Origin of the sequence: Rothia sp. HMSC066G07 (assembly GCF_001814485.1) — a bacterium.
Lineage (GTDB): Bacteria > Actinomycetota > Actinomycetes > Actinomycetales > Micrococcaceae > Rothia.
Map to the genome: position 1 here is coordinate 153,155 of NZ_KV816926.1, position 49,860 is coordinate 203,014.

General features: G+C 60.1%; 39 protein-coding genes and 3 tRNA genes. 26 read left to right on the forward strand and 16 right to left on the reverse strand.

The window, feature by feature from the left end:
* Positions 1-114 precede the first annotated feature (114 nt).
* From HMPREF2971_RS05585 to HMPREF2971_RS05595, 3 genes are all read left to right on the forward strand, one after another.
* Positions 115-202: transfer RNA gene (locus tag HMPREF2971_RS05585), tRNA-Ser, on the forward strand.
* Positions 203-560: 358 nt separating this feature from the next.
* Positions 561-648: transfer RNA gene (locus HMPREF2971_RS05590), tRNA-Ser, on the forward strand.
* Positions 649-767: 119 nt separating this feature from the next.
* Positions 768-1,091, forward strand: a complete 324-nt coding sequence (locus HMPREF2971_RS05595) for a type II toxin-antitoxin system VapB family antitoxin (protein WP_005507186.1) — start codon at positions 768-770, stop codon at positions 1,089-1,091.
* 143 nt (positions 1,092-1,234) lie between these two features.
* Here the strand turns inward: HMPREF2971_RS05595 and HMPREF2971_RS05600 are convergent, their stop codons facing one another.
* Together HMPREF2971_RS05600 and HMPREF2971_RS05605 are read right to left on the reverse strand one after the other, a co-directional pair.
* Complete coding sequence (locus HMPREF2971_RS05600) at positions 1,235-1,930, reverse strand: TetR/AcrR family transcriptional regulator (RefSeq protein ID WP_005509262.1); 696 nt, start codon at positions 1,928-1,930, stop codon at positions 1,235-1,237.
* A gap of 109 nt (positions 1,931-2,039) precedes the next feature.
* Positions 2,040-3,122 carry a hypothetical protein gene (locus HMPREF2971_RS05605; RefSeq protein ID WP_049360592.1) on the reverse strand — a complete coding sequence of 361 codons (1,083 nt, stop codon included), beginning with the start codon at positions 3,120-3,122 and terminating at the stop codon, positions 2,040-2,042.
* Positions 3,123-3,413: 291 nt separating this feature from the next.
* Here HMPREF2971_RS05605 and HMPREF2971_RS05610 point away from each other — a divergent pair, with 291 nt between their 5' ends.
* The 6 genes from HMPREF2971_RS05610 (at position 3,414) to HMPREF2971_RS05640 (ending at position 10,488) form a co-directional block, all read left to right on the forward strand.
* Entirely contained in the window at positions 3,414-4,142 is a 729-nt protein-coding gene (locus tag HMPREF2971_RS05610) for a queuosine precursor transporter (RefSeq protein WP_049353412.1), read from the forward strand.
* A gap of 107 nt (positions 4,143-4,249) precedes the next feature.
* Entirely contained in the window at positions 4,250-5,704 is a 1,455-nt protein-coding gene (locus HMPREF2971_RS05615; RefSeq protein ID WP_049360594.1) for an amino acid permease, read from the forward strand.
* Positions 5,705-5,936: 232 nt separating this feature from the next.
* Positions 5,937-7,442, forward strand: a complete 1,506-nt coding sequence (locus tag HMPREF2971_RS05620; RefSeq protein WP_049353410.1) for an amino acid permease — start codon at positions 5,937-5,939, stop codon at positions 7,440-7,442.
* Positions 7,443-7,788: 346 nt separating this feature from the next.
* Positions 7,789-8,301, forward strand: coding sequence for an acyl-CoA thioesterase (locus HMPREF2971_RS05630; RefSeq protein WP_049350503.1), 513 nt, complete (start codon positions 7,789-7,791; stop codon positions 8,299-8,301).
* A gap of 102 nt (positions 8,302-8,403) precedes the next feature.
* On the forward strand, positions 8,404-9,516 hold the full coding sequence (locus HMPREF2971_RS05635) for a phosphoglycerol transferase (protein WP_070691835.1): 1,113 nt from the start codon (positions 8,404-8,406) through the stop codon (positions 9,514-9,516).
* 270 nt (positions 9,517-9,786) lie between these two features.
* Entirely contained in the window at positions 9,787-10,488 is a 702-nt protein-coding gene (locus HMPREF2971_RS05640) for a hypothetical protein (protein WP_049360601.1), read from the forward strand.
* 122 nt (positions 10,489-10,610) lie between these two features.
* Here HMPREF2971_RS05640 and HMPREF2971_RS05645 read toward each other — a convergent pair whose 3' ends face one another.
* The 5 genes from HMPREF2971_RS05645 to HMPREF2971_RS05665 all read right to left on the reverse strand — a co-directional run bounded on the left by HMPREF2971_RS05645 (position 10,611) and on the right by HMPREF2971_RS05665 (position 16,264).
* Positions 10,611-11,120: an SRPBCC family protein gene (locus tag HMPREF2971_RS05645; RefSeq protein ID WP_049360604.1), complete on the reverse strand. Its 510-nt coding sequence runs from the start codon at positions 11,118-11,120 to the stop codon at positions 10,611-10,613.
* A 32-nt stretch (positions 11,121-11,152) separates the two neighbouring features.
* Positions 11,153-12,463, reverse strand: coding sequence for a tRNA guanosine(34) transglycosylase Tgt (tgt, locus tag HMPREF2971_RS05650; protein WP_049360606.1), 1,311 nt, complete (start codon positions 12,461-12,463; stop codon positions 11,153-11,155).
* Between the two features lie 184 nt (positions 12,464-12,647).
* A complete protein-coding gene (locus HMPREF2971_RS05655) occupies positions 12,648-13,586 on the reverse strand; it encodes a Dyp-type peroxidase (protein ID WP_070505906.1) in 939 nt (312 codons plus the stop codon).
* A gap of 152 nt (positions 13,587-13,738) precedes the next feature.
* Positions 13,739-15,001 carry a glycoside hydrolase family 76 protein gene (locus HMPREF2971_RS05660; protein WP_070505908.1) on the reverse strand — a complete coding sequence of 421 codons (1,263 nt, stop codon included), beginning with the start codon at positions 14,999-15,001 and terminating at the stop codon, positions 13,739-13,741.
* A 162-nt stretch (positions 15,002-15,163) separates the two neighbouring features.
* Positions 15,164-16,264, reverse strand: coding sequence for a pseudouridine synthase (locus HMPREF2971_RS05665; RefSeq protein ID WP_070691837.1), 1,101 nt, complete (start codon positions 16,262-16,264; stop codon positions 15,164-15,166).
* 559 nt (positions 16,265-16,823) lie between these two features.
* Between HMPREF2971_RS05665 and HMPREF2971_RS05670 the strand changes: the two genes are divergently transcribed.
* The gene (locus HMPREF2971_RS05670; RefSeq protein WP_070691839.1) at positions 16,824-17,408 is read left to right on the forward strand and encodes a TetR/AcrR family transcriptional regulator; all 585 of its coding nucleotides are present in this window, start codon (positions 16,824-16,826) and stop codon (positions 17,406-17,408) included.
* Between the two features lie 274 nt (positions 17,409-17,682).
* Here the strand turns inward: HMPREF2971_RS05670 and HMPREF2971_RS05675 are convergent, their stop codons facing one another.
* Positions 17,683-23,178 (reverse strand): DEAD/DEAH box helicase, encoded by a 5,496-nt coding sequence (locus HMPREF2971_RS05675; RefSeq protein ID WP_070691842.1) that lies wholly within the window; start codon positions 23,176-23,178, stop codon positions 17,683-17,685.
* Positions 23,179-23,325: 147 nt separating this feature from the next.
* Between HMPREF2971_RS05675 and HMPREF2971_RS05680 the strand changes: the two genes are divergently transcribed.
* A complete protein-coding gene (locus HMPREF2971_RS05680; protein ID WP_070691844.1) occupies positions 23,326-23,913 on the forward strand; it encodes a malonic semialdehyde reductase in 588 nt (195 codons plus the stop codon).
* 140 nt (positions 23,914-24,053) lie between these two features.
* Here the strand turns inward: HMPREF2971_RS05680 and HMPREF2971_RS05685 are convergent, their stop codons facing one another.
* The 5 genes from HMPREF2971_RS05685 to HMPREF2971_RS05705 all read right to left on the reverse strand — a co-directional run bounded on the left by HMPREF2971_RS05685 (position 24,054) and on the right by HMPREF2971_RS05705 (position 29,001).
* Positions 24,054-25,007, reverse strand: coding sequence for a DUF4232 domain-containing protein (locus tag HMPREF2971_RS05685; protein ID WP_070691846.1), 954 nt, complete (start codon positions 25,005-25,007; stop codon positions 24,054-24,056).
* A 2-nt stretch (positions 25,008-25,009) separates the two neighbouring features.
* Complete coding sequence (locus HMPREF2971_RS05690) at positions 25,010-25,330, reverse strand: 2Fe-2S iron-sulfur cluster-binding protein (RefSeq protein WP_005507166.1); 321 nt, start codon at positions 25,328-25,330, stop codon at positions 25,010-25,012.
* Between the two features lie 293 nt (positions 25,331-25,623).
* Entirely contained in the window at positions 25,624-26,889 is a 1,266-nt protein-coding gene (locus tag HMPREF2971_RS05695) for a cell wall biosynthesis glycosyltransferase (RefSeq protein ID WP_070691848.1), read from the reverse strand.
* Positions 26,889-28,526 carry a DNA repair protein gene (locus tag HMPREF2971_RS09450; RefSeq protein ID WP_070691850.1) on the reverse strand — a complete coding sequence of 546 codons (1,638 nt, stop codon included), beginning with the start codon at positions 28,524-28,526 and terminating at the stop codon, positions 26,889-26,891. Before HMPREF2971_RS09450 ends, HMPREF2971_RS05695 begins: the two co-directional genes overlap by 1 nt.
* Before the next feature lie 399 nt (positions 28,527-28,925).
* Positions 28,926-29,001, reverse strand: a tRNA-Arg gene (locus HMPREF2971_RS05705).
* A 499-nt stretch (positions 29,002-29,500) separates the two neighbouring features.
* Here HMPREF2971_RS05705 and HMPREF2971_RS05710 point away from each other — a divergent pair.
* From HMPREF2971_RS05710 to HMPREF2971_RS05720, 3 genes are all read left to right on the forward strand, one after another.
* Complete coding sequence (locus HMPREF2971_RS05710; RefSeq protein ID WP_070691852.1) at positions 29,501-31,351, forward strand: phosphoenolpyruvate carboxykinase (GTP); 1,851 nt, start codon at positions 29,501-29,503, stop codon at positions 31,349-31,351.
* A 359-nt stretch (positions 31,352-31,710) separates the two neighbouring features.
* On the forward strand, positions 31,711-32,181 hold the full coding sequence (locus tag HMPREF2971_RS05715) for an RrF2 family transcriptional regulator (RefSeq protein WP_070691854.1): 471 nt from the start codon (positions 31,711-31,713) through the stop codon (positions 32,179-32,181).
* 629 nt (positions 32,182-32,810) lie between these two features.
* Positions 32,811-33,992 carry an FAD-binding oxidoreductase gene (locus HMPREF2971_RS05720; RefSeq protein WP_049340333.1) on the forward strand — a complete coding sequence of 394 codons (1,182 nt, stop codon included), beginning with the start codon at positions 32,811-32,813 and terminating at the stop codon, positions 33,990-33,992.
* 134 nt (positions 33,993-34,126) lie between these two features.
* Here the strand turns inward: HMPREF2971_RS05720 and HMPREF2971_RS05725 are convergent, their stop codons facing one another.
* Positions 34,127-35,533, reverse strand: a complete 1,407-nt coding sequence (locus tag HMPREF2971_RS05725; RefSeq protein ID WP_049346696.1) for a phosphomannomutase/phosphoglucomutase — start codon at positions 35,531-35,533, stop codon at positions 34,127-34,129.
* A gap of 137 nt (positions 35,534-35,670) precedes the next feature.
* Between HMPREF2971_RS05725 and manA the strand changes: the two genes are divergently transcribed.
* The 3 genes from manA (at position 35,671) to HMPREF2971_RS05740 (ending at position 38,793) form a co-directional block, all read left to right on the forward strand.
* Complete coding sequence (gene manA / locus HMPREF2971_RS05730; protein WP_070691856.1) at positions 35,671-36,858, forward strand: mannose-6-phosphate isomerase, class I; 1,188 nt, start codon at positions 35,671-35,673, stop codon at positions 36,856-36,858.
* A gap of 299 nt (positions 36,859-37,157) precedes the next feature.
* Positions 37,158-37,427: an ACT domain-containing protein gene (locus tag HMPREF2971_RS05735; protein ID WP_049340339.1), complete on the forward strand. Its 270-nt coding sequence runs from the start codon at positions 37,158-37,160 to the stop codon at positions 37,425-37,427.
* A gap of 10 nt (positions 37,428-37,437) precedes the next feature.
* Positions 37,438-38,793, forward strand: coding sequence for a PFL family protein (locus HMPREF2971_RS05740; protein WP_049340341.1), 1,356 nt, complete (start codon positions 37,438-37,440; stop codon positions 38,791-38,793).
* Between the two features lie 126 nt (positions 38,794-38,919).
* Here HMPREF2971_RS05740 and HMPREF2971_RS05745 read toward each other — a convergent pair whose 3' ends face one another.
* Together HMPREF2971_RS05745 and tmk are read right to left on the reverse strand one after the other, a co-directional pair.
* The gene (locus tag HMPREF2971_RS05745) at positions 38,920-40,062 is read right to left on the reverse strand and encodes a DNA polymerase III subunit delta' (protein WP_070691860.1); all 1,143 of its coding nucleotides are present in this window, start codon (positions 40,060-40,062) and stop codon (positions 38,920-38,922) included.
* Entirely contained in the window at positions 40,059-40,775 is a 717-nt protein-coding gene (gene tmk, locus HMPREF2971_RS05750; protein ID WP_080973384.1) for a dTMP kinase, read from the reverse strand. The genes HMPREF2971_RS05745 and tmk overlap by 4 nt, the downstream gene beginning before the upstream one ends.
* Before the next feature lie 160 nt (positions 40,776-40,935).
* Between tmk and HMPREF2971_RS05755 the strand changes: the two genes are divergently transcribed.
* From HMPREF2971_RS05755 to rlmB, 9 genes are all read left to right on the forward strand, one after another.
* Positions 40,936-42,138 (forward strand): trans-sulfuration enzyme family protein, encoded by a 1,203-nt coding sequence (locus tag HMPREF2971_RS05755; RefSeq protein WP_049361797.1) that lies wholly within the window; start codon positions 40,936-40,938, stop codon positions 42,136-42,138.
* Between the two features lie 48 nt (positions 42,139-42,186).
* Positions 42,187-42,504: a DUF2516 family protein gene (locus HMPREF2971_RS05760; protein ID WP_049340347.1), complete on the forward strand. Its 318-nt coding sequence runs from the start codon at positions 42,187-42,189 to the stop codon at positions 42,502-42,504.
* Positions 42,505-42,724: 220 nt separating this feature from the next.
* Complete coding sequence (locus HMPREF2971_RS05765; RefSeq protein ID WP_012904159.1) at positions 42,725-43,462, forward strand: phosphoglyceromutase; 738 nt, start codon at positions 42,725-42,727, stop codon at positions 43,460-43,462.
* 167 nt (positions 43,463-43,629) lie between these two features.
* Positions 43,630-44,772, forward strand: coding sequence for a sensor histidine kinase (locus HMPREF2971_RS05770; protein WP_012904157.1), 1,143 nt, complete (start codon positions 43,630-43,632; stop codon positions 44,770-44,772).
* A 41-nt stretch (positions 44,773-44,813) separates the two neighbouring features.
* A complete protein-coding gene (locus HMPREF2971_RS05775) occupies positions 44,814-45,497 on the forward strand; it encodes a response regulator transcription factor (protein ID WP_005507150.1) in 684 nt (227 codons plus the stop codon).
* Between the two features lie 15 nt (positions 45,498-45,512).
* The gene (ispD, locus tag HMPREF2971_RS05780) at positions 45,513-46,256 is read left to right on the forward strand and encodes a 2-C-methyl-D-erythritol 4-phosphate cytidylyltransferase (RefSeq protein ID WP_070691861.1); all 744 of its coding nucleotides are present in this window, start codon (positions 45,513-45,515) and stop codon (positions 46,254-46,256) included.
* Between the two features lie 73 nt (positions 46,257-46,329).
* On the forward strand, positions 46,330-46,812 hold the full coding sequence (ispF, locus tag HMPREF2971_RS05785; RefSeq protein ID WP_065423904.1) for a 2-C-methyl-D-erythritol 2,4-cyclodiphosphate synthase: 483 nt from the start codon (positions 46,330-46,332) through the stop codon (positions 46,810-46,812).
* A gap of 82 nt (positions 46,813-46,894) precedes the next feature.
* Complete coding sequence (gene cysS, locus HMPREF2971_RS05790; RefSeq protein ID WP_070691862.1) at positions 46,895-48,313, forward strand: cysteine--tRNA ligase; 1,419 nt, start codon at positions 46,895-46,897, stop codon at positions 48,311-48,313.
* A 95-nt stretch (positions 48,314-48,408) separates the two neighbouring features.
* A complete protein-coding gene (gene rlmB, locus HMPREF2971_RS05795; protein WP_005507146.1) occupies positions 48,409-49,395 on the forward strand; it encodes a 23S rRNA (guanosine(2251)-2'-O)-methyltransferase RlmB in 987 nt (328 codons plus the stop codon).
* The last annotated feature ends 465 nt before the right edge of the window (positions 49,396-49,860 follow it).

A 49,860-nucleotide genomic window follows, 5' to 3' on the forward strand; every position in this document is an offset into this window, starting at 1 on the left:
CACAAGCATCCATAAATGTGCTTTCTGTTACTTTTCCCATCCAGGGCTTGCACGTTTCGCAAAAGCGTAGTAAAGTTTTATTCGTTGCCTACGCAATGCGTAGAAAACATAGCTGGAGGATTCGCCTAGCGGCCTATGGCGCACGCCTGGAACGCGTGTTGGGTTAACACCCTCGGAGGTTCAAATCCTCCATCCTCCGCCACCGATCCCCGGTCTTAGAATCTAAGACCGGGGATTTTTTATACCCCTTGGTACTATTTCTTCAGAACCCCACGGTTACACGTGCCGCCGAGGCGCCCCATACCTGAGAAAGCACCACCATGATTTTCAAAAAAGTAGGCGGTAGTCGCCCCTACCCCCAGCACGGCATGACCCACGCCGACTGGGGAGGAATCCCGCCGCAGCGGGTACGCCTCGACACCCTTATCACCACCCAAAAACAGGGGCACAAGCATCCATAAATGTGCTTTCTGTTATTTTTATTGCTCAGGGCTTGCATGCTTAGCAAAAGCGTAGTAAGGTTTTATTTGTTGCCTACGCAATGCGTAGAAAACATAGCTGGAGGATTCGCCTAGCGGCCTATGGCGCACGCCTGGAACGCGTGTTGGGTTAACACCCTCGGAGGTTCAAATCCTCCATCCTCCGCCACCGATCCCCGGTCTTAGAATCTAAGACCGGGGATTTTTTATACCCCTTGGTACTATTTCTTCAGAACCCCACGGTTCCGGGCGCCATCGGAGCGCCCCATACCTGCAGAAAGCACCACCATGATCTTCAAAAAAGTAGGCGACAGCCGCCCCTACCCCCAGCACGGCATGACCCATGCCGACTGGGGAGGAATCCCGCCGCAGCAGGTACGCCTCGACACCCTCATCACCACCCAAAAAACCCTCAACCTCGAGACCCTACTCGCCGAAGACTCCACCTTCTACGGCGACCTCTTCCCTCACGTCGTCAAATGGGGAGGCGAACTCTACCTCGAAGACGGCGTGCACCGCGCACTGCGTAACGCCCTGCACCGCCGCGCCGTCATGTATGCGCGCGTACTGGACCTGGACTCAATCTCCCCGGCGCTGCTGCCCGGCGCGTAAAAACCTACTCGCGTAAAAACCTAACCGCGTAAACGCCTACCCGAATACAGAAAATGCCGCGGACCGATGCAAAGAAGCATCAGGTCCGCGGCATTTTTGTGACGTATAACTGAGCTACGTTCCGCTACGCAGAGATACCACGCTTAGGACGCAACCTTCAGGCCCGCCTCCTGCACCGGGGATTGCTCCGGCAGGGACTCCTCGGAATCCAGGCGAACCGGGTTGCCCTCGGCGTCAAAACGCGCGCCCAGGCCCATCTGAATAAAACGGATAGTATTCAGAATCTGGCGCTCACGGGTTTCCTCATCCGGTGCGTCCTCGGCGCGACCGGCGCTTGAGGAGAGGGAGCCGTGCACGAGCATCGCCAGTTCGCGAATGTCGTTCTTCGGAATGTAGTTCTCGGCAATGGCGGCAGAAAGAATATGCGCGAGCACCATCTGCAGCTCGTGAACGTGCTTGCCGAGCTTCGCGTAGGACTCGGGGGAGAGCATGGAGCGCATCGCAGGGCCCGGAGGCAGGTGGCGGCGCGCCAGGTCGTTGATTTGCAAGCGAATGTAGACCGCGAGCTGGTCAATCGGGTTTTCGATGCCCTCCAGGCCGACGCGCAGCTCGTTGAGGAAGCGTTCGGTCTCGTCCAGGGCGTAGGCGACCAGCAGTTCGCCCATGTCGGCGAAGTAGTTGTAGACCGCGGTGCGGCCGATGCCGGCGTTCTTGGCGACGTCGGTCATGGTCAGGCCGGAGAGGCCGCGGTTGTAGAGGATCTCGCCGAAGGAGTTGAGGATGGCGCGCTTGGTGTTTTCGCGCTGGGCGGCGTTGGTTGCTGCAGAAATACGAGGCATAGTGACACTCTACCCCAAATCGTCAGCAAATGACGAATTTATTGAATGTGTCACCAAGAAATTTGCCCAATCCATGCGAATTTTCACAAATATGACAGAACGACCGGCACTACAAGAAGCCCAAACGCGTAGCAGCCGCCAAATCAGCACCCACCAACGACGCAATCGGATACCCCGTATGGCCACGCCCCGGAGTCACCTGCAACAAAGTCCGCGCACCCAAACCCTCGTAGAACGCACTACCCTCCTGCACCGCAATCCGCGCCGACCAACTCCCCTCAGAACTCGTCGCCATACGCCGACGACCCGACGGCGAACGCCCATCCAACACACCCACATGCCAGCTCATCAACAGATGCGCATGCGAAGAAGGATTCAGCGCAGCCCGCTCACGCACCCGAGCCGGCACGCCGTCAGCACCGCCTCCACCGATGAAAGTCGCGCCGCCTCCGCGAATCCAGTCAATATCGTGCGACAGCAGCTCGTAGCTGAGAAACTCCGCACCACCTGAATAGCCCGCAAGCCAGACGCGGCTCATATCCACCTTGTACGCCAGGGCAATCTCCTCAATGAGGGCGCGAACCATCCTGCCGTTCGAGCGGGCACGAACCCACCAGTTATAGGTCAGCGGAGGCGCATAAGAATCACCATCGGCCAGGCGCGGATCCCGCAAACTACCCGGCGACAACACCGGCACCGACAGCATATTGAACTCAGCCGCCACCTGCGCCAACTCGGCACGCAACGGGGAGTCGCGGCGCAACAGACGGCTACCCACACGGGAGAGGTGGTCGCCATCAAAATAGAACAGCACACCGGGCGCATACTCAGACTCGGACAGAAGGTGCAGGTTATCGACCCGATAGTAGATATTGCGGCCGCGATGCGTAAACGACCGGTAGCCGAGCAACTCAGACGAAGCCAGAAACACCGGCTCCAGCAGGGAAAGACCGGTGCGCACAGCCTGCGCCGCATAGGCAAAAAGCGGATGCAGACGCGGAATATGCGCGCTCAGCCGCCGCTGGTTACGGTGCAGCCGCCTCCGCGCTCGCCGTATAGAGCCCCGAATCGAGCGGCGCACCGAGGCACGCAGCACACGCCCCGTCTCCAGCGGGGACGCCACCTGCCCGGTACGGTGAGCGCCGCTGCGGTAAACCCCGCTGCGGTGAACTCTGCGGCTCAGTCTCTTCATATCTCCATTGTAAATGTGCGGGTTCTGCCGCTGCCGGGATAAGGCGGCTCCGCAGGCATCCCACGCCGGGTAACCGGGTGCATGCGGAGTCCACACTCTTGAAAGGCGTCCACACTCTTGAAAGAGGCGCAGAAACCTGCCGCCAGCACAGCATATAGGTACTATTAGATAGGCTCGGGTGGCAGACGAGCCGGTGAGTAGCGCCCTGCATAGCGCGCTCACCCACCACGCGTGAGGGCTCGTACCTTACGTGAAGAAACACATCGCATGAAGAAAGACTTGGGGAAAGTAATGGCTAAACCCGTTAGCGAATCTAAGGCTCAGACGAGCACCGTTACGGTGCCCTGGGCTGGTCGCCGCGGCTACTTTGATCTGCTGCTGGGCGCATCCTGCGTCATCCTAATCATCTCGAATATTGGTGCAACCAAGGGTGTGGAGTTCGGTCCGCTGCCCTTCGAACTGCCCCTGATTGGCTCGACCATTGTCACCGATGGTGGTTTCTTCCTTTTCCCGCTCGCCTACGTGATTGGCGACCTTCTTTCAGAGGTGTACGGCTTCAAGCGTGCCCGCCGCGCGATTGTAGCCTCCTTCGGCTCGGCTGCTTTTGCTGCCCTGTGCTTCTTGCTGATCGTGCACCTGCCCGCTGCGAGCTTCTACACCGGCCAGGAGGCATTCGCTAGCGTACTGGGCCCGGTCTGGCAGATTTTTGCGGGCTCCCTGCTCGGTTACCTCTTCGGCCAGACCCTGAATGCCTGGGTCATGGTGGCAATGAAGAAGGCAAGCAAGGGCCGTTTCCTGTGGCTGCGCATGATTGTCTCCACCCTGGTTGGTGAGCTGCTCGACACCCTCATCTTCTGCTCCATCGCGGCACCGGTGCTCGGCATCGACACCGTGGAGGCATTCATTAACTACGTACTGATCGGCTATATCTACAAGTGCCTGGTCGAGGTGCTCCTCATGCCGATTAGCTACCCGATTATTGGTTGGTTCAAGCGTCACGAACTCGAGTACGTGGCGTAAACTAACCTCCTTACAGCTGATGTGCGCAGCCGCCCGGCCTAACGCCTGGGCGGCATTGCCATTTCAGCTTTATTCAATACACAGCATGTCTAAGAAAGAGATACGTTATGTCTAAACTGCAGGGGAATATCCCCGAGCAGTCGGAGAAGAACGACTCGTTGAATCGTTCCCTCTCCCACGGCCAGTTGACCATGATTGCGATGGGCTTGGCGCTGGGTACGGGCCTGTTCCTGGGTTCCTCCTCCGCCATTAAAATTGCGGGCCCCGGCGCAATCATCTCTTACGCTATTGGTGCGATGATTGCGGCAACCATTGCTGCGTGCGCGGGCGAAATGTCCGTGCGTCACCCCGTCCAGGGCGGTTTCGGCACCATCGCGAGCCGATACCTGAACCCCTTTAGCGGCTACCTGACTCGCTGGGCGTATTGGGCATGCACCGTGCCGCTGGCTGGTGCTGAGCTGGTGGCGGTTGGCCACTACATGGCGTACTGGTTCCCGGATGTTCCCCTGGCTGTGTTCGTCGCTCTCTTCGGCGCGATTATTCTGGTGCTGAACCTGGTGAGCGTGAAGTCCTTCGGCGCCCTGGAGTTCCTGCTGTCTTCGATTAAGGTTTCTGCCGTCATCGTGTTCATGGTGATTGGTGTGCTGCTGGTGTTCGTGGGTCTGCCCGGTCACGCTGCGGCGGGTACCGCAAACCTCGTGAACGACGGCGGCTTCCTGCCCAACGGCCCGGCATCCATCTGGATTTCGATGGCTGTTGTCATGTTCTCCTTCGGCGGTGTGGAAATGATTTCTCTCTCCGCAGCGGAGGCGAAGGACCCGGCACGCTCGGTGGCAACCAGCGTGAAGGCAATGATTTGGCGCCTGTCCACCTTCTACGTGGTGTCCATGGCAATTATTCTGTGCCTGGTGCCCTGGCAGACCGCCGCACAGAACTCGGAGCTGACCGAGTCGCCGTTCGTGCTCGTCTTCTCTGAACTGGGTATCCCCTTCGCGGCGGACATCATGAACTTCGTGGTGCTCGTTGCTGCGCTCTCTGGCGCTAACGCCTCCCTGTACGCGGCAACCCGCCTGCTGCACGCCCTGGGCTCTGACCGCATGGCTCCCGCAGTGGCTGCCCGCACCTCCTCGCGCGGCGTACCGGTCGTGGCTCTGCTCATCTCCTTCACCGGCGTTGTCGTGGCAACCGTGATGGCTGTTGCCAAGATTGGTGACATCTTTGCCCTGCTCATGGCGCTGGTGACCCTGTGCATCCTGATTGTGTGGATCATGATTCTGCTGACCTACCAGGCGTACAAGAAGGACCAGAAGGATGCCTCCTCCTTCACCGTGCTGGGTGGCCGCGTCACCGCAGGTCTGGCTCTGGCGGGTGTCCTGGCGACCCTGGCGGCAATGTTCATGCTGCCCGGCTCGGGTGTCCAGGAATCCATCATGGTCGGTATCGTCTTCTTCGTGCTGATTTCTATTGGCTACGCCATCTCGTCGAAGGTTCAGGGCGGTTATGAGCGCCCCGACCTGGACGCTATGCACGCCGACGAGAACACCAGCGCGGCACAGCGCTAAATAGCGTGAAAGCCTCGCGAGACTAAAACATAGAAGGCACCGGATGGGGGAGTACCCCCGTTCGGTGCCTTTTCGCTTCTGTGCTCTAGACGGCGCCGTTCTGAGCGATGTGAGTGTGCCCGTAGAATAGTTAACTATTCGTACCCGTCAACGAGGCTAGAAGCCGCAGAAGCCGGGTGCGAGCACACATTGCACATCACGCCCCTAAGGCGTACTGACGGAAGGCACCTTCGTGTCCCACAACGACGATACCCGCAGCCACGCTGCAGCGGGGACCGCCGGATCGCGCACCCTGAAGCGTTCTCTGTCCCACGGACAGATGACCATGATCGTGATGGGTTCCGCGCTCGGTACGGGCCTCTTCTTGGGTTCGGGCACCGCCATTGCGATGGCTGGTCCTGCGGTCATTCTCACCTACGCTATTGGTTCTGCGCTCGCTTCGGTGATTGGCGCGGCAACCGGTGAAATGGCGGTTCGCTACCCTGTCCGCGGCGGTTTCGGTACTATTGCTACCCGCTACCTGGGCCCCTTCGCGGGCTTTTTGACTCGCATCGCATACTGGACGGCGACTGTTTTGATTGCTGGCGTTGAGCTGGTGTCGGTGGCGACTTACCTGAATTATTGGTGGCCGCAGCTTCCGCTGTGGGCGGGTATTGCCGCGTTTGGTGTGGCGCTGATTGTGCTGAACCTGACCAGTGTGAAGTCTTTCGGCATGCTGGAGTTCTTCCTGTCTTCGATTAAGGTCATTTCGATTATTGCCTTCCTGCTGGTGGGCCTGTGCCTGATTTTCTTCGGTCTGCCCGGCCACGCCGCGGTGGGTACCGCAAACCTCTTCAACGACGGCGGCTTCATGCCGAACGGCCTCCAGTCGGTGTGGCTGTCGCTGGCTGTGGTGATGTTCTCCTTCGGTGGTATTGAGATGATCTCGATCTCTGCTGCGGAGGCGAAGGACCCCTCCCGTTCGGTGCGTTCCTCGGCTAAGGCGATGATGGTTCGTTTGGCGACCTTCTACGTGCTGGCGGTGCTGATTGTTGTGGCTGTTATTCCGTGGCGTTCGGCATCGGGTCTGGGCGACGCTGTGGAGGCATCCCCGTTCGTTCTGGTCTTTGAACAGCTGGGGGTTCACGGTGTGGCACACTTCGTGAACTTTGTGGTGCTGATCGCGGCGCTGTCGAGCGCGAACGCGAACCTGTACGCGGGTGCGCGTCTGCTGCACTCGTTGGCGGCTGACGGTATGGCGCCTCGCCAGCTGGCTCAGGTAAACCGTGCCGGCGTTCCGGCTCGTGCGGTGTGGCTGTCGACCAGCGGCATGGTCATTGCTATTCTGCTGGCGCTGTACAGCCCGAAGGAAGCGTTCCTCTCCATGATTTTTGTGATTATGGTGTGCGCGCTGACCGTGTGGGTTCTGATTCTGTTCGCCTACATCGTGTACAAGCGTGTTGAGCCTGCAACCAATGGTTTCCGCCTGTGGGGTGGCCAGTTCACCGCGGCGGTTGGCGTTCTGCTGCTCTTCGCGGTGTGGGTTGCGCTCTTCATGGTGCGTGGTTCTATGGTTCCGGCAATTGTGGGCGTGGGCTACTTTGTGGTGCTGAGCCTGCTGTACTTTGCTCGTATCCGCCACACTCACGTGATTGATGAGCAGACCTTCGTGGAGGCTCAGCAGGCAACTGCCGAGTATGACGCCATGAAGTACGACGCTGATCATGCCCTGGAGACTGCGGCAAAGCTGGGCCGTTAAGGTTCTGCAGCTGCCGGGAGGGCCGGTGTTGGGGCCTGCAGAGACTCCAACACAGTAATAAACGAAAAATACGGAAAATTTCTGGAATTCCTCGTAATAAAACCGTAAAAATGCAGTTGGCCCTCAGAGTGGGGTCTATCATAGACAGTGAACCGTATGATCTTGTATGCGTTCAAATGTCTGTGTGTTGGATGAGGCTCGAAAGCATCGTAGCTTTCGAGCCTCATCGCTTTAACTATCAAATATATTTCTAGCCCCCGAATCATTATCAGCTGATTCATTTGCTGTACCTTGCGGATTCGTACGAATAGCCGCCCCACAGCGGTGGGGGAGTAGAGTTAAAACCATGCAAAGCCACGAAAAGAACCGCGAAAACACCCCCGCCTCTGAGGTCGGTACCACCGACGAACTGCTGGTGCACGTACCCGCACGCTGGGGCGATATGGACGCCTACGGTCACGTCAACAACGTTGCCATCTTCTCGGTCATGGAAGAAGCCCGCGTGGCGCTCTTCGGCCCGCCGCCCTCCTCTGGGCAGAAGCCCACCGTGGCACCGCAGCCTCCGATTCCGCTTTTCGACCTGGTTGCCGAGGGCGTGCAGGCGCTTATTGCCGAGCACGGCATCCGCTACCTGGCTCAGCTACCCTACACCGGTGAGCCCGTGCCGGTGCGCCTGAGCGTGGAGAAGGTCAGCGCCGCATCCGTGCGGATTGGCTACTCGATTCTCTCCCCGGTGGACGGCCGCGAATGCGTGCGTGCCTTTACCGTGCTGGCGTTCTGGGATTCCGTGGCGGGGCGACTGACTCGACTCAGCCCCGAGCAGCGTGAACTGCTGAGCTCCTACTTGCCGCAGAAGTAGAGGGCGCTCCGCTGTAATAAACCGGTCTTGAACGGGGTCAAGCGTATGCTTTAAATACCTTCTGCAAAGGGTGCAAAAGGTTCATTCCCGGGAGAGATAACAATGTCGTTCCACCACACTCAGGCAGACTCCGCCAGCCGGGGTCGCCGCACGATGCGCGCCACCGGATGCGCCGCCGCCCTGCTCCTCGCCCTGACCGGCTGCTTTGGCGGTTCTCAGAGCGAAAACTCTTCGTCGAGCCCCAGCCCCTCCAACACGGCTAACCACTCGCAGTACCCGCTCCCTTCCTCCACCGCGTCGCCGACGAAGAAGACCGAGCCGACCGTCACCGAGACTCGGGTGTCCGCCCCCGCAGAGAGTGCCGAGGCGAAGGCGTCTGAATCCTCCGCACCCGCTGAGGCGAAGGCAACCTCTGCCGCGAACCCTACCGCCGCTGAGACTCCCCGCGCGCCCGAAAAGGTGGAGGCTGCGCGCGCCTCCGCCGGCGAGCGCTGCGGGCATATTGGGCGCAAAGGCTACCTGAAGACCGGCGCGGAAATCATGGTGCTGCGCGGTACCGTGGACTGCGCCCACGCCCTGGACGTGCTGACCGAGTACGTCACCACCCCGCGTGCCGACGACAACACGACCCAGCACCAGGTTGCGAAGGTTCAGGACGCCACCTGCTACTGGAACCCGCAGTACGAGATGGTTAAGAACCGTCGCGAGGATCGCGGCGCCCCCGAGTGCACCATCGGTGAGGATGTCGCCTTTGTGGCTCGCCTGGACAATCCGGATGCTCCCCAGATTCCCTTCCTCATGGAGCCCTCCTACTACGATTCCGGTGCCGGCTACTACCGTTTCAAGAGCGATGACGAGCGCACCCTCTGCGAGCTGAACCCCGCGGACGGAACCCTGGTGTGCGAGCGCCGCACCGGCGAGCAGACCGGCAACGGTAACGGTGCTGTCGGCCGCACTTTTGCCGGTCCGGTGGAGGTGACTCGCATGAACTTCCTGACCGGCGCCAGCGAGGTGAATACCGTGAATGAGTCCTCGGCTCTGCACGGGGAGACCACCACCGCAAACACGAAGATAATGCACGCCTTGGATGTGGTGATCTTGCCCGTTGCTGAGGGCAAGCAGCTGACCTGCTTGGGCGAGATTGAGACTGGCTCGATTAGCTGCCATGACGGAAACGGCCACACTATTCTGGTGCGTGGCAGGCACGAAGGCTAAGCGCCCGCGTCAGAATTATTGAGTTGCTAACGAGCTATCAATGAGTTGTGACTAGCTAAGGAGGGGCTCCCCGCACTGCCGGGGAGCCCCTCTTATTGCATTCCTCGTGTTGCATTCTTCCCGCTGTGTCCCCTTCCCGCGGTGCCCCCATCCCGTTATACCCAGAGGGGTCACCCTGCGGGTCTCTAAGATGCCGTATATAGCTAGCTCACAGGTAGCGTCTTTAGAATACTGGTTAGGAACCCGAACCAATGACGCAGAAAGGTCACCATGCATCCGGCACAGAAGCACTCTACCCAGACTTCTTCTACTACCCTCCGTACCGCTCAGCGCTACAGCCCCGTAGCGCTCGGTGCCACGCTTCTGCTGGCGCTGTCGGCATGCTCCGGAGGCGCCACCACCGCCTCCCCGAGCGCCACCGCAATCCCTAGTCCCAGCGCTACGAGCGCGAAGGCGACCCCCACTCGCACCGTAACGGTCACTGAAAGCACCCCGACTGCCGGTACCGTGCACACCCCCACCGCGGCGGCTACCGTGAGCCCCGGAACCATCACCACCGCAAGCCCCACGGCGACCGCGCAGGCGAGTGCGGCGTCGAGCCCTTCCGCATCGGCTAAGGCGAATACTTCGGCGAGTGCAGTGGCGAGTGCGTCGAGCACCGCGAGCCTGTCCAGCTCGGACGTTCAGTCCGCGGGTGGTAGCTGCGGCAGCATGGATGCTACCGGCTACCTGAAGCATAATGCGACCGTGCAGGTAGCCTCTGGCGCGGTGGATTGCCTGTTTGCGCGTGAGCTGATCCGCCAGTTTGTGGTGCAGAACCCCGCCGAGGTGACCGATAAGGCGAATGGTGAGCGTACCGTCATGTCGGCGCGCTGCTACTGGAAGCCGGGCGACGGCGCGGATCGTGCGACCCCCGAGTGTGTGTCCCTGGATGGTGGCAGCACCGTCATTACCGTGAAGCTGACCAACTAGTTTACGATTCCCACCCGGCAAGGCACGGGTATTAAACACAAGCGCCGCGTTGACGTATCATTCGTCAACGCGGCGCTTTAGTATTCCCACCCGCAGGCGGGCAGAATCAGAGCTGGTGCGAGTTAGAACTCTCCGCGGGCACGGGTGGCAAGCACGTTATCCAGGCGGGCGAAAGTCGAACGCCAGGTGGTGCGTACCTCCTCGTGAACCGAGGCGGGCATGGGGCCAATCTCAATAACGATGCGGGTACCGGCTCCCACGCCGTCGGCGGTAATCACGGTTTCGGGGAAGAAACGGTGACGCTGGTACACCAGCACGCTACCGGGGTTGCCCAGGTGGTCGGGCAGCTGCTCTGCGTATTCGAGCTCCTTGAACGGTTCAATGCTCAAAAAGCGGCTCTGCAGAATGCAGGACACCGAGGGGTCAACCTCGTTGATCATGGACAGACGCTGCAGACCGCCGACAACGGGCTCCACGACAACGTCGGTGGGGCGCACATGCCAGCCGGCGGGGCCGTACCAGCGGACCAGCAGTTCGGGATTCAGGTAGGCGCCGAAGACGTCCTCGACCGGGGCTGCAATCTCGTGATCGAAGACGAGAAGCTCCTCATCGGGAACATGAGTGATGCTCATAGGGTTCTCCTTAAACGGGTTGAAGAGCGGGTTTAGGGCTTCTTGCCGGAGTAGTAGTTGCCGAGGAACTCGTCACGGTACTCGAAGTAGGTGCCGTCCTTGATGGCTTCGCGGGCGTCGTCCACCATGCGCACGATGAAACGCTCATTGTGGATAGAGGCGAGGGTCGCCGCCAAACGCTCGTCCGCCTTGAAGAGGTGACGCAGGTAGGCGCGGGTGTAGTGGGTGCAGGTGTAGCAATCGCAGCCCTCGTAGATGGGCGAGAAGTCCGCCTTGAAGCGCGCGTTGGTGATGTTGTAGCGGCCGGTGGGGGAGTAGACGGCGGCGTTGCGTGCCACGCGGGTGGGGGATACGCAGTCGAAGGTGTCTACACCGTTCTCGATTCCGACGAAGATGTCATCGGGTTCGGAGATGCCGAGCAGGTGGCGGGGCTTGGATTCGGGCAGCTCTTCGGCGCACCAGCGCACGATGGTACCGAGGTTTTCCTTCTCGAGCGCACCACCGATGCCGAAGCCGTCGAAGGGCATGGAGCCGAGGTCCTGGCATGCCTTGCGGCGAAGGTCCTCGTACTGTGCACCCTGAATGACGCCGAACAGTGCCTGGTAGGGTTTGCCCACGCGCTCTTCAGTCAGACGCTGGTGCTCAGCGATGCAGCGCAGCGCCCACAGGCGGGTGCGTTCGAGCGCCTCCTCCTGGTAGCCGCGGGAGTTGTAGAGGGTGGTCAGCTCGTCGAAGGCGAACATGACGTCGGCACCGATCTGGTGCTGAACCTGCATGGACACCTCGGGGGTGAAGCGGTGAATCGAGCCGTCAATATGCGACTTGAAGTTCACGCCGTCGTCGTCAATGTGGGCGAGGCGTTCCTTGCCCTTTGCCACGTCGTCGTCACCGAGGGGGCGGCCGTCGGCGCCCTTAGCGTCCGCGACGGTACCCATGTCGATTACCTTTTTGAAGCCGGAGCCCAGGCTCATGACCTGGAAGCCGCCAGAGTCGGTGAAGGTGGGTCCGTCCCAGTTCATGAATGCGCCCAGGCCGCCTGCCGCGTCGAGGATTTCGGGGCCGGGCTGCAGGTACAGGTGGTAGGCGTTGGAGAGCAGAGCCTGAGCGCCGAGCTCCTTCATGGATTCGGGTAGGACCGCCTTGACGGTTGCCTTGGTGCCCACGGGGGTGAAGGCGGGGGTCTGGATCTGTCCGTGCGGGGTGGTGATGACACCGGTGCGTCCGCGGAACTGTCCGCCGTTGGCTTCTACACGTTCAGCGCTGGGGGAGGCGGTGTCCGCCAGGCGGCTGGTGATGGTGAAGCCAAAGTCCTCGGTGGGGAAAGAGTTATCTAGAACGCTCATTCTTCTCTCGATTGTTTGCTTTCCGTCTGAATGTCTATACCCTAGCCTACCGGAAAACCCCGCCTCTCTCGCCGGAGGCGGGGTTTTCGCGGGTACCGTCAGGCTAGGGTACAGCCAGGCTGAGGTACAGGCAGACTAGGGTACAGGCAGGGTGGCTGGGTTTAGCTCGCCCTAGCCGGTGAAGTTAGCCGGCGAAGTCGCCGAGCATGTCCACAGTCGGCACGAAGAAGAGGGTGCCGGTCACCGCGGTGCTGAAATCCAGCAGGCGGTCGTAGTTGGCGCCGTCCACTCCCATGAACATGTTCATGAGCATCTTCCTGACGGTCGAGAAGGTGCTGGCGTAGCAGATGAAGTAGGTGCCCAGCTCGTTGTTGCCCACGGTGCCGAAGGGCATGTTGTCGCGAATGACCTTGAAGTCGTCACCGATATTGGCGATGGCGGAGTGCGAGTTGGCGGGCTTTTCGTCCTCGCTCATCTCGATGTCGTCGTGCTTGGAGCGGCCGATGACCTTCTCCTGCTCGGAGACGGGCAGGGCATTCCATGCGGTCATGTCGTGAATGTACTTCTGCACGAATTGGTAGCTGCCGCCCTTGTACATGGGGTCGTTGTCACCGATGAGACCGAAGTATTCGCGTGCCGCGGGGGTCTGCGGGTTTTCGGTGCCGTCCACAAAACCGATGATGGAGCGGCCGTCCCAGTAGCGGAAGCCGTGCACCTCATCCGCGGTCTCAGCAATATCGCGTAGCGCCGCAGTAATAGCGGAGGCCATATCGTAGGCGACGGACGGCTGGGTCGCACGGATGTGGAAGTGCAGATCACCGGGAGTGGACACCGCGGTGTGCTTGGGGCCCCTAATCTCCTCAAATTCTTCGAGCTCCTGCGGCAGGGGCTTGGGCAGATCCAGGGTCAGCCACGCGCTGTGGCTAATGCCCAGAACAACGTTAGCGTTCTCGGGCGAGTAGCGGTTCGCGGCGGTGTGGTTGAGGTTAATGACGAGCCCGCAGAGGTTCTGGAACCCCTCAATGAGCGCATCCTGAGAGGTGCCTTCCTTGAACTTCCAGACCATGAAAATGGTGTTAGCGTTCGGGCTGGCAGTGACCTGTTGTGATTCTGGTGCAAGCATAAAATTCACCGTACGCCCGTGTACACGCCCCCGCAATGAATCTAGCCCTAACCTTCTGCACAGGCCCTAACCTTCTGCACTGAAGGGAGAAGATGAGGGCTGGGGGCAAAGAACAGCAGGGTTTTAGAAGCCGTACTTTAGAAACTGTGCTTTTAGAAACTGTGGGAGGCGAGGTGACGCGCATGCGCCAGACGCGCCGCCGTCTCAAAAATGGTCCACGCCTGCACCTGAGTGGACAGCTCCACCGGTGCACCGGGCTTCACAACCTTGCTCATCGGCTCGGTGAACCGCGGGGAGAACTGCACGAGCGCCTTACCGCGAATCTCATTCGGGTCAATGCCGTACTCGTTCATCGGCAGGTTGGGGTCGAACTCGCGGCGACCCTCCCACAGGGCGCGTGCGGTCGAGTACACCAGGTTCGAGGCGAGCGCTCGCGCCTCATCGCTGAGCAGCGGCGAGGATGCCGCCATGCCCAGGTAGCGCACGAGAATGCCGGTGAACAGGCCGCCGTCGCCGTCGCCGTGCGAGATGAGGATGCGGCGGCGCGCACCGGAGAGGAACTCCACCTCTTCGGTCATGTGCTTGACGATGCCGACGATGAGGCGCTCTGCGCGTTCTGCGGGGTCCACCTCGCAGGGCACGCCGGAGGCGGCGAGGCTCAGCAGGGCACCCAGGGCGGTTCCCTGGTTGTAGGTGTATTCGCCGCGTTCGTAGTCGTACTCGTCGCCGCGCACGTTCACACCGTCAATATAGAGCGAACGTTCTGCATCCCAGAGGGTTTCATTCATCCAGTCCATCAGCGCGGCGGCAGTCTTCGGGTCGCCCGCGCGCACATACGCCAGGGCGGTCGGCGCGGTCGCCGCAGCATTCACGAAATCACGCTTGGACTTGCGCCAACTCATGCCACCCACCGGGGAGAAGCCCTTTGCCAGCTGCTCGAAGAGAGCCGCGCCGGCATCCTGAGCGGCAACATCGTTCGCACCGGTCAGCTCAATGCAGAAGGAGTTCATGCGGCCCACCGCGAGGGTCAGCCATGCCATATCGTCAAAGTAGTCGTTCGCGAAGCGGCCGTAATTACGCACGTTAATGCCGCGCAACAGCGCGCGGGCACGGTGCAGCTCCTCCTGGGCGGCAGTAATATCGCCCTCGCGCAGGTGACGCTGACCGGCATCAATCACACAGTCCAGCAGGTGCGCCTGCCACCAGTAGTGCCAAGCGTTCAGACGCTGGCTCAGCGGGCGCGGGTCGGGCACTTGCACCGAACCGATGAGGGCGCCGGGAACGCCAAGAATACGGTGCACGAAGGTGTCGGTAACGCTGGCAGCTGCGGCAGCGGCATGCGAGGAGGTGCGCTCGGCGTACTCGCTAATCGACTCCAGAGACTGCGCGTTGTGGGAAGACGGCTGGGAATTCATGGACCCTCTGTAGTTGCGGTGAAGTATTACGTCTGAATTATCCCACTTTTTGCCCTCTGAGCGCCCGGATGCTGTGGGCGGGCTCTCGGGTGTGATTCCTTTTCGAGAGACCGCCGAGAAGATGCACCGCAGGGAACGGGGTGAACGCCATTCAAAAACCAGTTAGGAGGCGGCAGTGAGTGAGCGGCCACTGTACAAATCCACTCGCTCGCCGGTGATGGGATGCTTAAAGTGCAGGCTGTACGCCAGCAACTGCAGCGGGTACTCCGGGCGGTCTGGCGCGTCGGGTAGCACCTGCGGGTAGAGCACATCGCCCAGAATGGGGGAGCTGAGCATATTCAGGTGCGCCCGCAGCTGGTGCGTTTTGCCGGTGTGAGGCGCCAAATCATAGAGCGCCCATTCTCTATTCGGTTCCGCGCGCCACCCCTCAACCGCCTGCGCACTCGGAGTGAAAGTCCGCAGAATCTTCACGGTCGTCAGCGTATTCGGCTCCACACCCTGCGCCGCGCACTCTTGCTCAGAAAGCTGCTGAACCTGCAGCTGATCGCGAATCTTCTGAATATGCGAACGCACCTGCAGTCCCTCCGCACTCAACGCCTGCTCGGCGGCGGCGGCGGGAACCGGCGCCACGGCACGGTAAGTCTTCGACACCTGACGGTGCTGAAACATCATCTGGAAGGGGCGGCGCGCCTCCACGGTCTTGGCAAAAAGCAGCACGCCCGCGGTTGGGCGATCGAGGCGGTGAATCGGAATCAGCAGCGGGTTCTGCTCACGCACCCGCAGCTTGGTCAGCGCGGTCTGCGCAATATAGGAACCGCGCGGGGTGGTCGGCAGAAAATGCGGCTTATCAATCGCCAGCACGTGTTCATCCTCGTAGAGCACCGGCATGTCGGAGGGTAGCTGCGGCTCATCCGCAAGCTCACGGAAATACCAGATGCGCTCACCCGGCATATACGGGCTATCGCCGGTCAGGATCGTGCCGTCGTCCAGGCGCACCTCACCGGTATTAAAGCGGGCGTAAATAATCTGCGGGTCGTTCGGGTAGAAGCGCGCAATCAGATAGTCCGCAATGGTTGCCGGAGCCGTGCCATTCGGGGTGAGTTCAGCCGGGAGCTCCTTGGGCAGTGGCAGGATCAGCTGAATCGGGTCAATGCCGTTCTTCTGAGCTAGCGGAGGGGTCAGCAGACGGCGATGCATGCGGCGTGCCGGTTTCGACTGATAGGCGGTGCCGGGCTGCGTGTGGGCGGTGTTCTGTGCGGGCATGGCTCTACTCTACCGCCTGCGCGGGATTGGCTCGGCGGCGGTACGGATGAGTCAGACTGAGCTGCATGCAGGCGGAAATATTACCGTGGGTTTGGGTGTGGGGTTGCGGAAATCAGATTTGTCTGACACTCATGAATGTTTGTGTGAACGTGTGGTTGAGAAAACGAAAACTTCACAAATTTTTGAAATTATTGGACATTTAATTTAAAAAAACTACATTAATTTTACAAAAAACAGCGTTTAAGTGCGGTATTTTCGAAAATGCTGTCAAATCATAAATCAATAACCCTCAATTTAGCCCCTTTGATTTTTCTAAGTATAAAAGATGTAAAGCAATTAAAGACATGCTAACCTGGGCACCCTACGTCATAAACGCCTTAATAAAGGCTGAAAGTAGCCTTAAAGCGGTACGATTAAGACACAGAAGTTCGATATTTCGAACGAAGGGGTCGAAATGGGACAGAAACAGCGCAAGGATGCAGAGGTTAAAGGAACACCCCCAAATACAGCGGTGCAATCGGACAATTCCAAAGCACCGGAAAATGCGATAGGAGAGGTTATGGAACATTCACAAAAGAATGCGGAGCCTCGCACCGGTGCCCTGCGCATGGAACCGCACGAACGCGAAGAGCAAATTCTGAAAATTGCTGCAGAACATTTCACTCGTCGCGGCGTGCTCGGTGCCTCCATGAGCGCTATCGCCCGCGATGCAGGCATTACCCGCGCCCTGCTCTACCACTACTTTCCCGGCAAGGACTCCCTGGCGGCAGCCGTCACCCGACGCGAAGCCAACGCAGTCCTTGAGGCTCTTGGCGAGCACCACGAAAACCCCGAAGAGGCGTTGCGCAATGCGCTACGCACGTACTTCCTCGTTGTAGCCGGCGTTCCCACCCCCGGTGGGGAGGACTTCCCGAACAACCCTACCGACTACCTCGAATGGATGCTTGAACGCACCGGCATGCCGATTAATGACCGCACCCGCGTCATCCTCGGAGGCTGGTTGCAGCTCGTCGACTACTTCGCCATGCACGTCGTGCAGCTCAACCCCCGCGATCAGCGCACCGTTCGCTCCCGCGGGCTCGGGCTCGAAGAAGCTATCGACCTGTGCCTGGGTGCCGTGGACACCCTCACCGGCGGCTACTAGCCGCCTCAAGAAGTGACAGGTCTACACAGGACTTCCCGCTCCGATGTTTGGTTATGTGCTCCACGGCAAAGGCGACGTGGACATCCGGGCGGTTATTCCTCCACCACGCCGCTTGCGACGTGGCGGAATCCGGGAACACCACCCGGTTCGTGAGTAGGGAAACATAATGCCCCGCACCCCCTTCCGTGAGAGTGCGGGGCATTATGATGCTCAGGTTGAGGTTAAAGGAATTGATTTAATCTGAGGTTGAACTTGAGGTTCTTTCTGGAGAGGGCTAAATGGAACGGCGCAGCGACAGTCCGCGAACCGTCGCGTAGAACCCCTGCGCCTGCAGTGCCGCACGCAGAGCCTCCACCGGATGCTCCACAATTTCGCTACCGGAGGCGCTCAAAGTATGGGTGCCCAAAAGCTCCACATCGTTGACCTTCTCCACCGAAATCTTCTCCGTACCACCGGCAGAGACCAGGCGCGCCAGGGCGGGGGCCGCCGCCTCCAGAAGTACCGGGTCGGTAGTGAAAGCCAGCAGGGTCTTCGCGCCACGCTCCACATACAGCACCGGTGCGCCGTCCACCAGCACCACGCAGGCGCCCGCCTTGCGTGCCGGGCGGTGCTTCACGGTGCCCTCGCCCTCGTGCGCAAAGGAGGGAATCGCGGGCCAGCTCAGCGCCGCACCGTACGGGTTCGCCGGGTCGGTCGCCGCCAACAGGGTCACCGTGAACGTGCCGTACACCCGCTCCGTATCGGTGCGTTGCGGGGTGTAGGCGCTCGCACCAAAACCCTGTGTCGCACCAAAACCCTGCGGACCTGCGGGAATACTGAGGCTATCGGCGGTAGAACGCAGCAGGTCCACCGTCGCGGGGGCGGCGAACTGCGCCGCACCCAAACCCTCAATAAAGTAGCCGCGACGCACCAGCGCACGATCCTCAGCCGCCGAATAAATCCGGTACAGCTGCGAGAATCCGCCGGTAGAATCCTCCACCTGCAGGCACCCGCGAGTCAGCACACCGTAGCGGTCCAGCAGCAGGTCGGCGCGTGCGAGTGCCGCAACCGTCGCCTCCACAGGCTCCTGCAGTAGCGTGTCCACGCGTGAGAAGCGGCCGCTATCCTGCGGGGCAACGGCGGGGGCGGTCGTATGGAACCCGCCGCGCAGGGAACGCAGACCACGCCCGGTGGCAGGCGCAGAGTAGCCGCTGGAACTATAGCTATCAGCGCCGTAACCGCCGGCCAAGCCGTTACCCATGGAGGCGCGCGCCGCCGCAATACGACCCGCACCGCGGCGACCCACTCGCGACAGGCGCGCAGGGGTTGCCGGAGTCGGATGCGCACTGCGCACGCCCGCAAGCATCGCCCGAACTGGCGCGAAACTATCGTTCGTCACCGCACCAGCCCACACCAGGCGCCACAGCGCCGCCGAAATCTCCGCCGTATCCGGGAAAGTCACCACCTGACCGGCTGGTGCCGCCGCGCTCATCAGCTGCGCCACCCGCTCACGTAGCGCCGGCACGAACAGGCCGCCGTGAGCCAGCGCCTCATAGATGGCGTGCTCCAGCGTGCCCGGAGCCTGCAGTGCCTCCCAAAGCTCCGGGTTCTCCGCGCGCAACAGCTGCTCCGGGTAGTCCTCACCCAGGGTCAGCGAGGAACTCTCGCTCAAGTGCAGGCGAATCCAGCCGTCAGACTTCTGCGCGCTACCGCCGCCGAGCTGCCCGGCGCCGGTGAAGAACACCCTGCCGCTTGCCATCAGCTCGTCCAGCATGTGCGGCTGGTAGCCGGGCACGCGTGCCGGAAGAATCAGCGTCTCCAGCGCGGAAGCCGGTACGCGCACACCCGCCAGCTGGTCGATGGTGGTGAGCAGATCCTCCGTGGCGGAGGCGGAATCTTGTCCCGTATGTTCTGCGCCGTGCTCAGTCATCGGGGTGGGTGCCATCGGGTTGGGTGTTGCCGAGCCGAGGGGCGCCACCCTCTCGCCTACCACCGTGGCAGCGCGGCGGGAAGGGATGAAGGCACCGTAGGCGCTCGCCTCCGGCAGGGTTTGCGCAACCCGCACGGATAAAGAACGAACGTTCTGCCACGAGGGTAGGAATACACCATAGACCTGCGCCGATACCGGCTCAATCTCCTCACGCAACGCCGCCAGAGAACGGGCACGAATCGTGCGCAAAACCTGCGCATCCACCCACTCAACACCGGCAGACCCCAAAGCACGCAGCACCTCGGGCAGGAACTCGCCGGAGCTCAGACGGCGCTGCTGCTGAAGACGCTGCAACACCGGAGTCAGCACGCCCACACCCACCGGGGTCAGGCGCGAAAAATGCTCTGCCGCCTGCTGTGCCGTAAAGGGAATATGGGTGCGCGCATAGCGAGAAACCAGATCCTCTAAAGGCTCCGCGACCGGCTCCAAAAGGGCAGTAGGAAGCGCTGCGGCGGGCATAATGCCCAGTCCATCGCGCAGACGCGCGGCGTCCTCAACCACCGCATAGTACAGCTGCGGCTCGGCGGAACCGTCGGCAGCTCCCATGAACGAGAATGCGCGACGCGAGCGCACCAGCTCCTCCGCTAGAGCGCGCGCCTCAGCCGTGCTGGCGTGCGCGCCGTACTCCTCGCCGTAGTGTTCAGAGTCCTCGGACTCGCCTAAATCTTGAGAACCGTGTGCCGCCGCCTGCAAGCTGTCAGCCCGCAAACGCAGGCTCAATTCCCGCGCGCTCAACGGGCCCAGCTGACGCAACAAATCCGCCACGCCCTCCACACCGCAGGCGCGGTAACGCTCACCCGTGCGCTGCAGACGCTGCTGAGTCTGCACCAGAACCGCCGGGTCCAGTAGCTCGCGCAGACCGCTCGACCCCAGCAACTCAGCCAGCAGAGCCGGGTCCAGCGAGAGCGCGGCGGCGCGGCGTTCGGCGGCGGGCGCATCGCCGTCGTAGAGGTGCTCGGCAACGTACTCAAAGAGTAGGGTGCGCGCAAAAGGCGAAGGGTCGTTCGTCTCAACTTCCAGCATGGACACCGCCCGAGACTGCAACGAACGGTGTACCTGAACCAGCGCCGGAACATCGTACACATCCTGCAGGCACTCGCGTGCCGTCTCCAAAAGCACCGGAAAATCAGGGTACTTACGCGCCACATCCAGCAGCTGCGCCGCACGCTGACGCTGCTGCCACAGCGGGGTGCGCTTACCCGGATCACGGCGCGGCAACAGCAGGGCACGCGCCGCATTCTCACGGAACCGAGACGCAAAAAGCGCTGAATCGCCCACGCGTTCGGTGACAATCGCCTCCAGCTCGTCCGGGTCGAAAAGGAACAGGTCAGCGCCGGGTGGCACATCCTCCATGGCGGGCAGGCGCAGAATCAAGCCGTCATCACTCGCCATGACGGAGGCGTCCACCCCGTACCGCTCTTCGATGCGGGCGCGCACCGCCAGCGCCCAGGGTGCGTGCACCCCGTAGCCGAGCGGCGAGTGCAGGACCACGCGCCAATCGCCCAGTTCGTCGCGGTGCCGCTCCACGATCATGCGGGTGTCGGAAGGAACCGCCCCGGTGGATTCGCGCTGCTCACGCAGGTAGGCGAGCAGGTTATCGACCGCCCAGGTGTCCAGTCCGAGCTGTTCGAGCTGCTGGCGGGCGGCGGCGCTATCGGTGGCGTCCAGGCTGGAGAGGGCGCGCGTGAACGCACCCGTCTGCACGCCCAGGGCGTAGGGGCGGCCCATGCGGTCGCCGTGCCAGAAGGGTAGGCGCGCGGGCTGACCGGGTGCGGGGGAGACCCGTACCGCGTCGTGCGTAATTTCTTCAATGCGCCAACTGCTCGCGCCGAGGGTGATGACCTCGCCGGCGCGGGATTCGTACACCATTTCTTCGTCGAGCTCACCCACACGCTTGGGGCCGCGCTCTTCATCGCCGCTGACCAGGTAGACGGGGAAGAGCCCGCGGTCGGGAATCGTGCCGCCGCTGGTGACGGCGAGGCGCTGCGCACCGGGGCGGCCCTCAATACTTCCGGAGGGCGCCTCCTCGGTGGGGGTGCGGTCCCAGATGATGCGCGGGCGCAGTTCGGCGAACTCGTCGGAGGGGTAGCGTCCGGCGAGCATTTCGAGCACGGAGTCGAAGAGGGCGCGCGGCAGCTCGGCGTAGGGTGCGCTGCGGCGTAGCGCCTCGTACCAGGAGTCCACGCTGATGGGGCCTAATGCGCAGGCGGCGATGGTCTGCTGTGCGAGTACGTCCAGGGGGTTGGTGGGGATGGCGAGCGGTTCGAGGGTTCCGCTGCGCATTCCGGCGAGTGTGACGGTTGCACCGAGCAGGTCGCCGCGGTGCTTGGGGTAGAAGAATCCGCGCGAAATTTCGCCCACGCGGTGTCCGGCGCGACCCACGCGCTGCAGCGCGGAGGCAACCGATGGAGGCGCCGCCACCTGGATTACGAGGTCCACGTGACCCATGTCGATACCCAGCTCCAGGGAGCTGGTGGCGACCACGCAGCGCAGGGTTCCGCCCTTGAGCGCCTCCTCGATGAGGGTGCGCTGTTCCTTGGATACGGAGCCGTGGTGCGCACGGGCGAGCGGCGGCACCTCGGCGATGTCGCAGATGCCTGCCACGTAGTCTTCGGGGTCGATTCCCCGCTGCGTGAGGACGCGGCGCAGGTGAATATCGTTGAGTGCCGCGGTGAGCTTTTCCGCTAGTCCACGTGAGTTAACGAAAACAATCGTAGAACGGTTGTTCTCGATATGGTCTACGATGCGCTCCTGTACGCGCGGCCAGATGGAGGTCTCGGGGCGCTCGCTATCGGCGGTTTCACGGAGTGATTCTTCGGGGATGGTGAGCGTATTTTTGGGCGCGGTGTTATCGCTCTGTCGCGCCGGGTTTGCCTGCCCGGGGAATACGCCAATGGCATCTTCCAGTGTGTAGGGCGCGCTCGCCGGGATGTCTACGGCACTAGAGATAGGCCGTGCCGCACCTACCGGTGAACCAGCAGAAGCTGAGCCCTCGCCACCCGGCGCCTCCGAGGGCGCATATTCTGATGGGGCGTAGAGCCCCTGCCCGTAGTCGTTGGCGCCTCCGAGCGCCGCCATATTGGGTACGGGCACGCTCAGACGCAGGTCCCATTCTTTGGCGACCGGACGGCTCATGATGGTCACCGGCTGAATGCCGCCGAGGAAGCGGGCGACCGCCTCCGGGTTTTCGACGGTTGCGGAGAGCCCAATGCGCTGCGCGGGCTTTTCGAGGAGCGCGTCGAGGCGTTCGAGGGAGACCGCCAGGTGTGCGCCGCGTTTGGTGGCGGCGAGGTTGTGAATCTCGTCCACGATCACGGTGGTGACGCCCGCGAGGGTGTTGCGGGCGGCGCTGGTGAGCATGAGGTAGAGGGATTCGGGGGTGGTGATGAGAATATCGGGCGGGTTGCTGATGAGTTGGCGGCGTTCGCGTGCGGGGGTGTCGCCGCTGCGCACGCCCACACTGATGCTCGGCTCGCCCGTGTCGTTTCCGCTCAGGCGTGTGATTCCGGTCAGTGGTGCGCGTAGGTTGCGTTCGACGTCGGCGCCGAGTGCTTTGAGCGGCGAAATATAAAGGATGCGCGTACCGCCCGCGGTTCCGGTTTCGTGTTCGCGGTGGAGGGCATCGAGTGCCCAGAGGAAGGCTGCGAGGGTTTTACCGGAGCCGGTGGGGGCGATGATGAGGGTGTTGTTGCCGTTGCGGATGCTCTCCCATGCGCCTTCCTGGGCGGCGGTGGGTGCGCTGAAGGTGGCGCGGAACCAGTCGCGTACGGGTGCGGAGAAGTGGGAGAGTGCGTCGGTCATGTATCTATTATGGCGGGGTTTATGGTGTGCGCCTCTTGAATTGTTGGGGGCTGGGGGAGGAAGATGTGCTTGACAGGTTCCCAACAAGCCCGTAATGTTTTACTTGTAAAGTAATCGACTGAGAGAACAACACAAAGGAGCGCCACCATGACCCGCCTGACCGAAGAACAGCTCATCAACCTCTTCCACGAGCCTCGCACCGTCTCCTCCTTCACCGAGGAGCCCGTCACCGACGAACAGCTGCGCCGCATCCAGGAACTGACCTTCTACGGCCCCACCGCCTTCAACAGCCAGCCCCTGCGCATCACCTGGGTCAAGAGCCCCGAGGCACGCGAGCGCCTCGTCGCACACCTGGCAGACGGCAACAAGGCTAAGACTCAGGCGGCACCGGTCACCGCGATTCTCTCCGCAGACGCAAACTGGGTAGAGCACGCTGACACCTTCAACCCCAACGCTGCCGGCTTCATCAAGGGCTTCTACACCACCGAAGAGCTCGCCACCCCCGCCGCTGAGCTGAGCGCTCACCTGCAGGCAGGCTACTTCATCACCGCAATCCGCGCCCTCGGTCTGGATGCCGGCCCCATGACCGGCGCAGACTTCGCCGGCATCAAGAAGGAATTCTTCGCGGACAACGCAGAAATCCCCTTCCTGGTCGTCAACCTCGGCCACGGCGAGGCTCCCGAGTACCCGCGCGGTGCACGCTTCAGCCACGACGAGGTCGCTCGCTCCCTCTAAGAGCAAGCGGATGCAGTATAGCTAAAGCTAAACCCTAGGTTTATAGACAGTTCAAGGGCGGTTCCCCATCGCGGGGAACCGCCCTTGAACTATATGCGCACACGACGTGCCAGAGATGTTGTCACCTCTGCAACGCCGCGTTAGCGGGCACCAAACTGACCCACCGACAGCTGCGGAACAGACGAGGAGCATGCGGTTGTATCCAGCGGAACAATCACGCCACCGGAACCGGAGGGAAGACCCACCAGGAAGCCCTGAACCGGGCGGCTGCCGCAATCGTCACCGAAGCGTGCCGGGTATACCGAACGCAGCACCGCGGTGGTGCTATCGCCGGGGTTGAGGGTCACACCCGCAGGGTTCATGTACTCAGCAGAGGCGGATGCCTCACGGCCGACCCAGGTTCCCGAAGAGCCCGCATGAACCACACGCGGGTAGCCGCGCAGGGTGCAAGAAGAATTCGAGGAGTTCTGGAAGTACAGCGTGTAGTTTCGGGCGCCGGGGGAGCCTTCTCCCACAGCAACCGAAATGTTCAGGTCATCCAGATCGCACTGGGTCGGTCCCTCAGCAGCGTTATTGTTGGAGGAGTTAGAGGACTTCTCCGAAGAGCTCGAAGAATTCGAGGAGTTGGAAGAATTCGACGAGTTCGAGGAACCGGAGGAGTTCGAAGAGTTGCCCGAAGAGCGAGAACCCGACTGCGAAGACGAGTCTGAGCTCTTCTGGGAATCCTGCTGAGAATCAGAGTCGTCCGACTTGTTCTGCTCGGAACCCTCGTGGGAGGACCCAGAAGAGCGAGAGTCAGAGCTCTGCTTCGACTCGTGAGTCTCGGTGTGGGAGGAAGACTCGGAGTGCTCAGAGGAAGACTCGTGGTGTTCCGCGTCGGGGGAGTTCACCACGGTAATGGAGCCCGGGCTCACCGAAGGGGTAGCCCCGTCGGAGGCTACTCGAATTGTGCCGGGCTTGACCGAAGCCGAAGCGCTCGGCTGTGCCGAGGTGCCTTCAGCTTCCTGACCGGCCTGGGACGCGCCGCATCCACTGAGCGCTAGCACGCAACAGAGGAGGGTGGTTGATGCGAGTACCTGAGCCGATTTGAACATAGTTACATCGCCGCCTGCATTTGGATTTCTGCTCCGTCCATACCGGGGGCGTACTCGACCTGGCAGCACAGGCGAGAGTACTCGTTGGCGACATCGTCGACCATGTCGAGCAGGTCCTGCTCAGCTTCGGTGCGCTCACCGGAAGCCTCGAAGTGCTCGGGGTCGATGAAGCCGTGGCAGGTAGCGCAGGATGCGTTACCACCGCAGGTTGCGAGGACCGGCACGCCGTTAGCCTGGAGGGCCTCCAGGAGGGTGTGGTGGTCTTCCCACTGAATGTCGTAGTTTACGCCTGCTTCGTCAGTGACCTTAATCGTTACGCCCATGCGTTCTCCTTCTTCTGTAGTGATGCGTTTCTATTGTAGAGGTAGGGGCTGTTATTCACCGTACTTTGTGGCGCATCCCCAACCCTACCGTCACGCATATCACGGGAACGCATATTAATTTTTATGCTGAGTAGCATGTCTGTATTGCCCCCAGTCTACCCCGTATTGCCCTGACAACGCGGGATATAGGCGCATATGAATACTGCCCCCAGATGCAAAGACATGCTGGGGGCAGTATAAAGAACCGGCACGCGGGCGCGCTTCAACGGCTATGCTTCAACTGTGACGAAGACCTACTCGGATTCCTTCTCCGCCGTCTTCTCCGCAGTCTTCTCGGCGTCCTGCTTTTCTGTGCTGTGGTTATCGGAATTCTGGACGCTTCCTCCGGGACCGCGCACAATACCGCGTACGCTATCGCGCGGGTCGGCGTAGCGCAGGTCGATACCGAAGGTATTGCGGATCTGGCGTGCCGAGTTCAGGTGCCAACGCTGCGAATCTGAGGGGGTCACGGAGGTGACCGCCTTCTGACCCGGAGCCAGCTTCTCGTGGCGAATATCGTAGTGCTTACCGCCCATGGTGATGGTGAAGCCGTGCTCTTGCAACAGCTGCACGAACGCATCCACATCGTGCGGGATCTTGCGGCCGCGCTGCCTCTTTGTGCCGCTCATCCTCGGCTGCGACTCGAAGGGGTTACGGCTGGGCGCGGTGCCGCGGCTAATACGGATTACCTGCTGGTCGGAGTGCGAGAACTCCACCTGGTAGCCGTTGAGCGAGTACACGGTGCGGCTACTGCCGGGAATTGGGCGGCGGTCCTCAGCCTCATCCAGGATGCGGGCAATGTACTCGCCGGTCAGACCGAGCGCCTTCAGCTGTGCCTGAGCATCGGGGGAGAGCTGGTAGCCTCCCGCCAGAGCCTGCAGCGGGCGCAGCGCGAGCACTTCGGCGGTCAGGGGGTTGAGCACCACCTGGTAGCCTTCCTCTTCATGCGTGTAGAGGGTGACTTCGCGGCCGTAACGGTTCTCCTGCGCGCTCTCTTGAACCACGGTGCTTGCGGGCGATTCGATGATGTCCAGCAGTAGCTCGTAGGTGAGCCCGTGGCGCATCATGTAATCCATCACGCCGGGGAGCACACCGTAGATGCGGCGGCGCGGTGGCACGTCGCCGTAGAATTCCTTCTCGATGCGCGCGGCAATACGCTGGTTCTCCAGCGGCACCTCGGTCAGCGGAATGAGGCGCTGGTTGGAGGGGCGAATCTTGGCGCGTGCGGCGGCGGGCTTGGGTGCCTGACGGTACGCGTCCACGAGTGCCTGCTGCTGCTGCACGAATTCCTGGGCGATGAGCGGTAGGAGGGTGAAGTAGAGCTCTGCCGCTTCGGGCTTGAGCGCGCCGTCCTCATCGAGCAGGGAGGCGCCGTCCTTGGAGAGCAAATCCCACGGCTTATCGTGTGCAGGGCTCTCTTCGGTGCCCTGCTCATCCCGGTAACTATAGGCGGCGAGGGAGGCAAGCTCCTGCAGGCGAACGTACACCTCAAGAGGAACGGTAATCTGCTTAGCGGACATTATTTCTCCTCCTTGGTGGTGTTTTCTGCCCGAGCTACTTGATGTTCTGCCTGCTTCGCCAGGGTATTACTGAGCTCTTCCAGCTGTGCCTTGCGCAGGGCTTCCGCGTGCAGAACATGGAAATCCGGGGTCTTCGCCAGAGCCAGAACGGTCCGCTCATCGGGTGAAATCGCAATTTCCAGACCCTGCGCCGCGTAGATGCGGGTCCAGCCTTCAGCCATGCGCACGCTTTCGGGGCTGCTCAGCGCCTGAAGCATCAGATCGAAAACGAACGGCGGGTTCTTCTTCAAGAAGGTGCGGGCGCGCTCGCTGAATTCGAGTTCCAGGGCGTTGAGCGAGTTATATTTGCCCTGAGCCAGGGATGCCTGTGCCGCTTCGTTGTAGTCGGCGTCGTATTCGTCGATGACGGTGATGACTTCTGCGGAGGCGGTGTTCACGTCCACCCGGTAGTCGTCGTGCGTGAAGCGAATCGTCCAGTCGTTGATGCGTTCGGCTTCACCTTCGCACAGGATGGTGCGCACGAGTTCTTCGCTGATGTTTTCGCGTTCGAGGCGGGCGCGCAGGCTCGGGCGCAGTCGGTAGCTGCGTTCGCGGTCCTCGGCGGTAATGGCGCGAGGTGCGGCGGCTACCGGTTCTGCTGCGGGCGCGCTCGGGGTGGACGCGGCAGGCATCGGTGCACCGGGTTTCGGCGCGGCAGGCTTTGGAGCGGTCGGCTCGGCTACGGGCGCGCTCGGTAGGGACTGGCTGAGCACGGGCAACTCGTCAACAGGTGCCTGCTCGGTAGCTGCTGCCGTATGGGTAGCTTCTGCGGCTTCGGCAGCCTGTTGGCGGGCACGCAGACCCTCCAGGTACTCTTCGATGCGCGGCGGGCGGTAGGTCAGCGTGGACTTGCGGAACATGCCGGGGGAGGGCGCACCGGGAGTCGGCACTGCAGGCTTCGGAGCTGCAGGTTTCGGCGCAGCGGGCTCAGATGTAGCGGGCTTCGGCGCTGCGGGAGCAACCGTGGCGGGCGTCGGTATAGGAGCCGTCTTTTCTGCTGTTGCCTCTGCGGGTGCTTCCACAGATGCTTCTTCCGGCACGCTGGGAGCAGGGCTGGGAGTCGGGGCGGGTGCCTGTGCCGCGCGGGCGGCAAAGAGCGCGGGGGAGGGCGCCGGCTTCGGCGCCGCAGGCTTCGGGGTTGCCGGCTGGGGAGTAGCGGTTGCGCTCACCGCGGCGTCCTCACTCACTACACCCTCGTTGGCCTCTGCGACGGGAGTCTCAGCCATGGAGGCTTCGGCCGCTTCGGTTGCCTGCAGGTCGGTCTGTTCCTCTTCAGCAGGCTTAGTGTCGCTGGCTTCCTCATCGCCGCGGCGTAGGGCGGCAACGAGTTCCTGGCGGGAAGTATAAGGAATGATTTCCTCGGGCGAATCGATATATCGCGGGAAATTCTCGTAGAGAATCTTCGCCGCGGCCTCAAAGAGCTTCTCCGCGGTGGTGTTGGCGGCGGGTGTGCAGGGGCAGAGGAGCTCCTGGCGCTGCGCGTCATAGAGGGACCAGTGGGCGCATCGTTCGGTGGGCGGGAAGTAGTCGAGTGTTCCAAGGTCGGCTATATCGATGAGTGCACCTATCAGGGACTGCGGAATGGATAGCTGTGCCATAGTGCTCCTTCGCGTTGTCTGCTCTCCAGCCTATGTGTGGAGGGTCCTCTTTCCATCCTATGCGTTTTTTGGCGGGTGTGCCCCGGGGCACGTCATCTGGGAGCATAAATCTGTGGATTCACAGGTTGGGGTGCTTTGGGGCGCGGTTTTTGGCACGGATGGGGCAGCGTCAGCTGGTGAAGCGTCCTTGCTACACCTAGCTAGAGCCTGCGGCGTGTCGTACTGCAACATGTTGTACTGTGCAGTGGCTTGAGCCCTGCCCGGGGCTTGTGTCAGAGCTTTTTCTGCGTGCTTGTTTCCCAAAGATGTCTTCCCGGGCGTGTCTTCCGGGGCATATCTTCTGGGGCATATCTTCTAGGGCATACAAAAAATCCCCGGTTCCAAAGAACCGGGGATCGGTGGTGCGCCCGAAGGGATTCGAACCCCCAACCTTCTGATCCGTAGTCAGATGCTCTATCCGTTGAGCTACAGGCGCATGTTCCTCGCTTCGGATTTCTTCAACCCGTCGCGGCAACAGGTACTACTATACGGATGTCTCCAAGGGTGCGCAAGCCGAAAAACTCGAAATTGACCCAAAATCCCCTCCGAAAGACTCGATAATGCCCTGTTTTACCGCATGATTCCGGGGTTTTTGGTGGCGTAAAATTTTTTCAAAATATTTTCTCGGCACCCTAAAACCGGTGCTGTAGGCCCCTAAAATCCCCGAAGGGTCCCGCCATACGACCTAAAAATTCTTTACAGAAATCTTCTCGTACTCTAAGAATGTGATGCGCAGAACTTAAGAAATGGCGTTATAGAAAGCTCTACAGACCATTAATGCGTTATTCTGTAAGCATCACGAGGAAGTGGAGACTGTCCAAGCGTGCATATTCACGATTATTTGCACGCTTGTAGTGTTTAACTGCTTCTTTGTTACCGCAGACCTAACCGGATCAATGTAGTATCCGGGCCACCGATTGAAGGGGAAAATGTCAATGGCTGACACCTCAACTCGTACTCTCTCTGCCGAACTCGAAAAGGAGCTGCAGAGCGCACCTACCACCCACCAGGGCCTCCTGGATTGGGTTCGCGAGGTTGCGGCACTGACCCAGCCCGCACACATCTACTGGGTCGATGGCTCCCAGGAAGAATATGACCGCCTGGCACAGGAACTGGTTGACGCCGGTACCTTCGTTCGCCTCAGCGATCACGAATTCCCGAACTCTTACGCAGCTTTCTCCGATCCCGACGACGTTGCACGTGTCGAGGAGCGCACCTTCATCTGCTCCGAGACCGAAGAGGGCGCAGGCCCGACCAACAACTGGCGCGACCCCGTCGAAATGAAGCAGACCCTGACCGGCCTGTTCGAGGGCTCCATGCGCGGTCGTACCATGTACGTCATTCCCTTCGTCATGGGCTCTCTGAAGGCTAAGAACCCCAAGATTGCTGTTGAGCTCAGCGACTCCGCATACGTTGTCTGCTCCATGCGCATCATGGCAACCATCGGTAAGGACGTTCTTGCCAAGCTGAACGAGACCAACGGCTTCTTCGTCAAGGCTCTGCACTCTGTTGGTGCACCCCTGGAGCCCGGTCAGGAAGATGTCCCCTGGCCTTGCAATCCCGAGAAGTACATCGTCCAGTTCCCCGAGACCCGCGAAATCTGGTCCTTCGGCTCCGGCTACGGCGGTAACGCACTGCTCGGTAAGAAGTGCTACGCACTGCGTATCGCATCCGTTATCGGTCGCGATGAGGGCTGGATGGCAGAGCACATGCTCATTCTGAAGGTCACCAACCCCGAGGGCAAGGTTCGCTACATTTCCGCAGCGTTCCCTTCCGCATGTGGCAAGACCAACTTCGCAATGATGGAACCCACCATTGACGGCTGGAAGGCTGAGATGGTCGGCGATGACATCGCATGGATTGAGTTCGACGAGAACCACCAGGCACGCGTGGTCAACCCCGAGGCTGGCCTGTTCGGCGTGGCACCGGGCACCGGTTACTCCACCAACCCGAACGCTATGAAGGCTATCGCCAAGGGCAACACCATCTTCACCAACGTTGCACTGACCGACGACGGCTCCGTCTGGTGGGAGGGTAAGACCGATGAGGCTCCCGCACACCTGACCGACTGGACCGGTAAGGACTGGACCCCCGAGTCCGGCCGCCCGGCAGCTCACCCGAACTCCCGCTTCTGCACCCCCGCATCCCAGGTCGACATGCTCGCTCCCGAGTACTACGACCCCGAGGGTGTGCCGCTGAGCGCTATCGTTCTGGGCGGTCGCCGCAAGACCACCATCCCCCTGGTTTCCGAGTCCGAGAGCTGGGAGCAGGGCGTCTTCCGCGCTGTCACTCTGTCCTCTGAGACCACTGCGGCTGCTAAGGGCGCCGTCGGCGTGATTCGCCGCGACCCGATGGCAATGCTGCCCTTCATCGGCTACAACGCTGGTGATTACTTCAAGCACTGGCTGGACCTGGGCAAGAAGCACGGCGCTGAGAATATGCCGAAGGTCTACTACGTCAACTGGTTCCGCCGTACCCCCGACGGTGGCTTCGCATGGCCCGGCTTCGGCGAGAACTCTCGCGTTGTGAAGTGGATCTGCGACCGCCTCGACGGCAAGGCTGGCGGCCAGGAGACCTTCCTGGGCACCGTTCCCACCAAGGAAGACCTGGACCTGACCGGTCTGGAAATCTCCGAGGAAGAACTGAAGGCTGCTCTGGCTGTCTCGAAGGAAGAATGGGTTGCTGAGCTGCCCAGCATCGACGAGTGGCTCGAGAAGTTCGGCGACAAGCTGCCTGCTGAGGTTCGCGAACAGCGCGACGCTCTGGCGAAGGCTCTGGAGGACTAAGACACTCCAGCTAATACCTAAGGTTTAGCGCCTTGAGGGGCGGAATCTCCCGATGAGATTCCGCTCCTTCCTTCTGTTTGGGGGAAATTTGAATCCCCGTCAGCTGGGGGGAATGATAAGTTTTCTCTCAACAGTGTGAGTGCAAGGCTATGCAGTCCACTTGCTCTTGAGAAATACTTTAAAATCCCCGCCGGGGTGGTTGGGGCACAGAAGCAGCTGGTTATAATTTCTTGCCTCTCTTATCACCCCTATACAATTCCAATGTAAGATTTTTGAATGCGCATGGCTTTCACGAGCTGCGCATATCCGCTGTTACATGTACTGATATGTGGTGGCACGAGAGATTAGAAGGAGTATCCATGCGTTTGACAGCATTCTCGGATGTCTCGCTCCGCGTTCTGATGCTCCTGTCTGCCCTGGAGCCCGGTCAGAAGCTTTCCACCCAGAAGATCGCTGAAGGTGTGGACACCCCCTACAACCACGTGGCGAAGGCTGTAGCTTTCCTCGTGAACATGGGTTACCTGGACTCGACTCGCGGTCGCGCCGGTGGCGTCATGCTTTCGGATGCGGGTCGTTCTGCGACTGTCGGCACTATTCTTCGCGCTACTGAGGGCGATATTCCCATGATTGAGTGCGAGGACGAGAATGGCCACTGCCCCCTCGATAAGTTCTGTCGCCTGCGCAATGTGCTGGCAAAGGCGCGTGAGGCATTCTATGCTTCGGTGGATTCGGTTGTGATTAGCGAGTTGACTGCCGGTGCGCGCCCCGTGGGTCCGGTGTTTGTTGAGCTGGGCTTTGCGCCTCCGGAGAACGCGTTGCCTGCGCGCTAGTCGTAAGTATTCAAGAGATACGTGATACCTGTGGAGCTTTTCAGTGGAAGGCTCCACAGAGTTTTTAATACGGAGTTTAGGGTGTTTCTGCGCTTGATGCGGGGGACTGTTAGGCGGTTCGCGCGGGGGTGTTTCGTGGGGGTTTTGAAGGCCGCGGGGGAGTGTTTTTGACTCTGCGTGCGCGGTTGTTGGCACCTGTGCAAACCCCGAAATTGTGCAGTAAGTGCAGAATATTGCAAATTCGCTTTTCAAATGCGGAAAATGTGACCATATTCATTTTTGCACCGCACCGCATACTTTCCATAGTAAATATATTTCCATGCCAGAATTTTTATGCACACTCCGGGGCTAGTCACGCGGCGAACTCAAAGGGAGTGCTGAAAATATATAGTGTGACGCTCGGCTCTCTCTTTGAGTCAAGCTGAACCATAAGTCTCACCTAGACCCCTCAATATCCCTCAGAAAGTGACCTGCACTCAGCGCAAGCACCCCGCAAAATGCTACGGTAAGGGTGCTTTATAAACACTCTGTCACCAACTAAGCTGTCTGAGTGAACGCCCCGCAACACCGATATTGAGGGGCCTCGCCACAATGACCGAGGTGACCACACAGGAAGAAGGCACGCACCGATGCTCTCCGAGAAGTCCCGCCCCATTATTGAGGCAACGTTGCCCATCATTGCTGAGCGCATTAACGACATCACCCCCGACTTCTACCGTCGAATGTTCGCCGCCCGCCCCGACCTGATGGACGGCATGTTCTCCCGCTCCTCCCAGCTTGAAGGCACTCAGCCTCGCGCACTGGCTGGCTCCATCGCAGTATTCGCTTCCTACATTGTCGAGCACCCGGACTCCTACCCGGACGAGGTCCTCTCCCGCGTGGCCCACAAGCACGCATCCCTGGGCCTGAAGGAAGAAGAATACCCCACCGTCTACAAGTACCTCTTCGAGGCAATCGCCGCTAACCTCGGCGACCTGGCAACCCCCGAAATCGTTGAGGCATGGACCGAGGTCTACTGGCTCATGGGCAACGCCCTCATCAAGCTGGAGAAGGGCCTGTACGCTTCTCAGGCAAACGACGTCATGTTCGCACCCTTCAAGCTCGTTGAGCGCAAGGAGACCGGCGAGAACGTTGTCGTGCTGACCTTCGAGCCCGCCGACGAGACCCCCATGACCGAGTCCAAGGGCGGCCAGTACATCTCCATCATCGTTCCCGCACGTGACGGTCTGCGCCAGGCACGCCAGTACACCCTGCTGCCCAGCGAAAAGAACCAGCGCCGCATCGGTGTGAAGCTCGACCCCAACGGCGAGATGACCTCCATCCTGCACGAGCTGGAAGTCGGCGCAGTCGTCGAGGTCTCCAACCCCTACGGTGACCTGACCCTGGAAGGCTTCGGCGACCCCCAGGCACCCCTGTACCTCTTCTCCGCAGGTATTGGCACCACCCCCATGCTCAGCTTCCTCTCCGAGCTGGTTGAGAAGGGCTCCGAGCGCCCCGTGACCGTGGTCCACGCAGACCGCCGCCTGGACACCTGGCCCCTGCGCGAAGAGCTCACCGAGCTCGTCGGCAAGCTGCCCAACGCACGCCTCGTCTCCTTCATCGAGGGTGAGGGTGGCGACTACACCGGCCGCGTCGACGTCTCCAAGCTGGACGTTCCCTCCAACGCTAACGTTTACCTCTGCGGCCCGCTGCCCTTCATGCAGGGCGTACGCTCCGCACTGGTGGAGGCAGGCGTTCCCGGCAAGAACATCAACTACGAGATCTTCGGCCCCGACCAGTGGATGCTCCACGACCAGGCACGCGAGGCGTAAAAACCCCGTAAGCCGGCTCGTCCGCTAGGTTTCTTGGAACTTAATAAAAAGATCCCGCCCGCAGAAACAATCTGCGGGCGGGATCTTTATATTTCAACTGCTCAAAGAGCAGAAGAGAGAATGTCTACGAAAGACTAGGCCTGGCGAACCAGAGCCAGAACCTCGTCGCGGACGCGCTCCATAGTCGCAACATCCGGTGCCTCAAGGTTCAGGCGAAGGAAAGGCTCGGTGTTCGAAGGACGCAGGTTAACCCACCAACCCTCTTCGGTGTTGGTGAAGGTGGTGCCGTCGGAGTCCTCAACAACCACGGGAGCGTTAGCGTAGTGTGCACGCACGCGGTCCACAGCGGCAGCCTTGTCTTCAATCTCGGAGTTAATCTCACCGGAAGCAACGTACGGGGAGTACTTCGCGCTGATCTCGGAGAGAGGCTCATCGCTACCACCCAGAGCAGCCAGCACGTGCATTGCAGCGAGCATGCCGGTGTCTGCGTTGAAGAAGTCCTTGAAGTAGTAGTGAGCGGAGTGCTCGCCACCGAAAACGCCGTTCTCCTCAGCCATAACAGCCTTGATGAAGGAGTGGCCCACGCGGGTCTTCACTGCGCGGCCGCCCAGCTTCTCAACCAGCTCAGGAACAGCCTTCGAGGTGATCAGGTTGTAGATGATGACGGGCTCTTCGTTACCCTCTGCCTTCGCACGAGCAATCTCGCGCTCAGCAACCAGAGCGGTCACAGCGGAAGGAGTGACAGGCTCACCCTTCTCGTCGATGACGAAGCAGCGGTCAGCGTCACCGTCAAATGCCAGACCAATGTCAGCACCGTGCTCAACAACAGCCTTCTGCAGGTCAACCAGGTTAGCCGGCTCCAGCGGGTTAGCGGGGTGGTTCGGGAAGGTGCCGTCCAGCTCGAAGTACAGGGGAACGATTTCCAGGGGCAGGCCCGGCAGGATGGTGTCGCCCAGAACAGCGGGAGTGGTCATACCACCCATGCCGTTACCAGCGTCAACAACAACCTTCAGGGGGCGGATGGAAGACAGATCAACCAGCTTGCGCAGGTACTCTGCGTAAGGCTTGAGAATGTCCTTCTCAGAAACGGTGCCAACCTTCTCAACCGAAGGAATCTCGCCCGAATCCAGGTACTTCTGAGCCAGGTCGCGAATATCGAACAGACCGGACTCGGAAGACAGAGGAACAGCGCCAGCCTTAGCCATCTTCATGCCGTTGTACTCTGCGGGGTTGTGGCTAGCGGTGAAGGTAACACCGGCAGCGTTCTCAACGCCACATGCGAAGTACAGAACGTCAGTGGAGATCAGACCGATCTTCTCAACATTTGCACCGCGAGCGGTTGCACCCTGGGCGAATGCATCCATGAATTCGGGGGAGGAGGGGCGCATGTCGCCGCCGACCAGAATGGTCTGGCCCTCCAGGCCCAGAACGTCTACGAAAGCCGCGCCAGTAGCGCGAACAGTCTCTGCGGTAATGGTTTCGCCGACGATGCCACGCACGTCGTACGCTTTGAATGAGTCATGTAGATTAATAGTAGTCACGCCTTTTATTTTAGCGGTAAAGAAGTGCAAGTAGCCTCTATAATGGGCTGGTAAAACCTTATAAATTCCGCTGAATGTATGGGTTTTTTATCACGTCACTTGCTTCAAACAACTCACGTCGAGAGGTATTTTCCCCCATGGGTGAGATTTTTTCCCTAAAAAACCAGATTCAGAATTATGCGTGGGGTTCCCGCGAAATTCTCGGACGCATGCGTGGCGTGCCCGTACCCACCGAGCAGCCCGAGGCTGAGGTGTGGGTTGGTGCGCATCCGGCTGCTCCCTCCCGCGCAACCGTTGACGGCACCGAGTCCCCGCTCAACGAACTGATTCAGGCTGAGCCCTCCCGTTTCCTGCGCCCGGACCGTACCTCCGACTGGTTCCCTTTCCTCTTTAAGATCCTTGCGATTGATGCACCCCTGTCGATTCAGGTGCACCCCACCCCCGAGCAGGCTATTGCTGGCTTCGAGGACGAGCAGGCACGCGGCATCGCGATTGACGCGCCGCACCGCAACTACAAGGACCGCTACTCCAAGCCCGAAACCGTCATTGCGCTGACCCCGATGCGTGTGCTCACCGGTGTGCGCACCTCCGCGCAGCTGGCAGAACTGGCGAGGGCATTCAAAGCTGACTGGCTGGCAGAGCGCGTGGAGCTTACCCCCAAGCAGCTGCTGACCGAGATTATTCGCATGCCCGAAGAGACCGCCACCGCGGCTGTTGAGCAGCTTGTCGAGGCGGCAGCACAGCTGACCGACTCCGAAAACGCTGCTATTGCTGATGCCGCGGAGCTCGTGCAGATCGTTGCCGGCAAGTACCCCGGCGACCGCGGCCTGCTCGTCGCATTCGTCATGAACCTGGTGCACCTGGCACCCGGCGAATCCGCATTCACCCCCGACGGCCAGGTGCACGCCTACGTCTCCGGTACCGCCATTGAGCTGATGAACCCCTCCGATAACGTGATGCGCGCGGGTCTGACCGCAAAGCACATCGACACCGAAGAGCTCATCAAGGTTCTCGGCGAAAGCCAGGACGCCCCCGTGATTCAGCAACCCACCCCCGATAACGCACCCGTGGGCACCTATGCCATGTGGGATGAGCGCATGAGCGTAACCCGCATCCGCGTTGAAGAGGGCAAGCCGCAGGAATACACCTTTGAGGGTATTAGTGCCGCACTGAGCGTATCCGGTGAAATCACCATTCACGCGGCAGACGGCAACGGCACCGAAGAGTTCGTGCTGGGCGCCACCGAGTCGGTACTGCACGTGGGTGAGCCCTCCGAGGCAACCTTGAGCGGTAATGGCGAGCTGTACATTGCTTCTTATGTTTAGGAAATAATCCTCGATAACTAAAACTTCTAGACAGTTATAATCTAGCCAGATATAAGGAGTGTCGAAAGATACATCAAGACTGGCACATAATAAAGAATCCACGTTCTTCCCTGTATTTATTCAGACCGGGAAGGCGTGGATTTTTTATGCCCCGAATATGGGATGCAGGGGATATTTTTGTGTCTACCCTGCACAGTGTGTTCTGAGTAACCTATAATTGGTCTTATAAATATGCGTATACCTGTGCCTTTATGCACCTCTTCCTCAGGTACGCAGCCCCAAACCGCTAGGAGAACACTGTGAAGATCATCCTCACCGTCACAGGCATCGACCACGAAGGCATCATCGCTGCCGTGACCGCAACCCTCGCCGAGCGTAAGGTCAACGTCCTCGACGTCTCCCAGACCATCATGGGCGAATACTTCACCATGATCATGCACTGCTCCTTCGACGAAGCGCAGCAGAACCTCATCGATCTGCAGGAAGCCATGATCGGTGTCGAGCATGAACAGAAGGTGCAGATTCGCATCCAGGCAGAATCCATCTTCAAAGCAATGCACGCCATCTAGGGCTCCACTGATGCGCAACACCAATATTCTAGAAACCATCCGAATGATCGAGGAGCAGAAGCTCGACATTCGCACCGTCACCATGGGCATCTCCCTGCTCGACTGCGCCGACTCCGACGGCGAAGTAGCCCGCCGCAAAATCTACGACAAGATCACCAACCGCGCCGCAAACCTCGTCAGCGTCTGCGAAGGTATCGAAGCTGAGCTCGGCATCCCGATCGTCAACAAGCGCATCGCCGTCACCCCCATCGCGCTGGTGGCAGGCGCCTCCGGCGACGAGGACTATGTAGAGTTCGCTCGTACCCTCGACGCAGCTGCGAAGGCAGTCGGCGTGAACTTCGTCGGCGGCTTCAGCGCCCTCGTCGATAAGGGCATGACCCCCGCCGACGAGAAGCTGATTCGCTCCATCCCGCGAGCGCTCGCAGAAACCGACGTGGTCTGCTCCTCCGTAGACATCGGATCCTCCCGAGCCGGCATTAACATGAGCGCAGTCAAGCTCATGGGCGAGACTATCCGCGCCACCGCAGACCTGACCGCGGATGCACACGGCTTCGGCTGCGCCAAGCTCGTCGTCTTCGCGAACGCCGTCAGCGACAACCCCTTCATGGCGGGCGCATTCCACGGTGTTCAGGAGGCAGACACCACCATCTCCGTGGGTGTCTCCGGCCCCGGCGTGGTACACCGCGCCCTGCAGAAGGTCCGCGGCGAATCCTTCGACACTTGTGCAGAAGAAATCAAGAAGGCAGCCTTCAAGATTACCCGCGTTGGCCAGCTGGTCGGTACCCTCGCCGCTGAACGCCTTGGCGTGCAGTTCAACATTATCGACCTCTCCCTGGCGCCCACCGCAGAGATTGGCGACTCGGTCGCACACATCCTCGAGGAAATGGGTCTGGAAACCGTCGGTACCCACGGTACCGTTGCGGCACTCGCGTTGCTCAACGACGCGGTGAAGAAGGGTGGCCTCATGGCGTGCTCAAATGTCGGCGGCCTCTCCGGGTCCTTCATCCCGATCTCTGAGGACATCGGCATGATTGAATCCGCAGCCGCCGGACACATCAGCCTCGATAAGCTTGAAGCGATGACCGCCATCTGCTCGGTGGGCCTGGACATGGTCGCGGTTCCCGGCGACACCCCCGCCGCGACCCTCGCCGCAATGATTGCCGACGAGGCAGCAATCGGCGTGATGAACCACAAGACCACCGCGGTTCGCGTCATCCCGGCGGTCGGCCTGGGCGTAGGCGACATGGTCGAATTTGGTGGCCTGCTCGGTCGAGCACCCGTCATGCCCACCCACACCCCCAGCGCGGAGGCGTTCATCGCCCGCTGCGGTCGTATTCCGTCGCCGGTTCACGGTTTCCGCAACTAAGCTCGAGCCCACAACTAAGCTCTAGGGGCGCTGAGAACCAATAGAAAAGGGGAGGCGCCGAAGATTATCTCTTCGGTGCCTCCCCTTTGTGCTGTACCCCTTTGTGCTGTATAAGCTACCAAGAAGCTACTGATACACGAAACGGCTCATCAACGCCTCAAGCGCCAGACGCGCATTCGCGTTCGTCCGCAGGCGGCGCAGAGTCAGCTCGACCGCCTGCACATCCTCCAGCAGCTGCTGGGCGGAACGGCGGGTGCAGAACGCCTCCAGGAGCTCACGCAAATGCTCATTGACCAGCGGAGCCTGAGCCGACAGTGCCACCGTCAACGCATCACGCAGAACCGTCTGAACCTGCGCCACGGAACGCAGCAGCGTATCGGATGAAACGCGCTTAGCGCGGCGCTTCTGCTGCTCCTCCAAGCGGCGAACCTGCGCTCGTAGAGACGGCGAAACACGCTCACCCTCGCGAATACCCAGCAGTGCCAGAAGCTCCTGGCGTTCCTGCTCATCCTTGAGAGCGGAGACAGCCTGTGCGTCCTGGTCGGCAAGGTCGGTGAGCTTCTCGGCTGCGTTGAAAGCCGAAGAAATAGAACGAACATTCAGAATCAGGGAGGTAATCAGCTCCCGACGAGCCATCGCCTGCTCATCGGTCGCCAGACGGTACCCCTCCTGCGCATCACCCAGAGCCAGACGCGCCGCACGCTGCGCCAAAGGATCAGCCACACCGTGCGCCAGTAGGTACTCGTGCACCTGCGCATCGGTGGGAACCGGCAACTGCACCGGACGGCACCGCGAACGAATCGTCACCAGCACATCGGTGGGGGAGGGCGCCGTCAACAACCAAATCGTATGCGGCGGCGGCTCCTCAATCGCCTTCAGCAGCACATTGGAGGTACGCTCCGGCATGCGTTCGGTGTCCTCCACCAGAATCACGCGCCAGCGACCTACGGTCGGGCGGTCCTGAGCCTTCATGACCAGCTCGCGCGCCTCATCAATGCTGATGTGCGTCGCCTCGGTACTAAAGTGCGTAAAATCTGCGTGCGAACCGTTCATGACGGTCACGCAGCCTTTGCACTGGCCGCATCCGCGGTTCTGCGGGTCGGGCTGCTCGCACAGTAGCGCGGCAGCGAAAATTTTTGCAGCCTCACGGTGAGGCGCACCGATCGCGCCCGTGAAAAGCCAAGCGTGCGTGGGGCGGGCGGCAGCGGCATCCGTGCGTAGTTGCTGGAGCTTATCGGCGGGAATCAGCAGGGTATCCCAGAGGCTCATGAGCCCTCCTTACCGGTGCGGACCAGCTCGCGGAGGGCAAGCAGAGGCTCAATCACCTCGAGCACGCGCGCGTGCACCTGCTCAATCGTGCCCACACCATCAATGATGCGGTGCGAGCCGTTAGCGTCCTCGCGGGCAATCTGCTCGAACGCACCGTGAATGCGGGCCTTGAACGCGGCGCCTTCAGCCTCAATACGGTCGACGGTGCCGCGCTGATCCATGCGCTCCTGCTCGGCGCTCAACGGCACACTCAGCAGTAGGGTCGCGTCGGGCACCAGATTGGCGGTAGCCCAGCGGCTCAAATCGACGATGGTTTCAACACCCAGGTCACGGCCTACGCCCTGGTACGCGGCAGAAGAATCAATATAGCGGTCGCTCAGCACGATGGCGCCCTCAGCGAGCGCCGGACGAATCAACTGGGAGGCGTGAGCCGCGCGGGATGCCGCGAAAATCAGCGCCTCGGTGCGGTCGTCAATGGTACCCTGACCCGCTTCAAGGACGAGGGCACGCAGCTTTTCGCCAATCTCGGTGCCGCCGGGTTCGCGGGTGGTGATGACACGGTATCCGCGGTCGCGTAGTGCTTCATCCAGCAGAGCGAGCTGGGTGGTTTTGCCGGCGCCGTCGCCTCCTTCAACCACGATAAAAAGCCCGCGGCGACCGGTCGGGTCGGCGGGAAGATTCTGCGCATCGGGGGTGTAGCTGAGAGTATCCATCACTTCTTAAGGGTACCGGGTCTGCCCAAATCCTCGGTGTGGCTTTGGCGACGGTTCTGAACAACGCTGAGTGTGCCTGTAGGTAAAAAACATGTAAATCCTGTCCTCTGTTACCGGCGTGGGCGTGCGTTCTGGGCGCGGGTGTGCCAGGCTTAAAGACATGAGTGCAGATAACCACGACATGAATTACTCCGCAGAGACCTTCGTCGTCTCTGGCGGCCGCCCGGCACACGAGCATGACGCGCCGGTGAACCCTCCGATTGTTCTTTCTTCCACCTACCGCGGTGTGGACGCCGTCAATATTGAGCAGGACCGCGTGTACGCCCGCTTCTCGAACCCCACCTGGGAGGGCATGGAAGAGGTTGTGGCGAAGCTGGAGAACGCTACCCAGCCCGGTCTGCTGTTCCCCTCCGGTATGGCTGCTGTCGCTGCTGTGATCGACCTGGTGCCGGTTGGCTCCATTGTGCTGATTCCGAAGCACGCATACATGGCGTCGGTGACCCTGTGCAAAGATTTGGAGCGCCGTGGCATCATTGAGCTCGTTCGCGTGGACATTGAAGACACCGAGAGCGTTATCGCCGCTATGGAGGATGCCGCATCCCGCACCGGCGTGACCCCGGAGAACGTGAACTACTCGGCACCGAAGGTCCTGGCGTGGCTGGAAAGCCCCACGAACCCGATGCTTGAGGTTGCTGACCTGCCTGCCCTGCTTTCTGCTGCTCGCCGCCTGGGCATTGTGACCGCGGTGGATAACACCTTCGCAACCCCGATTCTGCAGCGTCCCCTGGATTTGGGTGCAGACGTAGTGGTTCACTCCGCTACGAAGTTCCTTGCGGGCCACTCTGATGTTCTGCTGGGTATGACCTTGACCTCGAATGAGGAGCTGTACAACGCGATGCTGCACCACCGCATCACCAACGGCGCAATCCCCGGTCCGGTGGAGGCGTGGCTTGGTTTGCGCGGTCTGCGCACCCTGGCGCTGCGCGTGGAGCGTGCTGTAGAGAACGCGCAGGTTCTCGCAGAGCGTCTGAGTGAGCACCCCTTCGTGACTGAGGTGCGTTACCCGGGTCTGGAGAGCGACCGCGGTCATGAGGTTGCGAAGAAGCAGATGGACGATTTCGGTGCGATTTTGTGCGTCACCCTGGATACCGACGCATCGGGTGCCCGTAACGTCGTGGAGGCGTTGAAGCTGTGGACCCCGGCAACCTCTCTGGGCGGCGTGGAGTCTCTCGTGGAGCGTCGCCGTCGCCACGGTAACGAGCCGGATTCGATTCCCGAATCCCTGCTTCGCCTGTCGGTAGGTATTGAGAACGTCGATGACCTTTACAATGACTTGGTTGAGGCCTTTAAGGCTGTCCGCTAGGCACTTTGCTAGGGTTGTCTAGAGAAGCTGCTGATTCTAAGGAATACTATGTCTCCTATTCTGTTGGTCATCTATGTGACCACTCTTATCGATGTGCTACTGGCTGTTGCCGGCGCTGTGGTTGGTGTGCTGGCTTTTGTTCGTGCGTGGTCGTCTCCGGCTAACGCTTACGATTTTGCTGGTAAGCGCCCGAAGAACACGTGGCTGGCTTTGACCGGTGGTTCCGCTGCGGTGTCGCTGTTTAGCGTTTTTGCTGCGGTGACTGGCGGCGGTAATAGCGTGCTGATTCTTCAGCTGATTGCTGCTGTGATTAGCTGCGTGTTCCTGGCTGGTGTGTGGCCTTCGGTGGGTCGCCGCCGTTTCTAGCGTTAGCTTTTGCGCTCGCTTTGTGCGATAGATGGTGAAGCCTCGTGCGCTGTCTGACGGGTTTGTCCCGGTCGGATGGTGTGCGGGGCTTTTCCCTTTTCTGGCGGGGTTTTTGAGCCTTTCGTTCTGGTGGAAAAGACCCTTATAAATTTTTGGGAGAATGCATATTTTCTAGGCTTTGAGGCATGACAAACCGGCGGGTAAATGAAAAAATAGAGGTATGACTTACAAACTAGTACTCCTGCGCCACGGCCAGTCCGAGTGGAATGAAAAGAACCTGTTCACCGGTTGGGTGGACGTTAACCTGACCGATAAGGGCCGCGCTGAGGCTAAGCGCGGCGGCGAGCTGCTGGCAGAGCGCAACATCCTCCCCGATGTTGTTCACACCTCCCTGCAGCGTCGCGCAATCAACACCGCAAACCTTGCACTGGATGCAGCAGACCGTCTGTGGATTCCCGTCAAGCGCACCTGGCGCCTGAACGAGCGTCACTACGGTGCTCTGCAGGGTAAGAACAAGTCCGAGATCCGCGAGGAATACGGCGACGAGAAGTTCATGACTTGGCGTCGTTCCTACGACGTTCCGCCGCCCCCGCTGGACGACAACGACCCCTACTCGCAGGCAAACGACCCCCGCTACGCGGATGTTGAGAACGCTCCCCGCACCGAGTGCCTGAAGGACGTTCTGGGCCGTATGCTTCCCTACTGGGAGTCGGACATCAAGCCCGACCTCGCAGCAGGTAAGACCGTTCTGGTTGCTGCACACGGTAACTCCCTGCGTTCGCTGGTTAAGCACCTCGAGGGTATTTCCGATGAGGACATTGCTGGCCTGAACATCCCCACCGGTATTCCGCTGTACTACGAGCTGGATGAGAACTTCCAGCCCGTCAAGGCTGGCGAGTACCTGGACCCCGAGGCTGCTAAGGACGCTATTGCTGCCGTAGCAAACCAGGGCAAGTAATACCTCCGGCAGGGTTTCACCCCTGTCATTGTGATGAGCCGTCCACCGTTGAGGTGGGCGGCTCATTGCGTTCTCTGCAGGGTTTCTGCACGGGGAGCCTGTCTGAGAAGAGGGGCGTTCGCCCAAGTGCTGGGTATCGGCCACATTTATACTTATGGGGTACCCGAATGGAAGGGAAGTACATGGATGCCGGTCTGATCGCCTTTATCGCGGGCATGATAGGTCTGCTGGTGGGCGTCCTGAGCATGAACGCGGTGGCGCGTAGTGAGCGGGAGCAGGAGCGTAGCTTGGTGTCGGCGCCGGCGTTGCGTGATGGTGCTGCCCAGGTGCTTGCTGTGATTGGCCGCGCTTACCTGGTGATTGATGAGGTGGGCGGCGTGGTTCAGGCTTCTCCGGGTGCTTATGCGATGGGTCTGGTGCGTGGCCATACGGTGGCGTCTGATGAGCTGGCGGATATGATTCGCACGGTGCGTCATCGCGGTATTTTTGCGGAGCGTACTTTTGAAATTGACCGCGGTGAGGGTGAGGCGCTGGTGCTGGACGTTCGCGTGGCTTCTTTGGGCGACGAGTACATTCTGGTGCTTGCGGATGACCGTACTGAAATTTCTCGTGTGCAGCGTATGCGTAATGATTTTGTGGCGAATGTGTCGCATGAGTTGAAGACTCCGGTGGGTGCGGTGAGTCTATTGGCTGAGGCTATTGAGCAGGCGAGTGATGACCCGGAGGCGATTGAGTATTTTGTGGGGCGTCTTCATAAGGAGACGCGCCGCCTGTCTGCGCTGGTGCGTGACATTATTGAGCTTTCGCGTCTGCAGTCGACCGATGTGATTGCGCGTGGTGGTCCGGTGTCGGTGCCTTCTTTGGTGGCTGATGCGGTGGATCGTTCGCATATTGTGGCGGAGGAGAAGGACATTCAGATTTCTACCCGCATCGAGGAGGTCCCCGAGGTGTACGGTGACGCCGAGCTGCTCGGTATTGCTGTGCAGAACCTGGTGGAGAACGCGGTGCGTTATTCGCCGGAGCATACGAAGGTGGATATTTGGGTGCACCGTGTGGCTGATCAGCTGCTGGTTGAGGTTGCTGATCAGGGCGTGGGTATTCCGGAGGACGAGCAGAAGCGTATTTTTGAGCGTTTTTACCGGGTTGATCCGGCTCGTTCGCGTCAGACGGGCGGCACTGGTTTGGGCTTGAGCATTGTGAAGCATGTGATGACTCAGCACGGTGGTAGCGTGACGGTTCGGTCGATGCCGCAGGAAGGCTCGACGTTTACGTTGGCGTTGCCGCTGAACGAGCCTCCGGCCGCAGTGTAGTGTTAGCGGTATAGGTTTTATGGAATCGAAGGAAGTTATTGATGTCTAAAATTCTGATTGTTGAGGACGAAGAGGCCCTCTCGGATCCCCTTGCGTTTTTGCTGGGTCGTGAGGGTTTCCAGACGATTGTTGTGGACAACGGTCTGGATGCTCTGCCGGTGTTCGACCGCGAGGGCGCGGATTTGGTGCTGCTGGATGTGATGCTTCCGGGCATGTCCGGTATGGAGGTGTGCCGTAAGCTGCGTGAGGTGTCTTCGGTCCCGATTATCATGCTGACCGCTAAGGATTCTGAGCTGGATAAGGTGCTCGGTCTGGAGCTGGGCGCTGATGACTATGTGACGAAGCCGTATTCAGCGCGTGAGCTGATTGCTCGTATCCGCGCGGTGTTGCGTCGTCGTTCGGCGGAAACTGATTCTGCTACTGAGTCGGTGCTGCAGGGCGGCCCGGTGCGCATGGACATTGACCGCCATGTGGTGACGGTTAATGGTGAAGAGATTTCTATGCCGCTGAAGGAGTTTGAGCTCCTGGAGATTCTGCTGCGCAATGTGGGTCGTGTGATGACTCGTGGCCAGCTGATTGAGCGCGTGTGGGGCGCCGACTATGTGGGCGATACGAAGACCCTGGACGTGCATATTAAGCGTCTGCGTTCGAAGATTGAGCCGGATTCTTCTGCCCCGCAGTATGTGGTGACGGTTCGCGGCTTGGGCTATAAGTTCGAGGCGTAGATGGGCTTGAGACTGATGAGTTCTGCTTCTGCGGCGAATACTGCTGTGATTGTTTTGGCGGCTGGTTCGGGTACTCGCCTGGGTGAGCCGATCCCGAAGGCTGCTGTGCGTGTGCATGGTCGTACTTTGCTGGATTATGCGTTGGAGGGTGCGCTCGCTTCGGGTGTTGCTGAGCATGTGGTGGTAACTGTTCCTGCTGATTGTTCGGCGAGTTGCCCGGAGCTTTTGGAGGATGCCCGCCGTGCCGGTGCGTTGATTACTACCGGTGGTGATACGCGTACTGCTTCGGTGGTTGCGGCGTTGGATGCTTTGAAGGATGCGCAGGTTCCGGTGGATTATGTGCTGATTCATGATTGCGCTCGTGCTTTTACTCCGCCGCAGGTGTATCACCGCGTGCTTGAGGGTTTGGGTTCTGAGAGCCCGCAGGGTGTTGTGCGTGCGGTGATTCCTGTGTTGCCGGTGGTGGATACGGTGAAGACCGTGGATTCTGCTGGTTTGGTGACGGGTACTCCTTCGCGTGCGCAGATGCGTGCGGTGCAGACTCCTCAGGGTTTTGAGGTGGCTGCCCTGTTGGCGGCACATGAGCGTAGCCGTTCCCTGCCTGCTGAGGAGGCTGAGCTGTTGACTGATGATGCGATGGCGATGGAGGCGGCGGGTGAGCCGGTGTTGACGGTTGCCGGTGATGCGGATGCGTTTAAGGTGACGACTCCGATGGATTTGCGGGTTGCTCGCGCGCTGTTTGGTGATTCTGCTGCCTAAGCTTGCCGCCTAACGCCTCTTTTGCGGAGGCACTGCTGCTGAGAAGATGTTTGATCGATTGAAGGGTCCTGTGATGACTGTTATTCCTCGTGTTGGTACCGGTGTTGATGTCCACGCTTTTGGCGAAGAGGGCACTCCTCTGTATATTGCTGGTCTGCATTGGCCGGGTGAGCGTGGTTTGAGTGGCCATTCTGATGGTGATGTGGTGGCTCATGCTGCTGCGGACGCTCTTTTTGCCGCCTCCGACACGGGGGATTTGGGCTCTAATTTCGGTGTGGACCGCCCGGATATGAAGGGCGCTTCTGGTGTTCGTATTCTTTCTGAGGCTGCGGCGATTGTGCGTGCTGCTGGTTTTGAGATTGGTAATGTGAGCGTTCAGCTGGTGGGTAACCGCCCGAAGTTCTCTCCGCGCCGTGATGAGGCGAACCGTGTGCTGAGCGAGGCGGCGGGTGCTCCGGTGACGGTGATTGCGACGACTACTGATGGTTTGGGTTTGACGGGCCGCGGCGAGGGTGTGGCTGCTATTGCGACGGCGTTGGTGTACCCGCGTTCGTAGGTGTTTGGCTGCTTCGAGCCATTCTGTAACCTATCGCTGATTTACCGCCCCGGCGTCTGAGCCGACCCCGTAGAATGAGAGTGTGACTATGCGTTTTTATGATTCAGCTTCCGCGACTATTCGTGAGTTTGAGCCCGTCGTGCCCGGTGAGGCGCGTATCTATTATTGTGGTGCTACGGTGCAGGGTGAACCGCATCTGGGCCATATCCGTTCGGCGTTGGTTTTTGACCAGTTGAGCCGTTGGATGCGTTACCGCGGTTTGAAGGTGACGACGGTCCGCAATGTCACTGATATTGACGACAAGATTTTGGCGAAGTCTGCTGATTCTATGGAGCCCGGTTTTGAGGGTGAGTTCCCGAATGAGCAGTGGTGGGCGCTCGCGTACCGTTTTGAGAAGGTTTTTGCTCAGGCGTATGCGGCGCTGGGTATTGATCCGCCGACCTATGAGCCGCGCGCGACCGGTCATATTCCGGAGATGTTTGCCCTGATTCAGCGTCTGATTGAGCGTGGCCACGCGTATCCTGCGCTGGATGATTCTGGTGACGTGTATTTTGATGTGCGTTCGTGGGATAAGTATGGTGCGCTGACGAATCAGAGCGTTGAGGATATGCAGGATTCTGCGGATGCTGATCCGCGCGGTAAGCGTGACCCTCGCGATTTTGCCCTGTGGAAGGGCTATAAGGAGGGTGAGCCGCTGACTGCTTCGTGGGAGTCTCCGTGGGGTCGCGGCCGTCCGGGCTGGCACCTGGAGTGCTCGGCGATGGCCGGTAAGTATTTGGGTTCGCGTTTCGATATTCACGGTGGCGGTTTGGATTTGCGTTTCCCGCACCATGAGAATGAGCTGGCGCAGTCGACTGCTGCTGGTGATGATTTCGCGAACTTCTGGATGCATAACGGCATGGTCACCTATGAGGGTGAGAAGATGTCGAAGTCTATCGGTAATACGATTTCGCCGGCGCAGATGCTGCAGATGGCTCGTCCGCTGGTGGTTCGTTATTACCTGGGTAGTGCGCATTATCGTTCGATTCTTGATTACCGTCCGTCGTCTCTGCAGGAGGCGGCAACCGCTATTGAGCGTATTGAGGCGTTCCTTGCTGCAGCTCAGGATGTGCTGAAACCGGGTCGTGAGGTTCCGGAGGCTTTTGCTGAGGCTATGGATGATGACGTGAATATTCCGCGTGCTCTCGCGGTTCTGCATGAGCAGACTCGTGCGGGTAATGCGGCGCTTGCTGCTGGTGAGGATGCTTCGGAGGCGGCGAATGCTGTGATGGCTATGGCTGAGGTTCTGGGCTTGGCGCAGTTGATGAGCTTTAACGCTGAGGGCACTTCGGGTGCTGAGCATGAGGCTCTGGATGCGCTGATTCAGGCTGTGTTGGCGGAGCGTGCTGATGCTCGTGCTCAGAAGGATTGGGCGAAGGCTGATGCGATGCGTGATCTGTTGGCGTCTGCTGGTGTGCAGGTGAAGGATGGCGCGAATGGTTCGAGCTGGAGCGTTGGCTAGAGGGTGATGTGCCCCGCGTTTGTGCGTAAGGCTTAGGTCGCGCGGGTTTCTCTCGCGTAGACTCGTATTCATTACTTTGACGAAGGAAGAGAAGAATGGCTAAGGCAGGTTCGCGCCCGGGCGCTACCAGCAAGAAGAAGGGTGCTACTAAGGGCACTGGTGGTCACGGCCGTAAGGCGCTTGAGGGTAAAGGCCCTACTCCGAAGGCTGAGGACCGCGTTTATCACAAGGCGTATAAGATGAAGCGCGCGGCTGAGCGTCGTGCTGCTACCGGTACGAACCGTAAGTTCCAGACTCGTCTGGGCGGTAAGCGTGCTAGCGATGAGCTGGTGACTGGTCGTAATGCGGTGCTTGAGGCTCTGCGTACTGAGATTCCCTCGAAGCACTTGTACATCATGAGCCGTGTTGAGGTTGATGACCGCGTTCGCGAGATCATGACTATTGCGAATAAGCGCAATATTCCGATGCTGGAGATTCCGCGTAGCGAGCTGGATCGTTTGACTGATGGTTCTGTGCATCAGGGTGTTGCGATGCAGATTCCTCCGTACAAGTATCCGGACGCTACTGACCTGGTGCTGGATACTATGGAGCGTTGGCACTCGGGTAAGCTGTCGACTCCGCCGCTGTTTGTTGCTTTGGACGGTATTACTGATCCGCGTAACTTGGGTGCGATTATTCGTAGCGTGTCCGCGTTTAGCGGTGATGGCGTGATTATTCCTGAGCGTCGTTCGGCTGCTGTGACTGCTGGTGCGTGGAAGACTAGTGCTGGTGCGGCTGCTCGTATTCCTGTTGCGATGGCGACTAATCTGACTCGCGTGATTCAGCAGGCTAAGGAGCAGGGTATTTTCGTGATTGGTCTGGATGGCGGCGGCGATATTGAGTTGCCGGCTCTGGAGCTTGCGAATGAGCCGCTGTGCGTGGTGGTTGGTTCTGAGGGTAAGGGTTTGTCCCGCCTGGTGACTGAGAACTGCGATCAGATTGTGTCGATTCCGATTGATTCTGCGATGGAGTCTTTGAACGCGGCGATGGCTGTGGGTATTACTCTGTACGATGTTTCTCGTCGTCGCGCTTCCGCGAACTAAAGTTTTGAAGCTTGCGAGCTACGGGCTGTAGCTCTGTAGCTTGAACCCTATAGCTTGAACAAGGAGGGCGCCCCGTGAGGGGGTGCCCTCCTTTTCTGTGCTCTCCCCATATATAGGTGCTCATATATAGGGAGACTACAGAACTGGGAGGTACAGAACGGGGAAGTGCAGCGGTACAGATATGCGGGATACAGAGATGGGGGAGGGGGCGGAGCCCCTCTTCCCATCTTTTCTTCCCGTCTTCTCTTCTTATCTTCTTGATGCTGAGAGGCTTTTCTGCCCTTCTATATGGGCTCTTCAGGGAGCTTCTGCAGGTTTTTCGGGGTCTTTTGAAGGTTTTTAAACTTTTTTCAAAGAGCTTTTGAGGAGCTTATCCTGTGCTGACTAGGCGGTTTGGTGTCTGTGAGGGTGTTTGAGACCCTTTCAAGGCCCCACTTGTGTCCCACTTCACCCATTTTCGGGTTG

Excerpts from the sequence above, each read along its gene's own strand:
- HMPREF2971_RS05595 (WP_005507186.1), top strand. The coding sequence starts at position 768 with ATGATCTTCAAAAAAGTAGGCGACAGCCGCCCCTACCCCCAGCACGGC.
- HMPREF2971_RS05600 (WP_005509262.1), bottom strand. The coding sequence starts at position 1,930 with ATGCCTCGTATTTCTGCAGCAACCAACGCCGCCCAGCGCGAAAACACC.
- HMPREF2971_RS05605 (WP_049360592.1), bottom strand. The coding sequence starts at position 3,122 with ATGAAGAGACTGAGCCGCAGAGTTCACCGCAGCGGGGTTTACCGCAGC.
- HMPREF2971_RS05610 (WP_049353412.1), top strand. The coding sequence starts at position 3,414 with ATGGCTAAACCCGTTAGCGAATCTAAGGCTCAGACGAGCACCGTTACG.
- HMPREF2971_RS05615 (WP_049360594.1), top strand. The coding sequence starts at position 4,250 with ATGTCTAAACTGCAGGGGAATATCCCCGAGCAGTCGGAGAAGAACGAC.
- HMPREF2971_RS05630 (WP_049350503.1), top strand. The coding sequence starts at position 7,789 with ATGCAAAGCCACGAAAAGAACCGCGAAAACACCCCCGCCTCTGAGGTC.
- HMPREF2971_RS05635 (WP_070691835.1), top strand. The coding sequence starts at position 8,404 with ATGTCGTTCCACCACACTCAGGCAGACTCCGCCAGCCGGGGTCGCCGC.
- HMPREF2971_RS05640 (WP_049360601.1), top strand. The coding sequence starts at position 9,787 with ATGCATCCGGCACAGAAGCACTCTACCCAGACTTCTTCTACTACCCTC.
- HMPREF2971_RS05645 (WP_049360604.1), bottom strand. The coding sequence starts at position 11,120 with ATGAGCATCACTCATGTTCCCGATGAGGAGCTTCTCGTCTTCGATCAC.
- tgt (WP_049360606.1), bottom strand. The coding sequence starts at position 12,463 with ATGAGCGTTCTAGATAACTCTTTCCCCACCGAGGACTTTGGCTTCACC.
- HMPREF2971_RS05655 (WP_070505906.1), bottom strand. The coding sequence starts at position 13,586 with ATGCTTGCACCAGAATCACAACAGGTCACTGCCAGCCCGAACGCTAAC.
- HMPREF2971_RS05660 (WP_070505908.1), bottom strand. The coding sequence starts at position 15,001 with ATGAATTCCCAGCCGTCTTCCCACAACGCGCAGTCTCTGGAGTCGATT.
- HMPREF2971_RS05665 (WP_070691837.1), bottom strand. The coding sequence starts at position 16,264 with ATGCCCGCACAGAACACCGCCCACACGCAGCCCGGCACCGCCTATCAG.
- HMPREF2971_RS05670 (WP_070691839.1), top strand. The coding sequence starts at position 16,824 with ATGGAACATTCACAAAAGAATGCGGAGCCTCGCACCGGTGCCCTGCGC.
- HMPREF2971_RS05675 (WP_070691842.1), bottom strand. The coding sequence starts at position 23,178 with ATGACCGACGCACTCTCCCACTTCTCCGCACCCGTACGCGACTGGTTC.
- HMPREF2971_RS05680 (WP_070691844.1), top strand. The coding sequence starts at position 23,326 with ATGACCCGCCTGACCGAAGAACAGCTCATCAACCTCTTCCACGAGCCT.
- HMPREF2971_RS05685 (WP_070691846.1), bottom strand. The coding sequence starts at position 25,007 with ATGTTCAAATCGGCTCAGGTACTCGCATCAACCACCCTCCTCTGTTGC.
- HMPREF2971_RS05690 (WP_005507166.1), bottom strand. The coding sequence starts at position 25,330 with ATGGGCGTAACGATTAAGGTCACTGACGAAGCAGGCGTAAACTACGAC.
- HMPREF2971_RS05695 (WP_070691848.1), bottom strand. The coding sequence starts at position 26,889 with ATGTCCGCTAAGCAGATTACCGTTCCTCTTGAGGTGTACGTTCGCCTG.
- HMPREF2971_RS09450 (WP_070691850.1), bottom strand. The coding sequence starts at position 28,526 with ATGGCACAGCTATCCATTCCGCAGTCCCTGATAGGTGCACTCATCGAT.
- HMPREF2971_RS05710 (WP_070691852.1), top strand. The coding sequence starts at position 29,501 with ATGGCTGACACCTCAACTCGTACTCTCTCTGCCGAACTCGAAAAGGAG.
- HMPREF2971_RS05715 (WP_070691854.1), top strand. The coding sequence starts at position 31,711 with ATGCGTTTGACAGCATTCTCGGATGTCTCGCTCCGCGTTCTGATGCTC.
- HMPREF2971_RS05720 (WP_049340333.1), top strand. The coding sequence starts at position 32,811 with ATGCTCTCCGAGAAGTCCCGCCCCATTATTGAGGCAACGTTGCCCATC.
- manA (WP_070691856.1), top strand. The coding sequence starts at position 35,671 with ATGGGTGAGATTTTTTCCCTAAAAAACCAGATTCAGAATTATGCGTGG.
- HMPREF2971_RS05740 (WP_049340341.1), top strand. The coding sequence starts at position 37,438 with ATGCGCAACACCAATATTCTAGAAACCATCCGAATGATCGAGGAGCAG.
- HMPREF2971_RS05745 (WP_070691860.1), bottom strand. The coding sequence starts at position 40,062 with ATGAGCCTCTGGGATACCCTGCTGATTCCCGCCGATAAGCTCCAGCAA.
- tmk (WP_080973384.1), bottom strand. The coding sequence starts at position 40,775 with ATGGATACTCTCAGCTACACCCCCGATGCGCAGAATCTTCCCGCCGAC.
- HMPREF2971_RS05755 (WP_049361797.1), top strand. The coding sequence starts at position 40,936 with ATGAGTGCAGATAACCACGACATGAATTACTCCGCAGAGACCTTCGTC.
- HMPREF2971_RS05760 (WP_049340347.1), top strand. The coding sequence starts at position 42,187 with ATGTCTCCTATTCTGTTGGTCATCTATGTGACCACTCTTATCGATGTG.
- HMPREF2971_RS05765 (WP_012904159.1), top strand. The coding sequence starts at position 42,725 with ATGACTTACAAACTAGTACTCCTGCGCCACGGCCAGTCCGAGTGGAAT.
- HMPREF2971_RS05770 (WP_012904157.1), top strand. The coding sequence starts at position 43,630 with ATGGAAGGGAAGTACATGGATGCCGGTCTGATCGCCTTTATCGCGGGC.
- HMPREF2971_RS05775 (WP_005507150.1), top strand. The coding sequence starts at position 44,814 with ATGTCTAAAATTCTGATTGTTGAGGACGAAGAGGCCCTCTCGGATCCC.
- ispD (WP_070691861.1), top strand. The coding sequence starts at position 45,513 with ATGAGTTCTGCTTCTGCGGCGAATACTGCTGTGATTGTTTTGGCGGCT.
- ispF (WP_065423904.1), top strand. The coding sequence starts at position 46,330 with ATGACTGTTATTCCTCGTGTTGGTACCGGTGTTGATGTCCACGCTTTT.
- rlmB (WP_005507146.1), top strand. The coding sequence starts at position 48,409 with ATGGCTAAGGCAGGTTCGCGCCCGGGCGCTACCAGCAAGAAGAAGGGT.